This is a genomic window from Pseudomonas putida (assembly GCF_001636055.1).
GTDB lineage: Bacteria > Pseudomonadota > Gammaproteobacteria > Pseudomonadales > Pseudomonadaceae > Aquipseudomonas > Aquipseudomonas machongensis.
This window is the reverse complement of record NZ_CP011789.1, coordinates 4,379,814-4,436,493: the sequence shown is the minus strand read 5'-3', so window position 1 is coordinate 4,436,493 and position 56,680 is coordinate 4,379,814. Positions and strand designations below refer to the sequence as shown.

48 protein-coding genes and 4 pseudogenes (2 of these 52 only partly in view) are annotated in these 56,680 nt (G+C 62.0%); 30 read left to right on the top strand and 22 right to left on the bottom strand.

Going from position 1 to position 56,680, the window contains the following annotated elements:
- A protein-coding gene (dsbD, locus tag AB688_RS19865) for a protein-disulfide reductase DsbD (protein WP_063546843.1) crosses the window boundary here: on the bottom strand, positions 1-1,496 show its 5' portion. Its footprint begins 235 nt before the window's first position; 1,496 of the gene's 1,731 nt are visible here — the first part of the coding sequence; it begins with the start codon at positions 1,494-1,496; its stop codon lies beyond the left edge, outside the window.
- Positions 1,497-1,609: 113 nt separating this feature from the next.
- The gene (locus tag AB688_RS19860; RefSeq protein WP_063545639.1) at positions 1,610-3,538 is read right to left on the bottom strand and encodes a transglycosylase SLT domain-containing protein; all 1,929 of its coding nucleotides are present in this window, start codon (positions 3,536-3,538) and stop codon (positions 1,610-1,612) included.
- A 235-nt stretch (positions 3,539-3,773) separates the two neighbouring features.
- Between AB688_RS19860 and AB688_RS19855 the strand changes: the two genes are divergently transcribed.
- On the top strand, positions 3,774-5,705 hold the full coding sequence (locus AB688_RS19855) for an ATP-binding cassette domain-containing protein (RefSeq protein WP_054894454.1): 1,932 nt from the start codon (positions 3,774-3,776) through the stop codon (positions 5,703-5,705).
- Between the two features lie 60 nt (positions 5,706-5,765).
- On the opposite strand, the gene AB688_RS19850 is transcribed toward AB688_RS19855, so the two are convergent.
- Positions 5,766-6,206: a universal stress protein gene (locus AB688_RS19850; protein WP_063545638.1), complete on the bottom strand. Its 441-nt coding sequence runs from the start codon at positions 6,204-6,206 to the stop codon at positions 5,766-5,768.
- A gap of 109 nt (positions 6,207-6,315) precedes the next feature.
- Between AB688_RS19850 and AB688_RS19845 the strand changes: the two genes are divergently transcribed.
- The 7 genes from AB688_RS19845 to AB688_RS19815 all read left to right on the top strand — a co-directional run bounded on the left by AB688_RS19845 (position 6,316) and on the right by AB688_RS19815 (position 14,513).
- Positions 6,316-6,753 (top strand): hypothetical protein, encoded by a 438-nt coding sequence (locus AB688_RS19845; protein WP_063545637.1) that lies wholly within the window; start codon positions 6,316-6,318, stop codon positions 6,751-6,753.
- Between the two features lie 470 nt (positions 6,754-7,223).
- Positions 7,224-9,371 (top strand): fatty acid oxidation complex subunit alpha FadB, encoded by a 2,148-nt coding sequence (fadB, locus tag AB688_RS19840; RefSeq protein ID WP_063545636.1) that lies wholly within the window; start codon positions 7,224-7,226, stop codon positions 9,369-9,371.
- A gap of 30 nt (positions 9,372-9,401) precedes the next feature.
- Entirely contained in the window at positions 9,402-10,577 is a 1,176-nt protein-coding gene (fadA, locus tag AB688_RS19835) for an acetyl-CoA C-acyltransferase FadA (RefSeq protein ID WP_063545635.1), read from the top strand.
- A 78-nt stretch (positions 10,578-10,655) separates the two neighbouring features.
- Complete coding sequence (locus AB688_RS19830) at positions 10,656-10,907, top strand: DUF1653 domain-containing protein (RefSeq protein ID WP_054894449.1); 252 nt, start codon at positions 10,656-10,658, stop codon at positions 10,905-10,907.
- Positions 10,908-11,007: 100 nt separating this feature from the next.
- Entirely contained in the window at positions 11,008-13,617 is a 2,610-nt protein-coding gene (gene topA / locus AB688_RS19825; RefSeq protein WP_063545634.1) for a type I DNA topoisomerase, read from the top strand.
- A gap of 89 nt (positions 13,618-13,706) precedes the next feature.
- On the top strand, positions 13,707-14,228 hold the full coding sequence (locus AB688_RS19820; protein WP_063545633.1) for a DUF6586 family protein: 522 nt from the start codon (positions 13,707-13,709) through the stop codon (positions 14,226-14,228).
- A gap of 51 nt (positions 14,229-14,279) precedes the next feature.
- The gene (locus AB688_RS19815) at positions 14,280-14,513 is read left to right on the top strand and encodes a hypothetical protein (RefSeq protein WP_011534820.1); all 234 of its coding nucleotides are present in this window, start codon (positions 14,280-14,282) and stop codon (positions 14,511-14,513) included.
- Between the two features lie 50 nt (positions 14,514-14,563).
- Here the strand turns inward: AB688_RS19815 and sulA are convergent, their stop codons facing one another.
- Positions 14,564-15,040 carry an SOS-induced cell division inhibitor SulA gene (sulA, locus tag AB688_RS19810; RefSeq protein ID WP_054894446.1) on the bottom strand — a complete coding sequence of 159 codons (477 nt, stop codon included), beginning with the start codon at positions 15,038-15,040 and terminating at the stop codon, positions 14,564-14,566.
- A 13-nt stretch (positions 15,041-15,053) separates the two neighbouring features.
- On the bottom strand, positions 15,054-15,662 hold the full coding sequence (lexA, locus tag AB688_RS19805) for a transcriptional repressor LexA (RefSeq protein WP_063545632.1): 609 nt from the start codon (positions 15,660-15,662) through the stop codon (positions 15,054-15,056).
- A gap of 241 nt (positions 15,663-15,903) precedes the next feature.
- Between lexA and AB688_RS19800 the strand changes: the two genes are divergently transcribed.
- From AB688_RS19800 to nagZ, 3 genes are read left to right on the top strand one after another with little or no spacing between them, the layout of a single operon-like run.
- Positions 15,904-16,617: a TetR/AcrR family transcriptional regulator gene (locus AB688_RS19800; protein WP_063545631.1), complete on the top strand. Its 714-nt coding sequence runs from the start codon at positions 15,904-15,906 to the stop codon at positions 16,615-16,617.
- A gap of 40 nt (positions 16,618-16,657) precedes the next feature.
- Positions 16,658-17,182, top strand: a complete 525-nt coding sequence (locus AB688_RS19795) for a L,D-transpeptidase (RefSeq protein ID WP_063545630.1) — start codon at positions 16,658-16,660, stop codon at positions 17,180-17,182.
- A 22-nt stretch (positions 17,183-17,204) separates the two neighbouring features.
- Positions 17,205-18,203, top strand: coding sequence for a beta-N-acetylhexosaminidase (gene nagZ, locus AB688_RS19790; protein WP_196759907.1), 999 nt, complete (start codon positions 17,205-17,207; stop codon positions 18,201-18,203).
- Positions 18,204-18,255: 52 nt separating this feature from the next.
- Here the strand turns inward: nagZ and AB688_RS26560 are convergent, their stop codons facing one another.
- The 3 genes from AB688_RS26560 to mfd form a co-directional block, all read right to left on the bottom strand.
- A complete protein-coding gene (locus AB688_RS26560) occupies positions 18,256-21,156 on the bottom strand; it encodes a DEAD/DEAH box helicase (RefSeq protein WP_414155818.1) in 2,901 nt (966 codons plus the stop codon).
- A 411-nt stretch (positions 21,157-21,567) separates the two neighbouring features.
- On the bottom strand, positions 21,568-22,143 hold the full coding sequence (locus AB688_RS19780) for a CsiV family protein (RefSeq protein ID WP_063545628.1): 576 nt from the start codon (positions 22,141-22,143) through the stop codon (positions 21,568-21,570).
- A 9-nt stretch (positions 22,144-22,152) separates the two neighbouring features.
- On the bottom strand, positions 22,153-25,602 hold the full coding sequence (gene mfd, locus AB688_RS19775) for a transcription-repair coupling factor (RefSeq protein WP_063545627.1): 3,450 nt from the start codon (positions 25,600-25,602) through the stop codon (positions 22,153-22,155).
- Between the two features lie 167 nt (positions 25,603-25,769).
- Here mfd and AB688_RS19770 point away from each other — a divergent pair, with 167 nt between their 5' ends.
- The 3 genes from AB688_RS19770 to sthA all read left to right on the top strand — a co-directional run bounded on the left by AB688_RS19770 (position 25,770) and on the right by sthA (position 29,960).
- Entirely contained in the window at positions 25,770-27,233 is a 1,464-nt protein-coding gene (locus tag AB688_RS19770; RefSeq protein WP_054894439.1) for a glyceraldehyde-3-phosphate dehydrogenase, read from the top strand.
- 131 nt (positions 27,234-27,364) lie between these two features.
- Entirely contained in the window at positions 27,365-28,363 is a 999-nt protein-coding gene (locus tag AB688_RS19765; RefSeq protein WP_063545626.1) for an FAD:protein FMN transferase, read from the top strand.
- Positions 28,364-28,565: 202 nt separating this feature from the next.
- Positions 28,566-29,960, top strand: a complete 1,395-nt coding sequence (gene sthA, locus AB688_RS19760) for a Si-specific NAD(P)(+) transhydrogenase (protein ID WP_054894437.1) — start codon at positions 28,566-28,568, stop codon at positions 29,958-29,960.
- A gap of 48 nt (positions 29,961-30,008) precedes the next feature.
- Here the strand turns inward: sthA and AB688_RS19755 are convergent, their stop codons facing one another.
- Both AB688_RS19755 and AB688_RS19750 read right to left on the bottom strand, forming a co-directional pair.
- Complete coding sequence (locus AB688_RS19755) at positions 30,009-30,725, bottom strand: glycerophosphodiester phosphodiesterase (protein WP_054894436.1); 717 nt, start codon at positions 30,723-30,725, stop codon at positions 30,009-30,011.
- A 31-nt stretch (positions 30,726-30,756) separates the two neighbouring features.
- Positions 30,757-31,341 (bottom strand): PilZ domain-containing protein, encoded by a 585-nt coding sequence (locus tag AB688_RS19750; protein WP_063545625.1) that lies wholly within the window; start codon positions 31,339-31,341, stop codon positions 30,757-30,759.
- 93 nt (positions 31,342-31,434) lie between these two features.
- Here AB688_RS19750 and AB688_RS19745 point away from each other — a divergent pair, with 93 nt between their 5' ends.
- Genes AB688_RS19745 through AB688_RS19735 form a run of 3 tightly spaced genes read left to right on the top strand, consistent with a single transcriptional unit; the run spans position 31,435 to position 34,677 of the window.
- Positions 31,435-32,685 (top strand): lipoprotein-releasing ABC transporter permease subunit, encoded by a 1,251-nt coding sequence (locus AB688_RS19745; protein ID WP_063545624.1) that lies wholly within the window; start codon positions 31,435-31,437, stop codon positions 32,683-32,685.
- 7 nt (positions 32,686-32,692) lie between these two features.
- Positions 32,693-33,376 (top strand): lipoprotein-releasing ABC transporter ATP-binding protein LolD, encoded by a 684-nt coding sequence (gene lolD / locus AB688_RS19740; protein ID WP_172964760.1) that lies wholly within the window; start codon positions 32,693-32,695, stop codon positions 33,374-33,376.
- Positions 33,377-33,432: 56 nt separating this feature from the next.
- Entirely contained in the window at positions 33,433-34,677 is a 1,245-nt protein-coding gene (locus AB688_RS19735; RefSeq protein WP_063545623.1) for a lipoprotein-releasing ABC transporter permease subunit, read from the top strand.
- Between the two features lie 83 nt (positions 34,678-34,760).
- Here the strand turns inward: AB688_RS19735 and AB688_RS19730 are convergent, their stop codons facing one another.
- Both AB688_RS19730 and cinR read right to left on the bottom strand, forming a co-directional pair.
- Positions 34,761-36,098 carry a heavy metal sensor histidine kinase gene (locus tag AB688_RS19730; RefSeq protein WP_063546839.1) on the bottom strand — a complete coding sequence of 446 codons (1,338 nt, stop codon included), beginning with the start codon at positions 36,096-36,098 and terminating at the stop codon, positions 34,761-34,763.
- Positions 36,095-36,775: a two-component system response regulator CinR gene (gene cinR, locus AB688_RS19725; RefSeq protein ID WP_063545622.1), complete on the bottom strand. Its 681-nt coding sequence runs from the start codon at positions 36,773-36,775 to the stop codon at positions 36,095-36,097. Before cinR ends, AB688_RS19730 begins: the two co-directional genes overlap by 4 nt.
- 207 nt (positions 36,776-36,982) lie before the next feature.
- On the opposite strand from cinR, the gene AB688_RS19720 reads away from it, so the two are divergent.
- Together AB688_RS19720 and queF are read left to right on the top strand one after the other, a co-directional pair.
- Positions 36,983-37,477: a cupredoxin domain-containing protein gene (locus AB688_RS19720; RefSeq protein WP_063545621.1), complete on the top strand. Its 495-nt coding sequence runs from the start codon at positions 36,983-36,985 to the stop codon at positions 37,475-37,477.
- A gap of 67 nt (positions 37,478-37,544) precedes the next feature.
- Complete coding sequence (gene queF, locus AB688_RS19715; protein ID WP_063545620.1) at positions 37,545-38,375, top strand: NADPH-dependent 7-cyano-7-deazaguanine reductase QueF; 831 nt, start codon at positions 37,545-37,547, stop codon at positions 38,373-38,375.
- Between the two features lie 88 nt (positions 38,376-38,463).
- Here queF and AB688_RS19710 read toward each other — a convergent pair whose 3' ends face one another.
- The gene (locus tag AB688_RS19710) at positions 38,464-38,727 is read right to left on the bottom strand and encodes a DUF4404 family protein (RefSeq protein ID WP_063545619.1); all 264 of its coding nucleotides are present in this window, start codon (positions 38,725-38,727) and stop codon (positions 38,464-38,466) included.
- Between the two features lie 123 nt (positions 38,728-38,850).
- Positions 38,851-39,414, bottom strand: a complete 564-nt coding sequence (locus tag AB688_RS19705) for a hypothetical protein (RefSeq protein WP_063545618.1) — start codon at positions 39,412-39,414, stop codon at positions 38,851-38,853.
- Between the two features lie 199 nt (positions 39,415-39,613).
- Here AB688_RS19705 and AB688_RS19700 point away from each other — a divergent pair, with 199 nt between their 5' ends.
- From AB688_RS19700 to rssC, 5 genes are all read left to right on the top strand, one after another.
- On the top strand, positions 39,614-40,321 hold the full coding sequence (locus AB688_RS19700) for a VacJ family lipoprotein (RefSeq protein WP_063545617.1): 708 nt from the start codon (positions 39,614-39,616) through the stop codon (positions 40,319-40,321).
- Positions 40,322-40,463: 142 nt separating this feature from the next.
- On the top strand, positions 40,464-41,372 hold the full coding sequence (locus tag AB688_RS19695) for a LysR family transcriptional regulator (protein ID WP_063545616.1): 909 nt from the start codon (positions 40,464-40,466) through the stop codon (positions 41,370-41,372).
- Positions 41,373-41,526: 154 nt separating this feature from the next.
- A complete protein-coding gene (mgrA, locus tag AB688_RS19690) occupies positions 41,527-42,567 on the top strand; it encodes an L-glyceraldehyde 3-phosphate reductase (protein ID WP_063545615.1) in 1,041 nt (346 codons plus the stop codon).
- A gap of 332 nt (positions 42,568-42,899) precedes the next feature.
- Complete coding sequence (gene rssB, locus AB688_RS19685) at positions 42,900-44,084, top strand: two-component system response regulator RssB (protein ID WP_054894423.1); 1,185 nt, start codon at positions 42,900-42,902, stop codon at positions 44,082-44,084.
- A complete protein-coding gene (rssC, locus tag AB688_RS19680) occupies positions 44,081-44,563 on the top strand; it encodes an anti-sigma factor antagonist RssC (RefSeq protein WP_054894422.1) in 483 nt (160 codons plus the stop codon). The genes rssB and rssC overlap by 4 nt, the downstream gene beginning before the upstream one ends.
- 28 nt (positions 44,564-44,591) lie before the next feature.
- Here the strand turns inward: rssC and AB688_RS19675 are convergent, their stop codons facing one another.
- The 3 genes from AB688_RS19675 to dusA form a co-directional block, all read right to left on the bottom strand.
- A complete protein-coding gene (locus AB688_RS19675; protein WP_063545614.1) occupies positions 44,592-46,484 on the bottom strand; it encodes an alkaline phosphatase D family protein in 1,893 nt (630 codons plus the stop codon).
- Between the two features lie 202 nt (positions 46,485-46,686).
- The gene (gene tal, locus AB688_RS19670) at positions 46,687-47,613 is read right to left on the bottom strand and encodes a transaldolase (protein WP_063545613.1); all 927 of its coding nucleotides are present in this window, start codon (positions 47,611-47,613) and stop codon (positions 46,687-46,689) included.
- Between the two features lie 196 nt (positions 47,614-47,809).
- A complete protein-coding gene (gene dusA / locus AB688_RS19665; RefSeq protein ID WP_231100262.1) occupies positions 47,810-48,748 on the bottom strand; it encodes a tRNA dihydrouridine(20/20a) synthase DusA in 939 nt (312 codons plus the stop codon).
- A 171-nt stretch (positions 48,749-48,919) separates the two neighbouring features.
- Between dusA and AB688_RS19660 the strand changes: the two are divergent.
- Positions 48,920-49,998: pseudogene (locus AB688_RS19660) on the top strand (site-specific integrase).
- A 287-nt stretch (positions 49,999-50,285) separates the two neighbouring features.
- Here the strand turns inward: AB688_RS19660 and AB688_RS19655 are convergent.
- From AB688_RS19655 to AB688_RS19645, 3 genes are all read right to left on the bottom strand, one after another.
- The gene (locus tag AB688_RS19655; RefSeq protein WP_063545611.1) at positions 50,286-51,419 is read right to left on the bottom strand and encodes a hypothetical protein; all 1,134 of its coding nucleotides are present in this window, start codon (positions 51,417-51,419) and stop codon (positions 50,286-50,288) included.
- A gap of 299 nt (positions 51,420-51,718) precedes the next feature.
- Complete coding sequence (locus AB688_RS19650; protein ID WP_063545610.1) at positions 51,719-51,994, bottom strand: pyocin activator PrtN family protein; 276 nt, start codon at positions 51,992-51,994, stop codon at positions 51,719-51,721.
- Positions 51,995-52,177: 183 nt separating this feature from the next.
- Positions 52,178-52,363 (bottom strand): hypothetical protein, encoded by a 186-nt coding sequence (locus AB688_RS19645; RefSeq protein WP_063545609.1) that lies wholly within the window; start codon positions 52,361-52,363, stop codon positions 52,178-52,180.
- A 152-nt stretch (positions 52,364-52,515) separates the two neighbouring features.
- Between AB688_RS19645 and AB688_RS26550 the strand changes: the two are divergent.
- Both AB688_RS26550 and AB688_RS19635 read left to right on the top strand, forming a co-directional pair.
- Positions 52,516-52,835, top strand: a pseudogene (locus AB688_RS26550) (glycoside hydrolase family 19 protein); the annotation flags it as partial.
- A pseudogene (locus tag AB688_RS19635) lies at positions 52,832-53,400 on the top strand (lysis protein). The pseudogenes AB688_RS26550 and AB688_RS19635, both read left to right, overlap by 4 nt.
- Here AB688_RS19635 and AB688_RS19630 read toward each other — a convergent pair.
- Positions 53,389-53,964: a hypothetical protein gene (locus tag AB688_RS19630; RefSeq protein ID WP_063545607.1), complete on the bottom strand. Its 576-nt coding sequence runs from the start codon at positions 53,962-53,964 to the stop codon at positions 53,389-53,391. The pseudogene AB688_RS19635 and the gene AB688_RS19630 overlap by 12 nt on opposite strands.
- 182 nt (positions 53,965-54,146) lie before the next feature.
- On the opposite strand from AB688_RS19630, the pseudogene AB688_RS27250 reads away from it, so the two are divergent.
- Positions 54,147-54,296, top strand: a pseudogene (locus AB688_RS27250) (DNA adenine methylase); the annotation flags it as partial.
- 44 nt (positions 54,297-54,340) lie between these two features.
- Complete coding sequence (locus AB688_RS26545) at positions 54,341-55,438, top strand: SH3 domain-containing protein (RefSeq protein WP_081255291.1); 1,098 nt, start codon at positions 54,341-54,343, stop codon at positions 55,436-55,438.
- Between the two features lie 348 nt (positions 55,439-55,786).
- On the opposite strand, the gene AB688_RS19620 is transcribed toward AB688_RS26545, so the two are convergent.
- A complete protein-coding gene (locus AB688_RS19620; RefSeq protein ID WP_063545605.1) occupies positions 55,787-56,476 on the bottom strand; it encodes an SOS response-associated peptidase family protein in 690 nt (229 codons plus the stop codon).
- A gap of 106 nt (positions 56,477-56,582) precedes the next feature.
- Here AB688_RS19620 and AB688_RS19615 point away from each other — a divergent pair, with 106 nt between their 5' ends.
- Positions 56,583-56,680 carry the 5' portion of a LexA family protein gene (locus AB688_RS19615; RefSeq protein ID WP_063545604.1) on the top strand. The gene runs 331 nt beyond the window's last position, so 98 of the gene's 429 nt are visible here — the first part of the coding sequence; the start codon lies at positions 56,583-56,585; its stop codon lies beyond the right edge, outside the window.

Here is a 56,680-nt window from a genome sequence, read left to right as displayed (position 1 = left end):
ACCTGTTTCTCCATCACTTTGCACGATACGCACCAGTCGGCGTAGTAGTCGACTAACACCCATTGGTTGCGCGCTTTGGCGGCATCCAGTTCGCGCTGCAGGTCCTGCGGGTTGTCGATGGTGATGACCCGCTGGTCATGGGCGCTGCTCATCGGCGCGGCGCCACCACCGGTGAATGGCTGCAGCGGTTGCCACAGATCGCTGCCACCCGCGGCAGCGCCGACCAGCAACAGGCCACCCCAGAGCGCACCCAGCAACGGCAGGGCTCGTAGCGCCGGCAGACGCTGCAGGGCAGGCCATGCAGCCCAGGCCAGGGCAATCAGCCAGGCGCCGACCAGTGCCAGCAGCAGTGGTTCTGGCAGCAGGCTGCGCAGGGTGTACAGCGCCATTGCCAGGAAGACGAAGCCGAACACGCCCTTGACCAGGTTCATCCAAGCTCCAGGGCGTGGCAGGTAGCGGTTGCCCAGGGTGACCAGCAACAGCAGTGGTACGCCCATGCCCAGCCCCAGGCTGAACAGCACCAGCGCACCCTGAACCACATCGCCGCTCTGGGCGATATAGAGCAGCGCACCGGCCAGTGGCGCGGTCATGCACGGCCCCATCAGCAGGCCCGAGAGCGCGCCAAGCAACGCTGCGCCATACAGGTTGCCGCCACGCGTTCCCTGGCCTGCACGATCGAGGCGGTCACGCACGGCGGCGGGCAGTTGCAGTTCGAAGGCCCCGAACATCGGCAGGGCGAGGATCACGAACAGGCCGGCCAGGCTGCCCAGCAGCCAAGGTTGCTGTAGCCAGGCCTGCAGGCTGGCGCCGAGCAGCGCGGCGACCACACCCAGTGCGGCGTACACCAAGGCCATGCTCAGAACGTAGACGCCGGCCAGAATCCAGCCACGTCGTGCACTGGCACCATTGCCCATGACCAACCCGGCGAGGATGGGCAGCATCGGTAGCGAGCAGGGGGTGAAGGCCAGCAGCAGACCCAGGCCGAAGAACGCCAGCAGGCTCCAGGCCAGGCTGCTGTGCTGAAGGCCGCTGGCCAGGGCCTGGTCGCTGGCTTGTCCGCCATCCGGTGCCGCTGGCGCAGCAGAAGCCGGCTGGCCGCCCAGGTCGATCACGGTGGTTTGCGGTGGATAGCACAGCCCGGCATCGGCGCAGCCCTGCCAGCCCAGTCGCAGTTCGCCAGTGGCATTGGCGGGCAGCAGCAACTCGAGTTCGGTGCGATAGACGGCGCTGTCGCCGAAGAACTCGTCATGATGGTTGAGAGCCGCAGGCAGTTGCGGTTGCTGATCGACGGGAATGCCGTCGAACTTCAGGCGCTTCTGGTAGAGGTAGTAGCCATCCTTGATCTGGAAATACAGGCGCATCTGCCCGGAAGGCAAGCGGTCCTGGCTCAGGACGAAAGCCTGACTCACCGGCAGGAAATCCGACTTGGGAGCGAAGGGATTGGCCTGGAGCGGGCCGGCGAGCAGGAATGTCAGGAAGAGCAGGAGAACACGCATGTCGACGCCTTGGCAGTGCATTGAGTGCACCATGCTGGAGCAGACTGATTAACCGAAAGTTAACCCGGTCCGACATGAGGCCCTGTCGGTGCTCCGACAGGGCCTGGGCCGGATCACATGTCGTCGAAGTAGCGTTCGTGCCAGTCCACCAACGGTTGTGGTGCGTTCAGTTTCTGGCCATAGATCACCGAGTACGACAGCACGTTCTGCACATACTGACGTGTCTCATCGAACGGGATCGACTCGACCCAGACATCGAAGCTCAGGTGCTTGGCGCCCTTGAGCCACTGACGTACGCGACCGGGGCCTGCGTTGTAGGCGGCCGACGCCAGCACGCGGTTGCCGTTGAACTGGCCGTGCACCTGGCTCAGGTAGGCGGCGCCGAGCTGGATGTTCTTGTCCGGATCGAGTACCTGCGCAGGCGAGGCCAGCGGGATGCTGAACTTGCGCGCGGTTTCCTTGGCGGTTCCTGGCATCAGTTGCATCAGGCCGCTGGCGCCTACTGGCGAGCGGGCATCGTCCATGAAGGCACTTTCCTGACGGGTGATGGCGAATACCCAGCTCGAGTGCAGGCCGCGGACTTTGGCTTCGCGCACCAGGGTGTCGCGGTGGGCCATCGGGAAGCGGATGTCCAGGTCGTCCCAGTACTTAGCCTGGCTGATGGTGCGGATAGCCGGGAAGTACCAGCGCAGGTCGTAGGCCAGGCGGGCCTGGGCGACCATTTCGTCACGGTTGAAGTGGCGGCTGACGTGGTACCACTCGCGGCGCCCCTCGACAATCTGGCCACGGGCGTGGAACTCCAGGGCGCGGCGCACGCCGGGGGTGTTACGCACCTTGTTGATCAACTGCTGGCTCAGTACCAGGGGCTTGTTGTTGAGCTGGTACGGTGTTTGCGCGCGATCGGCAGCAAGAAAACCATAGAAGTCGCGCTCACGCGAGACGTTCTTGTAGAGCAGCGGGATCTGCGGGTTGTTGGGTTGTGCCAGCTCCAGGCTGCGTGCCTGCCAGTAGCGCCAGCGGCTGCTGTCGGCCAGGTCCTGGGGCAGGCGGCGGCTCAGTTCGTAGGCTTCTTCCCAGCGCCCGAGACGCAGCAGCAGGCGCATGCGCCATTCGCTGACGGTGTTGTCGCGCAGTTCCGGGTCGTAGCGGGTCATCAGGTCGAGGGCGCGCGGATCGTAGCGCCGTGCGAGCGTGAGGCCGATCTCGCGGGCGATGGCGACCTTCTCGTCGCGGGAAAAATGCATGCGCTGGGCGTAGTCGTCGAGCAGTGCCATGGCTTGCTCGGGATCCTGCCGCGCCAGGCGGCGCAGGCCGAGGCTGACCACATCGGACATCGCTTCGTTGACCGGCATGAAGCGCGAAGGCTGCTTGAGCAGCTCGGGTTTCTGCGCCACATCGATCAGCAGCTTGCCTTGCGGGCCGAGTGTGGTGAGCGTTTGCACCAGGTTGTTGGCCAGGCTGTAGTTGCGCGCCTCGGCCGCCAGTTTCGCACGCTGCCAGCGGCGGGCCTCGGTGAGCTGGCCTTCTGCGGCCCACAGGCCGAACAAGGTGTCGCAGGCCGCAGGTTGCGACTTGCCGACGTTCCACAGTTTTTCGGCAGTGGCGAAACCTTCGGCGCGCAGGCCGTTGGTCAACTGGTACTGGCCGTTGAGGCAATCCAGTTCGGTGAAGTTCAGCTTCGGGTCGTAGTATTTGGCGAAGGTCTTCCAGTCGCCGCGTTCGGCCTGCCAGCGCAACCAGCGCAGTTTCATCCAGTTGGCCTGGGGCAGGTCACCGTGTTTGGCGAGGAAGCCTTCGACTTCCTCGTTGCTGGCAGTCTTCAGCCGCGCGGTGAGTTCGTCGTAGGCCAGGTAGGGTGTGAGCGGATAGTCGCTGAGCGCTTGGGCATACCGCAGGTAGGGACCCTTGTCGCCTTTGGCGAGGGCACGCTTGGCCTCGTCGTAGTACTGGCGCTGCTGGGTGATGTCGATTGCCTGTGCAGCACTCGCGGTCGTGGCGGTGAGCACCAGGCAGGAAACGAATTGGAACAGGCGGCTGCGCATGATACGTCCGGGCAGTTGAACCATGAAAAGTGACGGCGAAGCCAGCACTGTTGAAATCTAGTTTCCTTAGCTTAGCCGTTTGCCGGCGATGGATGAAAGCACTGTGCTTGTATCGAATCGTTAACACCGACCACGCGTCGCCAAGCGCTCGCTGCCATCGCACCCGGAATGTCACGCAGGGGCGAAGTAGGCGTGAAAGTCAGGTAGAATGCGCGCCCGGTTTTTGGAGATGATCATGACCCTGCTCAAATTCAGCGATGTGTCCCTCGCGTTCGGCGCCATGCCGCTGCTGGACAAAGTGTCCTGGCAGATCGCCCGTGGCGAGCGGGTGTGCATTATCGGCCGTAACGGCACCGGCAAGTCGAGCATGTTGCGCCTGGTCAAGGGTGAACAGAAACCCGACGAAGGGGAAATCTGGCGTGCGCCGGCACTGAAGATAGGTGAGCTTCCGCAGGAATTGCCGGTGGCCGACGATCGCAGCGTGTTCGATGTGGTCGCCGAGGGCCTCGACGGCGTCGGTGCGCTGCTCGCCGAATATCACCACCTGAGCCAGAACATCCAGAATGATGCCGACCTGGACAAGCTGATGCATGTCCAGCATGAGCTGGAGGCCCGCGACGGCTGGCGTCTGCAGCAGGTCGTGGAGAGCACCCTGAGCCGCCTGCAACTGCCGGCCGACAAGACCCTCGCCGAGCTGTCCGGCGGCTGGCGCCGTCGCGTGCTGCTGGCCCAGGCGCTGGTGTCCGAGCCTGACCTGCTGCTGCTCGACGAACCGACCAACCACCTGGACATCGGTGCCATCGCCTGGCTCGAAGAGGCCCTGAGCGGCTTCAACGGCGCCGTGTTGTTCATCACTCACGACCGCTCGTTCCTGCAGAACCTGGCCACGCGGATCCTCGAGCTGGACCGCGGCGGGCTGATTGACTGGAACGGCGACTACGCCAGCTTCCTGGTGCACAAGGAGGCCGCGTTGGCCGCCGAGGAAACTGCCAACGCGCTGTTCGACAAGCGCCTGGCCCAGGAAGAGGTCTGGATCCGCCAGGGCATCAAGGCCCGGCGTACCCGTAATGAAGGTCGTGTGCGTGCCCTCAAGGCCCTGCGCGTGGAGCGCAGCGAGCGTCGCGAGCGCCAGGGCAGGGCGAACATCCAGATCGAGGTCGCCGACAAGTCCGGCAAGCAGGTGATGGTGCTGGAAAACGTCAGCTTCGCGCACCCTCAGGGGCCGAAGCTGGTCAAGGATTTCTCCATGGTCCTGCAGCGCCAGGACCGTATCGGCCTGCTCGGCGCCAACGGCACCGGCAAGACCACCTTGCTCAAGCTCATGCTGGGTGACCTGGAGCCGACCGCCGGCAAGGTCGATCGCGGCACCAAGCTGGAGGTGGCCTACTTCGACCAGATGCGTCACCAGCTCGACCTTGAGAAGACGGTGATCGACAACCTCGCCGAAGGTCGCGACTTCATCGAGATCGATGGTCAGAATCGCCACGTGCTGAGCTACCTCGGCGACTTCCTGTTCAGCCCCCAGCGTGCACGCACGCCGGTCAAGGCGCTGTCTGGTGGTGAACGTGCGCGTCTGTTGCTGGCCAAGCTGTTCAGCAAACCGGCCAACTTGCTGGTGCTGGACGAGCCGACCAACGACCTGGACGTCGAGACGCTCGAGCTGCTCGAGGAAGTGCTGTCCAACTTCAAGGGCACGGTACTGATGGTCAGCCACGACCGGGCCTTCCTCGACAACGTGGTCACCAGCACCCTGGTGTTCGAGGGTGAGGGCAAGGTGCGTGAGTACGTGGGTGGCTATGAAGACTGGATCCGCCAGGGGGGCTCGCCGAAACTGCTGGGCGTGACCGAGAGCAAGGGCGGCAAGTCCGAGCTCAACAGTGCCGTGGTCGAGAAGGTTGCGGTCGAGGTCGCCCCGGAGCCCGTGGCGCCTGTGGTGGCCGACAGCAGCAAGAAAAAGCTGAGCTACAAACTGCAGCGTGAGCTGGAGATGCTGCCTGGGCAGATCGATGCGCTGGAGCAGAAGATGGCGGTGCTGCAGGAAGAGGTGAACGCGCCTGGCTTCTATCAGCGGCCGATTGGCGAAACGTCGGACGTACTGGCCAAGCTCGAGAAGTTGCAGGCTGAGCTGGATGTGCTGGTCGAGCGCTGGGCCGAGCTGGAAGGTTGAGTCGATCGAGCCGGCCCTATCGCGGGACAAGTCGCAGCGATAGGGCCGGCTCGGGCTATATCATTCTTTCTTCTGCAAGCGCACCGCCAGTACATCGCACGGTGCCCCATGCAGCACGTCATTGGCCGTAGAACCCAATAGCAGCGCCAGACCATGGCGGCCATGGCTGCCGACCACGATCAGGTCGCACTTCTGATCCTTGGCCAGTTGGTGGATTTCCTGGCGCGGCTGGCCGTAGATCAGGTGCGAATCGCCGCGATTGATGTCTGGATATTTGTTGAACAGGCGATCCATGCGTTCCTTGGCCTGGTCGAACTGCTGTTGCTGCAGTTGCGACAGGTCCATCGGCACGTCGCCACCAAATGCCATGGCCATCGGCTCGACGATATGCACCAGGGAAACCTTGGCTCCGTTGGGTTCGGCGAGCTTCATGGCACGCTTGATCACCGGGTCGCATTCCTCGGTCAGGTCGACGGCAACCAGAAGATGTTCGTAGGACATGAGCGGCACTCCTGACAATCGCAATAGTGAAAGTATGGTCGCTTTCTGGCAGGTCTTGCGTGAAAAAGACTAACCCGCTCATTTGCAACGCTTTATGGGAACTACAGATATGACGGTATGGCTGGTGGTGTCAATCCTTGCGCTGATTCTCAGCCCGTTGGCCTGGTTGCGACCGTCGCGCAAGCAGAGCGAACAGATGAGTTTGCGCCTGGAGGGGCGACGCATGGGCCTGGCCATGCAACTGGCGCCCCAGCAGTGGCCGCACTGGCTGCAAAGCGAGCCCCCAAGCCCGTGTCCGCAGTATCACCGAGGCCGGCGCAAGGGGCGTGAGGATAGCTGGTGCTATTGGCAGGTCAGCCCGGGAGTGTGGTGGAACAAATGGCGTGAGCCGTGCGAGGAGCCGCGTCTGGCGGAGTGTTTTGCGCGGTTGCCGGCCAACGTCTACAAGGTGGAGGCCGATACCCGCATGATCGCCTTGTACTGGAGCGAGCGCGGGGAAAAATCTGTATTGCAGGATATTGCCCACACCCTCGAAACCCTCGCCTGAGGCAGGCGCAAAAAAAAGTGGGAGCAGGGCAACCCTGATCCCACAGTGGTGAAGCTGGCCAGGCAGGCCGGGAAAACATTCGATTCGAGGGCAGTGTAGACCCTTGTCTCGAATGTGTGCATGAAAAATCAGCAGGCTGGCAGCGCAGTTAACCCCACCAGCCATTGGCCGATCGTCGACATGAATGATCGACAATCACTGTCATCATGCTTTATCCCCTGGTGTTACAAAATGACTGGAAAGTCGCGTTTTCCGGGTGCTTTCGAGCATTTGACAACGCCGACCTTTTCGGAGAATGTGTGCGTACCCAAATCAAACGGGCGTATGAATTGAGCGTTTGTATGTTCACATCGCTCGTACAGAATCCCGACTATCGCGCTGACGGGTGTGCCTGGGGGAGGGCTTGAAGATTGCCTTCCTGCCAGTGATCGGCGTGTACAGTTCAGCTTCCATATCGTGGAGATCAGTTGATGATTTACGAAGGTAAAGCCATCACGGTTAAGGCTCTTGAAAGCGGCATCGTCGAACTGAAGTTCGACCTCAAGGGTGAGTCCGTCAACAAATTCAACCGCCTTACCCTGAACGAGCTGCGTCAGGCCGTGGATACCATCAAGGCCGACGCTTCCATCAAGGGTGTGATCGTCAGCAGCGGCAAGGACGTGTTCATCGTCGGTGCCGACATCACCGAATTCGTCGACAATTTCAAGCTGCCCGAGGCCGAGCTGGTGGCCGGCAACCTGGAAGCCAACCGTATCTTCAGCGACTTCGAAGACCTCGCGGTGCCGACCGTCGTGGCCATCAACGGCATCGCCCTGGGCGGCGGCCTGGAAATGTGCCTGGCGGCGGATTACCGCGTCATGTCCAGCAGCGCCAAGATCGGCCTGCCGGAAGTCAAGCTGGGCATCTACCCAGGCTTTGGCGGCACCGTTCGCCTGCCGCGTCTGATCGGCTCGGACAATGCCATCGAGTGGATCGCCTCGGGCAAGGAAAACCGCGCCGAAGACGCCCTGAAAGTGGGTGCCGTCGATGCCGTGGTCGCGCCTGAACTGCTGCAGGCCGGTGCTCTGGACCTGATCAAGCGCGCCATCGCCGGTGAGCTGGACTACAAGGCCAAGCGTCAGCCCAAGCTCGAGAAACTCAAACTCAATGCCATCGAGCAGATGATGGCCTTCGAAACCGCCAAGGGTTTTGTCGCCGGTCAAGCCGGCCCGAACTACCCGGCCCCGGTCGAAGCCATCAAGACCATCCAGAAGGCCGCCAACTTTGGCCGTGACAAGGCATTGGAAGTCGAAGCTGCCGGTTTTGCCAAGTTGGCCAAAACCTCGGTCGCCGAGAGCCTGATCGGCCTGTTCCTGAACGATCAGGAACTCAAGCGCAAAGCCAAGGCCCACGACGAGATCGCTCGTGACGTGAAGCAGGCCGCCGTACTCGGCGCCGGCATCATGGGCGGCGGTATCGCCTACCAGTCGGCGGTCAAGGGCACGCCGATCCTGATGAAGGATATCCGCGAGGAAGCTATCCAGCTGGGCCTTAACGAAGCGTCCAAGCTGCTGGGCAAGCGCGTCGAGAAAGGCCGCCTGACCCCGGCGAAGATGGCCGAAGCTCTCAACGCCATTCGCCCGACCTTGTCGTATGGCGATTTCGCCAACGTCGACATCGTCGTCGAGGCTGTGGTCGAGAACCCGAAGGTCAAGCAGGCGGTGCTGGCCGAGGTGGAAGGGCAGGTCAAGGAAGATGCGATTCTGGCGTCGAACACCTCGACCATTTCGATCAACTTGCTGGCCAAGGCGCTCAAGCGTCCGGAAAACTTCGTTGGCATGCACTTCTTCAACCCGGTGCACATGATGCCGCTGGTCGAAGTCATTCGTGGCGAGAAGTCCAGTGAAGTGGCTGTCGCCACCACCGTGGCCTACGCCAAGAAAATGGGCAAGAATCCGATCGTGGTCAACGACTGCCCGGGCTTCCTGGTCAACCGCGTACTGTTCCCGTATTTCGGTGGCTTCGCCAAGCTGGTCAGCGCAGGCGTCGATTTCGTGCGTATCGACAAGGTCATGGAAAAGTTCGGCTGGCCGATGGGCCCGGCCTACTTGATGGACGTGGTCGGCATCGACACCGGCCACCATGGCCGTGACGTGATGGCAGAAGGCTTCCCGGACCGCATGAAGGACGACCGCCGCTCCGCCGTCGACGCCCTGTACGAAGCCAATCGCCTGGGTCAGAAGAACGGCAAGGGCTTCTATGCCTACGAGACCGACAAGCGCGGCAAGCCGAAGAAAGTCGCCGATGCGTCCGTGCTGGACGTGCTCAAGCCGGTGATCTTCGAGCAGCGTGAAGTCAGTGACGAGGACATCATCAACTGGATGATGGTGCCGCTGTGCCTGGAGACCGTGCGTTGCCTGGAAGATGGCATCGTCGAAACTGCAGCCGAGGCGGACATGGGCCTGGTCTACGGCATCGGTTTCCCTCCTTTCCGCGGTGGTGCGCTGCGCTACATCGATTCGATCGGTGTCGCCGAGTTCGTTGCCCTGGCCGACAAGTACGCCGATCTGGGTCCGCTGTACCACCCGACTGCGAAGCTGCGTGAAATGGCCAAGAACGGCCAGCGCTTCTTCAACTGAACGGCCACGAGCTAGAGCGAGATTATTGATATGAGCCTGAATCCAAGAGACGTGGTGATTGTCGACTTCGGTCGCACGCCGATGGGCCGTTCCAAGGGTGGCATGCACCGCAACACCCGTGCCGAGGACATGTCGGCGCACTTGATCAGCAAGCTGCTGGAGCGCAACGACAAGGTCGATCCGAAAGAGGTCGAGGATGTGATCTGGGGCTGCGTCAACCAGACCCTGGAGCAGGGGTGGAACATCGCGCGCATGGCGTCGCTGATGACCCCGATCCCGCACACTTCCGCTGCGCAGACCGTCAGCCGCCTGTGCGGCTCGTCGATGAGCGCGCTGCACACCGCTGCCCAGGCGATCATGACCGGCAACGGCGATGTATTCGTGATCGGTGGTGTCGAGCACATGGGGCACGTCAGCATGATGCACGGCGTCGACCCGAACCCACACCTGTCCTTGCACGCTGCCAAGGCTTCCGGGATGATGGGCCTGACTGCGGAGATGCTCGGCAAGATGCATGGCATCACCCGTGAGCAGCAGGACCTGTTCGGCCTGCGTTCGCACCAGTTGGCCCACAAGGCCACGGTCGAGGGCAAGTTCAAGGATGAGATCATCCCGATGCAGGGCTACGACGAGAACGGCTTCCTCAAGGTCTTTGACTACGACGAAACCATTCGCCCCGAGACCACCCTCGAGGGCCTCGCTGCGCTCAAGCCGGCGTTCAACCCCAAGGGTGGCACTGTCACCGCTGGCACCTCGTCGCAGATCACCGACGGTGCCTCGTGCATGATCGTCATGTCCGGCCAGCGTGCCATGGACCTCGGCATCCAGCCATTGGCCGTGATTCGTTCGATGGCAGTAGCCGGTGTGGATCCGGCGATCATGGGTTATGGGCCGGTGCCTTCGACTCAGAAAGCCCTCAAGCGCGCGGGTCTGACCATCGCCGACATCGATTTCTTCGAGCTCAACGAAGCCTTCGCCGCACAGGCCCTGCCAGTGCTGAAGGATCTGAAAGTGCTCGACAAGATGGATCAGAAGGTTAACCTGCACGGCGGCGCCATCGCCCTGGGTCACCCGTTCGGTTGCTCCGGTGCGCGGATTTCCGGCACTCTGCTCAACGTCATGAAGCAGAATGGCGGTACGCTGGGTGTTGCGACCATGTGTGTCGGCCTGGGTCAGGGTATCACCACTGTCTTCGAACGCGTCTGATCGCTTCGCAGGACAGCAGCCGGGGCCTTGTGCCCCGGTTTTTGTTTTTTACAGGATTTGTTCAAGAGGGTGAGCAGCATGCAGATACAACCAGGCGTATACCGGCATTACAAAGGGCCTGAGTACCGTGTCTTCAGCGTTGCGCGGCACTCGGAGAGCGAAGAGTGGATGGTGTTCTACCAATGCCTGTATGGTGACTATGGGTTTTGGGTGCGGCCACTTTCGATGTTCCAGGAGTCGGTCGAGGTTGACGGCGAGCAGGTGCCACGCTTTGCTTTGGTCAAGGCAGAAGAGGGGCTTGCGGCACTGGCCGGGAAGCCTCGCGAGTGAACGACCGCGCTTGACCTCACTCTTTTGCCACTATATATAGCGGTGCCGCGTCCGGCACCTGACGCGTTTTTCATCTTCAGATTCAGGAATACTCCGATCCATGGGCAAATCGCTGGTCATTGTGGAATCCCCGGCCAAGGCCAAGACCATCAACAAGTACCTGGGCAGCCAGTACGTGGTGAAGTCGAGTATCGGCCACATCCGAGACCTCCCCACCAGCGGTTCGGCCAGTACGGCCAAGGAACCGGCGGCCAAGCGCGGCAAGACCGCGAGTGAGGCTCCGGCGCTGACGCCGAAGGAGAAAGCCCGGCGCCAACTGGTGGCGCGCATGGGTGTCGACCCAGAGGCCGGCTGGAAGGCCAAGTACGAGATCCTTCCCGGCAAGGAGAAGGTGATCGACGAGTTGCGTCGTTTGGCCAAGGATGCCGACACCATCTATCTCGCAACCGACTTGGATCGCGAGGGGGAAGCCATTGCCTGGCACCTGCGCGAAGCCATCGGGGGGGACGACAGCCGCTACAAGCGCGTGGTGTTCAACGAAATCACCAAGAAGGCCATTCAGGAGGCGTTTTCGCAGCCTGGTGACCTGGATATCGCCCGGGTCAATGCCCAGCAGGCGCGGCGCTTCCTCGATCGCGTGGTGGGCTACATGGTTTCGCCGCTGCTGTGGTCCAAGATCGCCCGTGGCCTGTCCGCCGGCCGTGTGCAATCGGTGGCTGTGAAGCTGGTGGTCGAGCGGGAGCGCGAGATCCGTGCGTTCAATCCCGAAGAGTACTGGGAGGTCCATGCTGACCTGGGCACGGCGAAGAACGCCAAGGTGCGCTTCGAAGTGGCGCGCGAGAACGGCGAAGCCTTCAAGCCGTTGAACGAAGCGCAGGCCATGGCGGCGCTGGAGAAGCTCAAGGCTTCCAGCTACAGCGTGGTCAAACGTGAAGATCGCCCGACCAGCAGCAAGCCATCGGCGCCTTTCATCACCTCGACCTTGCAGCAGGCGGCGAGCAACCGCCTGGGCTTCGGGGTGAAGAAGACGATGATGATGGCCCAGCGTCTGTATGAAGCCGGCTACATCACTTACATGCGTACCGACTCGACCAACCTGTCGACCGATGCCGTTGAAATGGCGCGCAGCTACATCGAAAGCGAGTTCGGCAAGCAGTACCTGCCGGCCGCTCCGGTCGTCTACGGCAGCAAGGAAGGCGCACAGGAGGCGCACGAAGCGATTCGTCCCTCCGACGTCAACACCCACCCGAGCAAGCTCAGTGGCATGGAGCGTGATGCCGAGCGCCTGTACGAGCTGATCTGGCGCCAGTTCCTGGCCTGCCAGATGCCACCGGCGCAGTACCTGTCCACGAGCGTCACCGTGGCGGCTGGCGATTTCGAGTTGCGTGCCAAGGGCCGTATTCTCAAGTTCGACGGCTACACCCGTGTGCTGCCACAACAGGCCAAGCCGGGCGAGGACGACGTGCTGCCGGAAATGGGGCAGGGCGAGACGCTCAAGTTGATCCAGCTCGACCCAAGCCAGCACTTCACCAAGCCGCCGGCGCGTTTCACCGAGGCGAGCCTGGTCAAGGAAATGGAAAAACGTGGTATCGGTCGTCCGTCGACCTATGCAGCGATCATTTCCACCATCCAGGATCGCGGCTATGTGACCCTGCACAACCGCCGCTTCTATTCCGAGAAGATGGGCGACATCGTGACCGAGCGCTTGTCCGAAAGCTTCTCCAACCTGATGGACTACGGCTTCACCGCCGGCATGGAAGAGAATCTCGATGACGTGGCCCAGGGCGAGCGTGACTGGAAAAACGTGCTCGACGAGTTCTACGGTGATTTCAGCAAGAAGCTGCAGACAGCAGAGTCCAGCGAAAACGGCATGCGAGCCAATCAGCCGACCCTGACCAACATTGCCTGCAAGGAATGCGGTCGGCCGATGATGATCCGTACCGCCTCGACCGGTGTATTCCTGGGCTGCTCGGGTTACAGCCTGCCGCCCAAGGAGCGCTGCAAGGCCACCGTCAATCTGGTGCCGGGTGACGAGATCGCAGCTGACGACGAGGGTGAATCCGAGTCGCTGGTGCTGCGTGGCAAGCACCGCTGCCCGATCTGCTCGACGGCGATGGACGCCTACCTGCTCGACGAAAAGCACAAGCTGCATATCTGTGGTAACAACCCGGATTGCCCTGGCTACGAGATCGAAGAGGGTAGCTACCGCATCAAGGGCTACGAAGGGCCGAGCCTGGAGTGCGACAAGTGCGGCAGCGAGATGCAGCTCAAGACTGGCCGTTTCGGCAAGTTCTTCGGTTGCACCAACCCGGCGTGCAAGAACACCCGCAAGTTGCTCAAGAGCGGCGAGGCTGCGCCACCGAAGATGGACAAGGTGGACATGCCGGAGCTCAAGTGCGAGAAGGTCGACGACACCTACGTGCTGCGTGACGGCGCTTCGGGGTTGTTCCTGGCGGCCAGCCAGTTCCCGAAAAATCGCGAGACCCGTGCGCCGCTGGTGCTGGAAATCATCCCGCACAAGCATGAGATCGATCCGAAGTATCACTTCCTCTGCGACGCACCGCAGAAGGATCCGGACGGTCGTCCTGCGGTGATTCGCTACAGCCGCAAGACCAAGGAGCAGTACGTGCAATCCGAGGTCGATGGCAAGCCGACAGGCTGGAAGGCGTTCTACGACGGCAAGGCGTGGAAGGTCGAAGACAAGCGCTGATTCGTCGGTGTTGTAATTGGGGCCGCTTTGCGGCCCCAATCATTTATGATGCAGCTATTCGCCTTGCTGCCCATGGGAGGTCATCCGAAATGGCCCAGGAACTCTACACCCGCACCAACCAGAAACTGTTCTTTGCAGGCCTGGCTCTTGAGTCCATGGCCAAGGCCGAGCAGAGCCAGGCCATGAATGCCCAGGGCCTGATCCAGGCTGAGCGCGAGGCGGCGGTGTTTCATTTGTATGGGGCGTTGCTCGGGCTGTGCCATGAGATTGCCGGCTTCTATCGTCTGCCCCAGGCGAACGCCGCGCGTGCAGAGCTGTTGCTTAACGATGACACGCTGAAGACCGTCGCCATTCCGGAAATGGCCGAGATGGTTGAGCTGGCACGCCAACCGCAGACCTGGCTGGCGCAGTTGATCAAGGCTTATGCCGATTTGTTCCAACCACCGGTCGCGAAGAAAGTCGCCAAGACAGATGTCACGCAGCCGTTGATCCAGGCTGTCAATCTCGATGAAGTCGAGGATGTCGTGCTGTCTCGGACGGAGTTGGAGCGCTGGCGGCAGGACCTAAAAGGGCTTGTAAGACGTTTCCGAGAAGCGTTGAGTGAGTGCTGACAGTCGGCGCGGCTGGTACACTACTCGCCTTTCGTGAACAGCAGGCCCTTTATGTCAACGTCCTTTCTAGAAATTGTCGAATTGCCTGATGGCCGGATCGAACTGCGCCGTGCCGAGGACGAGGGTTCGCTGGTTACCCTGGATTTCTCCGAAGATGCCAAGGCATTTCTTCAGGGGCAGCATGTAGAAGTGGCCAAAGCCATGCTCAGCGTTGGTGTGCAGATGGCAGGTAAGCTGGTCGAAGGTGACTTCGAGCGTGATGAAGGGCCGCGGGTTCTGCACTGAACACGCCAGTTGGGCCATCACTGCAGTGCGTCACAGGCAAAGCCTGGACATCAGCCGAGGCGGATGTTCAGGCTTTGTGCGTTTCCGCAGGTGGCGGCACGAACGAGCTGCTGGCGGATGCTGGCATTGACGTTGCCGAACCAGCTGACCACCGTGTGGCTATGACCCAGGCGTAGCGCTTCGCAGGCCAGTTGCAGGGCGCTCTGGTTGCTTCCGGGTTGCAGCAGCAGGATGCGTTCGCGATTCAGGCCGGCGTCACGCAGCCAGGTTTGTGTGAGACTCGCCGGCGGTGCGATCAGTGTCAGCCAGCGTGCGTCATCTTCTTCGCTCAGCTCGCGCAGGATAGGGGCCAACAGGCTCTGGCAGTGCCCTGGCGCGCCGCGCAGGGACAGTTCACTGAACAGTTCTGGTTGGCCGGGCTTGCGCGACTGCTCGCGACTTTTCAGGCCTGGCAGTACCGGCTGTGCGAGAAAGGCTTCGAACAATGGCAATTGTGCGGGCTGCGATAAATGGGCGGACTGCTGCATGACGCCTCCTGGATCAGCGGCGAATGACGCCGACGCTCAAGCCCTCGATCACCAGTTCCTGATCTTTCAGGTCGACTTCGATGGGGGCGAATTCGGGGTTTTCGGCAATCAGCCAGACTTTGCTGCCCTCGCGCTTGAAGCGCTTGACGGTCACTTCGTCACCGATGCGGGCGACCACGATCTGGCCATTGCGGGCTTCGCGGCAGGTGTGCACGGCGAGCAGGTCGCCGTCGACGATGCCGATATCCTTCATGCTCATGCCGTGAACGCGCAACAGGTAGTCGGCGCGAGGATGGAAGAAGGCTGCATTGATGTTGCAGGATTCCTCGATGTGCTGCTCGGCGAGGATCGGGGCACCTGCTGCAACACGGCCGATGATCGGCAGGCCGCTGTCGTCAGGCTTGGCTTCGAGACCCGGGATGCGAATGCCGCGGGAGGCGCCTGGCGTCATCTCGATGGCGCCCTTGCGCGCCAAGGCCTTGAGGTGCTCTTCGGCGGCATTGGGCGATTTGAACCCTAGCTCTTGTGCGATTTCTGCGCGGGTAGGCGGGAAGCCGTTGTCTTCAAGGCAACGTTTGATGAAGGCCAGGATCTCGGCTTGGCGTGGCGTCAGTTTCAGCATGGCGAGTGGCTCTGTCTTTTTATACAGTGACTGGGATTATATACAGTACAAGGCCTGCTGCAAGCACCGCCTTTGAAGAAAATCGCCGCGGTCTTCCGAGCGTCGTGCCCAGCCCTTGATATTTGTGGCTTGCAGCTTGAGCTCCGGCGCTTTAAAAAGGGCGACCGTCGGGTCACCGAACCTTGACATGCGCGTGCTTGAAACGTATGTTTCAAACAACTGTTTGTCAGGCGGATAAGTCATGGCCCAATCGGAAACCGTTGAACGCATTCTCGATGCTGCCGAGCAGCTGTTCGCGGAAAGAGGTTTCGCGGAAACTTCGTTGCGTTTGATCACTAGCAAGGCCGGGGTCAACCTGGCGGCGGTGAACTACCATTTCGGCTCCAAAAAGGCGCTTATCCAGGCGGTCTTCTCGCGCTTCCTCGGTCCGTTCTGTGCCAGCCTGGAGCGTGAACTCGAGCGCCGTCAGGCACGCCCTGAGCAGAAGCCGACGCTCGAAGAACTGCTGGAGATGCTGGTGGAGCAGGCCTTGGCCGTGCAGCCGCGCAGCAACAACGACCTGTCGATCTTCATGCGCCTGCTGGGCCTGGCCTTCAGTCAGAGTCAGGGCCACCTGCGCCGTTATCTTGAAGACATGTATGGCAAGGTGTTCCGGCGCTACATGCTGTTGGTCAACGAAGCGGCACCGCGTATTCCCCCCATCGAGCTGTTCTGGCGCGTGCATTTCATGCTGGGTGCCGCGGCGTTCAGCATGTCCGGTATCAAAGCGCTGCGCGCCATCGCTGAAACCGATTTCGGCATCAACACTTCGATCGAGCAGGTCATGCGTCTGATGGTGCCGTTCCTCGCCGCCGGCATGCGTGCCGATAGCGGGGTAACCGACGAGGCCATGGCGGCCGCGCAACTGCGACCACGCAGCAAGAGCACAGTCACCGGCGCGCCAGCCAAGGCCTGAACACTGGGCGAGGCAGGGCGCTTCGGCTAAGCTAGCGCCCATGTCCGACCTTGATTTCCTGCACATCTCCCTCGCTGACCAACGCCTTTACGGATTTTCCCGGGGGACGTTGTGCGTGCGCCTGGATGTTTCCACTGCACGTCTGGGGGCGGGTGAACTCAAGGGTTCTGGCTGCACGCCGCGTGGCCTGCATCAGGTCAGGGCGAAGATCGGCGCCGGATTGCCGCAAGGGGCTGTACTCAGCAGCCGACGCTGGACCGGTGAAGTCTGGTCGCCCGCCTTGCACGCGCAATCTCCAGGCCGTGACTGGATCCTCACCCGCATCCTCTGGCTCAGTGGCTGTGAGCCAGGCGTCAACCGCCTGGGACGGGTCGATACCTTTCGTCGCTACATTTATCTGCACGGCACGCCGGACAGCGAACCGCTGGGCGTGCCGTTGTCCCATGGCTGCGTGCGCCTGCGCAACCGCGAGCTTCTGGACCTGTTCGAGCGCGTGCCGGTCCATTGCCCGGTGCGCATAAGCGAGGCTGCCTGCCCGCAATGGGCCTCTCTGGATATTCAATGAAGGACACCCTATGACTGCCAGCCTGCAAGGCTCCCTGATGGTGGATATCGCCGGTCAATGGTTGACCGCCGAGGATCGTCACCTCCTGCGCCAGCCCGAAGTGGCCGGTCTGATCATCTTTGCCCGTAACATCGACAGCCCACGCCAGGTGCGCGAGCTGTGCGCCTCGATCCGTGCTATTCGTCCTGACCTGATCCTGGCGGTCGATCAGGAAGGTGGTCGGGTCCAGCGTCTGCGTCAGAGCTTCGTGCGTTTGCCGGCCATGCGTGCCATTGCCGACAATGCCAACGCCGATTACCTGGCCGAACAATGCGGTTGGCTGATGGCCACCGAAGTTCTGGCGGTCGGCCTGGACCTGAGTTTCGCACCGGTACTGGATCTTGATCACCAGCGCAGCGCGGTCGTGGGCAGCCGTGCCTTCGAAGGGGATCCGCAGCGTGCCACGCAACTGGCCGGTGCCTTCATTCGTGGCATGAACGCGGCTGGCATGGCGGCTTGCGGCAAGCACTTCCCCGGGCATGGCTGGGCGGAAGCCGATTCGCACGTGGCGATCCCCACCGATGAGCGCAGCCTGGAGCAGCTACGCCAGGCTGATCTGGTACCGTTCACTCGCCTCAGCGGCCAACTGGCAGCAGTGATGCCGGCGCATGTGATCTATCCGCAGGTCGACAACCAGCCGGCGGGCTTCTCGCGGCGCTGGCTGCAGGACATCCTGCGCGGCGAGCTGGGCTTTGAGGGGGTGATCTTCAGTGACGACTTGTCCATGGCTGGCGCGCATGTGGTGGGCGATGCCGCCAGTCGCATCGAGGCAGCGCTGAGTGCCGGTTGCGACATGGGGCTGGTGTGCAATGACCGAGCTGCGGCGGAGCTCGCGCTGAGTGCGGCGCAGCGCTTGAAGGTGCGGCCGTCGCCGCGCATCGCCGGCATGCGTGGGCAAGGCTTCGCGCGCACCGACTACCGCCAGCAGCCGCGCTGGCTTGAGGCGCTGGGGGCGTTGAAGGACGCGCAGCTGGTGGATTGACCGTGGTGTTCCCTTCGCGGGCAAGTCGGGACGCGAAGGGGACGCCCCGGATTCAGCGCCCTCGCTTGCCCGGCAGCGGGGCGAACAGTGCCTCGATTTCTTCATCCCCCAGCCGCCACTGACCGGCCTGCCCGCCATCGAGCAGACCGGCCGCCAAGGCGGCTTTCTCTTGCTGCAACTGCTGGATCTTTTCTTCCACCGTGCCGCGGGTGATCAGCTTGTAGACGAACACCGGCTTGTCCTGGCCGATACGGTACGCGCGGTCGGTTGCCTGGTTCTCGCTGGCCGGGTTCCACCAGGGGTCGTAGTGAATCACCGTATCGGCAGCGGTCAGGTTCAGGCCTGTGCCACCGGCCTTGAGGCTGATCAGGAATACTTCGCTATCGCCGTTCTGGAACTGTTGAACCGGCGCGCGGCGATCGCGGGTGTCACCGGTCAGCAGGCTGTAGCGAATGTCGCGCTTTTCCAGTTCCTGCTCGATCAGTGCGAGCATCGAAGTGAACTGGGAGAACAGCAGCACTCGGCGACCTTCGCTGAGCAGTTCCTCGAGCATTTCCATCAAGCTGCCCAGCTTGCCCTTGTCGGCTTGATTGCCCTTGGCTTCCACACCCTTGACCAGACGCAGGTCGCAGCACACCTGGCGCAGCTTGAGCAAGGCATCGAGGATGACGATCTGGCTGCGTGAGGCGCCATTGCGGGCGATTTCATCGCGCACCTTCTTGTCCATGGCCACGCGCACCGTTTCGTAGGTGTCGCGCTGTGCATCGCTGAGGTCCACCCAGTGAACCATCTCGCTCTTGGCCGGCAGCTCTCGGGCCACCTGCTCCTTGCTGCGGCGCAGCAGGAAAGGGCGTACGCGGCTGGCCAGGTGGGCCAGCCGCTCGCGGTCGCCATGACGTTCGATGGGAGTGCGGTAATCCTGGTTGAAGCGTTTCTGATCGCCCAGCCAGCCGGGCATCAGGAAGTGGAAGATCGACCATAGCTCACCCAGGTTGTTCTCCATGGGTGTGCCGGTCAGGCAAAGGCGCTGGTTGGCCTGCAGCTCCCGGGCGGCCTGGGCGGCCTTGCTGGTACTGCTCTTGATGTTCTGTGCTTCGTCCAGCACCAGCACGTGCCAGGGTTGGGCCTGCAATGGCTCGAGGTCGCGTGGCAGCAGGGCGTATGTGGTCAGGATCAGGTCGTATTCGTGCAGTGCACCAAAGAACCGGGTGCGTCCGGGGCCGTGCAGGGCCAGAACGCGCAGATTGGGTGCGAAGCGCTGTGCTTCGTCCAGCCAGTTGGGCACAAGGCTGGTGGGCATCACTGCCAGGGCTGGATGGTTCAGGCGCCCGGCTTCTTTTTCCAGCAGCAGATGGGCAAGGGTCTGCAGGGTCTTGCCCAGACCCATGTCGTCGCCGAGGATGCCGCCGGTGCCCATCTCGCGCAGGGCTTGCAACCAGTTCAGGCCCTGCTGCTGGTAGGGGCGCAAGGTCGCGGCCAGCCCCTTGGGTGGCTCGACCTCCAGGTCACGCGCATCGCGCAGGCGCCGGCCGAGATCGCGCAGTTGTTCGCCACCTTCCCATTGCAGGGGCAGGTGCTCGATATCGTTCAGGCGTGCCGCATCGGCGCGCTCCATGCGCAGCGTCGGTCCGCTGGCATCCTCGTGCAGATACAGCTCGCCGAGGGTGCCCATCACTGCCTTGATCCGGCCGTAGGGCAGGGCGACCCGCATGGCCGGGCTGTCCAGGCGACCGCGGTTGAGGTCGATCAACAGGTGTTCATCGTCGCCGCGCCGCGCAAGTTCGCTGGGGCGCAGCAGTTCGGGGCTGCTGCGCAGCAACTGCAGGACGATCGGCAGCAGGCTGTGGCGCTGGCCGTCGACGACGATGCCCAGTTCCAGATCGAACCATTCGTGGCCGGGGGCTTCCTGAATGTTGGCGTACCAGTCTTCCACGTCGTGGAGGTTGAAGGCGAAGTCACGGTGGATGTCCACCTTCCAACCTGCCTCGCGCAGTCGCAGCAGGTCTTCGCGGGCGAAGCGCAGCCAGGTCTCGTCGTCGGGCAGTTGGAACATTTCGCCGGCGCTGTCGGGCAGGGCCTTGCTCTGACGTGTGGCAGGCTTGAAACCGAGTTTGTGCAGGGTGTCGCGCAGGCGTTTTTCATGCTGCGGCTGGCGGCGAATATGCTGGCTGGTACTGTCCACCAGGCGGCTCAGCGGCTTGTCGTCGGGGCCGCTGGCGCGCAGCCCGTCGTAGTCGAACGACAGCGCCGCGCGATGCTGCATCTGGCGCTGCATGCGTCCGGTCTTGGGCGTGTAGGCGCTGAATTCCAGGCTGCCAAGGGTGAGGTGTGGTGTGGGTTCGATGTCGTCGAGCAGTTCCTGCTTGACCGTTGTCGGGGTCGGCAGTTGGTGGTTCAGGGCGTTGAGCTTGTGGCTGAGTGGCACGATCAGGTGTTCCGGTACATCGGGTGCGAGCGAGAGCTGGATGGCGGTGTGCGGGTCGAGACTGTGGGCGACGGTACCGACTTCACTGGTCATGACGTCGAAGTAAAACAACGGCACCAGCGGCAGGACGCAAAGCAGCGGTTTGTCGGCGTTGTACCACATGCCGCGGTATTCGCCGCTGTCCAGGCGCACCCAGCGAAATTCCGCCTGGCGCTCCTGGCCGCGGCGCAGCAGCGGCAATTCTTCCATGAACATCAGGCGTCCGGTTTCCAGCACCCGTTGCAGTAGCTCGCCGCCTTCCTGGCCTTTTAGCACGTAGCCGCGCTCCTGGCCGTAGGGTGCGTTCTGTGCGGACAACTGGCGCAGGATGCGCAGGTCTTCTTCCTTGACGAACTTGGGCGGCTCGTAGAGCAGTTCATACAGCGATTGCACCCGGCTGTAGCGTATGTCGCCATCGTTGCGAGTGCCCTTGCGCACGCGCAGGGCGCAGCCTTGATCGCCCAGCAGCATGAGCTGGTAGCAGACCATGCGTCCGCGCTTGTCTTCTTCAGGCCGGTGGGGGGTGGCGCGTTGCTCAAGGCCCTGCAGCCAGTGTTGCAGGTGGTGCGGCAGGTGGTCGCTGGCCGCCGGTTGTGCCGTATGGCGGTGGGCTAGCGTGTAGAGCACGGCGGCGCAGTGCTTGCAGTTCTCGCCGACCGGGCAGGTGCACTGGCCGCGAACATGACAGTGTCCGGCGGAGTTGAAGGTGATGGTGATCCGCTGGCGATAACGGTTGTCGCCGTTGCCGCTGCAGGTTGCCTCGATGCGTGCGTCGCCGTGGGAGAGAATCTCTACCCTGCCTTGCTCGGCATAGCGCTCACCGCGCTGCAGAGCGCCGGCGTCGAATTCGCGCTTCCAGCTCGGGTTTTCCGCAACCTGCTTCTGCACGTCACTCACGTGTCACTGCTCCATCATCTCCGGGTCCATCGTTGGCAGCTTGCGCATGCCAGCCGGTGCGACCCTGATCAGCAGCGCCAGGTGGCCCCCGTCGAGGAAGGTCAGCTGGCCGTTTTTCACATTGCTGTTGCTTTGCTTGAATTGCTCGCTGCGCAGCACGCTGCCGTTGCCGTCCAGGTCGTTGACCCAGAAGTTGGCCTCGATGCGGGTGAAGCGGCCCTCGGCGATGCTCAGGTTGCCCTCGATGGGGAAGTGCCCGAACTGCTCGTCACCGGCGCCCACGGCGATGCGGCTGGGCTCGCTGCCCACCTGCTGCTGCCAAGCCTTGTGCAGCAGCACAGTGTAGTCGGCAGTGGCTTGCAGGCGGGTGGCTTCGTCGACCAGTGCCAGTGGGCGTTCGGCGTCCTTGGCCAGGCGTGGGGCGCCGGCGCTCCAGTTCTCGGGGGCGAACGGGCTGGTCACGGCAGGCACGGCATTCTGCCGCAGGAGGAGGATTTCCACCTGATAAGGGCCTTCGGCGAAGGCCGTCACTGGCGCGATGAGCGACAGCAACAAGGTCAGGCAACGAATGGCACGCATGGAGCTTCCTTAATTTGACTGTGGGGCCAGGCGCTCGAACAGCGCCTCGAGAGTGTTGAAGCGTTCTTCCGGGCGTTCCATCGGCACCAGGAAGCGGAACTGGGTCGCGCCTTCGAACTTGTAGCGCTTGGGCTGGCCCTGGATCAGCTTGATCAGGGTCAGTGGATCGACCGGCGTTTCGGCCTCGAACTCGAGCTTGCCGCCATTGGGGCCGGCATCGACCTTCTTGATGCCAAGCTTCTCGGCCTGCAGTTTGAGCAGCGTCAGGCGCATGAGGTTCTTGGTCGGCTCGGGCAGCAGGCCGAAGCGGTCGATCATCTCCACCTGCAGGTCCTTGAGGCCTTCCTCGTCGGCCGCCGAAGCGATGCGTTTGTACAGGATCAGGCGGGCGTGCACATCGGGCAGGTAGTCCTCGGGGATCAGCGCCGGCAGGCGCAGGTTGATCTCGGGGCCGCCGCCCAGTGGTTGCTCGAGATTGGGTTGGGTGCCCTTGCGGATCGCCTTGACCGCGCGTTCGAGCATCTCCATGTAGAGGGTGAAACCCACTGCCTGGATCTGCCCGCTCTGGCCTTCGCCGAGCAACTCGCCGGCGCCGCGGATCTCCAGGTCGTTGGTGGCCAGCACGAAGCCTGCGCCCAGGTCCTGGGTGTTGGCGATCGCCTCCAGGCGTTTCTCGGCATCGCCGCTGATCTGTTGGCGTGGCGGGGTGAGCAGGTAGGCGTAGGCCTGGTGGTGACTGCGTCCGACCCGGCCGCGCAACTGGTGCAACTGGGCCAGGCCGAACTTGTCGGCACGTTCGATGACGATGGTGTTGGCGCTGGGCACGTCGATGCCGGTCTCGATGATGGTCGAGGCAATCAGCACGTTGAAGCGCTTGTGGTAGAAGTCGCTCATCACCTGTTCGAGCTCGCGCTCGCGCATCTGCCCGTGGCCAATGCCGATGCGCGCTTCGGGCACCAGCTCGGCGAGGTCGGCGGCGCATTTCTCGATGGTCTTCACGTCGTTGTGCAGGTAATAGACCTGGCCGCCACGCAGCAGCTCGCGCAGCAGCGCCTCCTTGACCGTGCTCTTGTTCTGCTCCATGACGAAGGTGCGCACCGACAGGCGTCGAGCCGGCGGGGTGGCGATGATCGACAGGTCGCGCATGCCGGCCACGGCCATGTTCAGGGTGCGCGGGATTGGCGTGGCGGTGAGGGTGAGGATGTCCACCTCGCTGCGTAGCGCCTTGAGCTGTTCTTTCTGGCGTACGCCGAAACGGTGCTCTTCGTCGATGATCGCCAGGCCCAGGTCCTTGAAGCGCACATCGTCCTGCAGCAGCTTGTGGGTGCCGATGAGGATGTCGATCTTGCCTTCGGCAAGGTCTGCGGCGGCGGCGGCCACTTCCTTGGCGGACTTGAAGCGGCTCATCACCTCGACCGTCACGGGCCAGTCGGCAAAGCGATCGCGGAAGCTGTTGTAGTGCTGCTGGGCGAGCAGGGTGGTGGGTACCAGGACCGCGACCTGGCGACCGCTGTGCACGGCGATGAAGGCTGCGCGCATGGCCACTTCGGTCTTGCCGAAGCCGACATCGCCACACACCAGCCGATCCATGGGCTTGGCGGCGAGCATGTCGAGGCGCACGGCCTCGATGGCTGCCTGCTGGTCGGGCGTCTCTTCGAAGGGGAAACCGGCGCTGAAGGTGGCGTAGTCGGCGGCCGGGTCGGCGAAGGCGTAGCCCTTGCGCGCAGCACGGCGGGCATAGATGTCGAGCAGCTCGGCGGCCACGTCGCGCACCTGTTCGGCGGCCTTGCGCTTGGCTTTCTGCCAGGCTTCGGAGCCGAGTCGGTGCAGCGGCGCCAGGGCGTCGTCGCTGCCGGTGTAGCGGGCGATCAGGTGCAGGTTGGCCACCGGCACATAGAGCTTGGCGCCCTCGGCGTATTCAAGGGTGAGGAACTCGGCGGCCTGGCCGTCGATCTCCAGGGTGGCCAGGCCCAGGTAGCGGCCCACGCCGTGATCGATGTGCACCACAGGGGCGCCTTCGCGCAGTTCGGTGAGGTTCTTGATGACTGCGTCGTTGGCCGCTTCGCCGCGCTTGTCGCGACGTCGGCGCTGCATCACACGCTGGCCGAACAGTGGGCTTTCAGCCACAAGGGCCAGGCTCGGGTCATCCAGCAGCAAGCCGTCATCGAGTGGGGCGATGGTGATCGCCAGGCGCTCGCTGCCGGTGATGAAGTCAGCCCAGCCCTCGACGGTATGCGGGCGCAACTTCAGGCGTTCGAGCAGCTCCAGCAGCACCTCGCGTCGGCCTGCCGATTCGGCGGTGAACAGCACCCGGCCGGGGAACTGGTCGAGGAAGTTCGACAGCTCTGCCAGAGGCTGGTTGGCCTTGGCCTCGATGGCCAGGTTGGGCAAGGCGCGGGCCGGGAAGCGCTCGCGGCCTGCGCCTGGCTCGAGTTCGTCGGCGCTGACCACCACGCGCGGCCATTGCTTGAGGCGGGCGAAGCAGTCCTCGACCGGCATGAACAACTCGGCCGGTGGCAGCAGGGGGCGGCTGAGGTCGCCGCGGCGCTCTTCGTAGCGCCCGCGTACGTCGTTCCAGAAGTGTTCGGCGGCCTGCTCGACGCCCGGCAGGGAGAATACCTGGGTGTCTGCCGGCAGGTAGTCGAAGAGTGTCGCGGTCTCTTCGAAGAACAGCGGCAGGTAGTATTCGATGCCGGCCGGAATGATGCCGCTGGTCAGGTCCTGGAAGATCGCGCTGCGCCGGAAGTCGACGTCGAAGCGCTCTCGGAAGCGGGCCTTGAAGCGTGTCACCTCATCCTTGTGCATGGGGAATTCGCGGGCCGGCAGCAGGCGGATCGAGTCGACCTTGTCGATCGAGCGCTGGGTCTCCGGGTCGAAGGTGCGCAGGGTTTCGATCTCGTCGTCGAACAGGTCGATGCGATACGGCACCTTGCTGCCCATGGGGAACAGGTCGATCAGCGCGCCGCGCACGGCGAATTCACCATGCTCGTAGACCGTGTCGACACAGCGGTAGCCGCTGGCTTCCAGGCGGGTGCGCATCTGCTCGACGTCGATCTTCTGGCCCACGTCCAGCACCAGGCTGCTGCCCAGCAGGAAGCGGGTCGGGGCCAGGCGGTGCAGGGCGGTGGTGATCGGCACCACGAGAATGCCGTGGTCCAGCTCTGGCAGTCGGTAGAGGCTGGCAATGCGCTGGGAGATGATGTCCTGGTGCGGCGAGAACAGGTCGTAGGGCAGGGTTTCCCAGTCGGGGAACGGCAGCACCGGAAGCTGCGGGGCGAAGAAACGCAGCTCCTGTTCCAGGCGATCGGCGGCCTGGCTATCGGCAGTCAGCAGCAGGGTGAAACGCCCGGCGCTGCTGGCGGCCTCGGCGATTGCGAGACTGAGGGCGGCACCTGGCAGGTTGCCCCAGGTTTGTTTGCCGGCCGTGGCCGACAGTTGCGGAAGGCGCAGAACTGACACGGAAAATCCGACTCCAAGCGTTGCGGCAAAGAGGTCAAGTGTACCGGCGACGCTGCTCGCTGTCAGGCTCGAAAGGGCATGACGGCTGGCTTTGCGGGTAGCGACAGGCGCTCATTGCCCGATACGCATCGGGGCGTCATAATGTAGCCCCTTTTTTCTGTCCCTACATGTGGAAGGTTCCCGTGACTCAGAAGCCCGACCAGTGTCTTGGTGAGTGGATCGATCGTGAAGCCCTGGCTGAAGCGATGATCCCGCTTATCGGTCAGCTCTACCGCAACAACAACGTGGTGAGCTCGATCTATGGCCGCAGCCTGATCAACCGTTCGGTTATCTCGATCCTCAAAGCCCATCGCTTTGCACGTCACCGTCAGACCGACGAGACCGAACTGTCCGTACACGAGACATTCCCCCTGCTCAAAGCCATGAGCGAGCTGAAACTGGGCGCCGCTTCGGTCGACCTGGGCAAGCTGGCCAACAAGTTCAAGCAGGAAGGCAACGGTCGCACTGCCGAGCAGTTCGTCCGTGAAGAACTGGCTGAGGTGGTTGGCCAGCAGAACGCTTCGGCGCGCAAGGGCACCGACGTCGTCCTGTACGGCTTCGGCCGCATCGGCCGCCTGCTGGCGCGCATCCTGATCGAGAAGACCGGTGGTGGCGACGGCCTGCGCCTGCGCGCCATCGTCGTGCGCAAGGGCGCCGAAAACGACCTGGTCAAGCGCGCCAGCCTGCTGCGCCGCGACTCGGTTCACGGCCCGTTCGATGGCACCATCACCATCGATGAAGCCAACAACACCATCACTGCCAACGGCAACCTGATCCAGGTCATCTACGCCAAGAGCCCGAGCGAAGTCGACTACACCCAGTACGGCATCGACAACGCACTGATCGTCGACAACACCGGCGTCTGGCGCGATGCCGACGGCCTGGGCCAGCACCTGGCCTGCCCGGGCGCTGCCCGTGTAATCCTCACCGCACCTGGCAAGGGCGCGCTGAAGAACATCGTGCACGGCATCAACCATGGCGATATCGCTGCCGATGACAAGATCATCTCCGCGGCATCCTGCACCACCAACGCCATCGTGCCGGTGCTCAAGGCCATCAACGATCAGTACGGCATCGTCAACGGCCACGTCGAAACCGTTCACTCGTTCACCAACGACCAGAACCTGATCGACAACTTCCACAAGGGCAGCCGTCGCGGTCGTGCCGCGCCGCTGAACATGGTCATCACCGAAACCGGCGCCGCCACTGCCGCTGCCAAGGCACTGCCAGTGCTCAAGGGCAAGCTGACCGGCAACGCCATTCGCGTACCGACGCCGAACGTGTCGATGGCCATCCTGAACCTGAACCTGGAAAAGGCCACCAACCGCGAGGAGCTCAACGAGTACCTGCGCCAGACCGCCATGCACTCGGAACTGCACAAGCAGATCGACTACGTCAGCTCCCAGGAAGTGGTTTCGACCGACTTCGTCGGCTCGCGCCACGCCGGTGTGGTCGATGCCGAAGCGACCATCTGCAATGATAATCGTGTTGTCCTGTACGTCTGGTACGACAACGAATTCGGTTACAGCTGCCAGGTCGTTCGCGTGATGGAAGAGATGGCCGGTGTGAACCCGCCAGCGTTTCCACGCTGATAGGCTTGTAAGGCCATGAAAAAACGGGAACCTTCGGGTTCCCGTTTTTTTATGTCGTGTCTGTGCCGGCACTGCCACGGTAAACGCTGGTCCCAGGGTAGACGCGGCACAGGCAACCGAGAGTCTGAATCTTGCGCAAAGCCTTACTGCTTATCCTGATGCTGCTATCGGCCTGTGACCAGCAACCCACGCTGGAGCGCCTTGGCGGCCCGACCATGGGCAGCAGCTACAGCATCCAGTATGTTCGCAACCCCGGCGGCCCGGCACCGGACCAGGTGCGCGAAGCTGTCGAAACCATCCTGCATGAAATTGACGCGTCGTATTCCACCTACCGTGACGACTCTGTCGTCAGTCGCTTCAACCAGTTGCCGGCCAATCAATGCCTGGCCATCCCGCAGGACATGTTCGAGCTGGTCACCTTCGGCCAGCACCTGGCGGATGTGAGCGAGGGCGCTTTCGACCTCAGTGTCGAGCCGCTGCTCAACCTGTGGGGTTTCGGCCCGCAGGCGCGTCAGGAGCAGGTGCCCGATCCTCAGGCCCTGGCCTTGGCCCGTCAGCGCGTAGGTTATCGTCACCTGCACATCGATGGCGAGCGCCTGTGCAAGGATGTCGCGCTGGAGCTGGACTTCAACAGTATTGCTGCCGGTCACGCAGTCGACCTGATCGCCGAGCGCCTGCGGGCGATGGGTATCGACAGCTTTGTCGCCGAAGCCACCGGGGAATTGCAGGCCGCAGGCCGCAAGCCTGATGGCAGCCCCTGGCGCATTGCACTGGAGCTGCCGCGCGAGGATCGCCAGATCGCCCGCCAGGTGATTGCCATCGATGGCCTGTCGGTGTCGACCTCGGGTGACTACCGCAACTATTTCGAGGACAATGGCCGGCGCTATTCGCACACCTTCGATGCCCGTCTGGGGCGTCCGGTCGCCCACGGTCTGGCTGCAGTCACCGTGCTTGACCGCTCGGCACTGATCGCTGACGGTTACTCGACGTTGCTGCTGATTCTCGGGCCCGAGCGCGGCTGGGATTTTGCCGTGGCCCACGGCATCGCTGCCGTACTGGTGACCCGGGTCGAGGGTGGTTTCGTCTCCCGGTCCACGCCAGGTTTCCAGCGGGCGTTGAAAGGCGGGTGAAAGGCAGGGCACGGATGATCGCGGCCAGGGAAGCGGCGAAATGACATGTAGTGCAGGCAAAGATGGCCTACGACGCGACCAAGGGTTAATGTGCGCGGCGTTCACGCTTGATTAGACTGCACCCGAATTTTTTCATGGCGCCCCGGCGACATGATGAGCCCCGCGGCCAGCCGGCCGGCGGGCCAGTTCTGAAGGAGTACGCATGGCTGTCTACAACTACGACGTAGTGGTGCTGGGTTCCGGCCCGGCCGGAGAAGGCGCGGCAATGAACGCCGCCAAAGCGGGGCGCAAGGTCGCGATGGTCGACAGCCGTCGCCAGGTCGGCGGCAACTGCACCCACTTGGGCACCATCCCGTCCAAGGCACTGCGTCACTCGGTGCGGCAGATCATGCAGTTCAACACCAACCCGATGTTCCGTGCCATTGGTGAGCCGCGCTGGTTCTCCTTCCCCGACGTGCTCAAGAGCGCTGAGAAGGTGATTTCCAAGCAGGTTGCCTCGCGCACCGGCTACTACGCGCGCAACCGCGTAGACGTGTTCGTCGGCACCGGCAGCTTCGCCGATGAGCAGACCGTCGAAGTGGTCTGCCCCAACGGCGTGGTCGAGAAGCTCAACGCCAAGCACATCATCATCGCCACCGGCTCGCGCCCTTATCGCCCGGCCGACATCGACTTCCACCACCCGCGCGTCTACGACAGCGACACCATCCTCAGCCTGAGCCACACGCCTCGCAAGCTGATCGTCTATGGTGCCGGGGTGATCGGTTGCGAATACGCCTCGATCTTCAGTGGCCTGGGCGTGCTGGTCGAATTGGTCGACAACCGAGGCCAATTGCTGAGCTTCCTGGATTCGGAAATCTCCCAGGCGCTGAGCTACCACTTCAGCAACAACAACATCACCGTACGCCATAACGAGGAGTACGAGCGTGTCGAGGGCCTGGACAACGGGGTGATCCTGCACCTGAAGTCGGGCAAGAAGATCAAGGCCGACGCCTTGCTGTGGTGCAACGGCCGTACCGGCAACACCGACAAGCTGGGCCTTGAGAACATCGGTATCAAGGTCAACAGCCGCGGCCAGATCGAGGTCGACGAGAACTACAGCACCAGTGTGCCGAACATCTACGGTGCCGGTGACGTGATCGGTTGGCCAAGCCTGGCCAGCGCCGCCCACGACCAGGGCCGTTCGGCGGCCGGCAGCATCGTCGACAACGGCAGCTGGCGCTTCGTCAACGACGTGCCGACCGGCATCTACACCATTCCGGAGATCAGCTCGATCGGCAAGAACGAGCAGGAGCTGACCCAGGCCAAGGTGCCGTACGAAGTGGGCAAGGCGTTCTTCAAGAGCATGGCCCGTGCGCAGATCGCCGGCGAGCCTCAGGGCATGCTGAAGATCCTGTTCCACCGCGAAACCCTGGAAATCCTTGGCGTGCACTGCTTCGGCTACCAGGCTTCGGAGATTGTCCACATCGGCCAGGCGATCATGAACCAGCCGGGTGAGCTGAACAATCTCAAGTACTTCGTCAACACCACCTTCAACTACCCGACCATGGCCGAAGCCTATCGGGTAGCCGCCTACGACGGTCTGAACCGGCTTTTTTGAGCGGCTCCGGCCGGTGGCCTGAGCCGGTCGGGGAGACCGATTTCAGCCCTACCCGAGGGTGGTCTTGGCCAAACCGGGAAAGTCTGTAATCAGGCTGTCCACGCCAAAATCGGCGAGTCGGCGCATCAGCGCCGGCTCGTTGACCGTCCACACCGACACATGCAAACCCTGCTTCTGCGCCTTGAGCAGGCGTTCGGGGGTGCACAGTGTCCAGTTCAGCGCGAGCATCTCGCAGCCGTAGTTCTGTGCCACTTTCAGTGGGTCGAGCCAGGCGTATTCGGCAACCAGCCCACGCGTGATGTCGGGCACCAGTTCCTGTGCTGCCCCCAGCACTTCCCGCGAGCTCGAGGTGATGGTCACCTTGTCGAGCAGACCGTACTGTTGGGCCAGTTCGCGGATGGCCAGCACCGTGCTTGCTGCGCGGGTGCGCGAAGCACTCTTGACCTCCAGCTGCCAGTGGGCAAAGGCGCATTTCTCGAACAGTTCTTCAAGGCGCGGGATAGGGCAGGGCTGCACATGTCCGGGGCCGCCCTTGCGCGCGTCGTAGGTAACCAGGTCCGCTGCCGGGTGTTCGACGACCTTGCCGCGTCGACCGGTGGTGCGCTTGAGGGTAGGGTCATGGATCACCATCAGCTCGTTGTCGGCCGACAGGTGCAGGTCCAGCTCGCAACGGTCGACGCCGTGCGACAGGCACTGGCGGAAGCTGGTCAGGGTGTTCTCGGGCGCTTCGCCCTTGGCGCCGCGATGGCCGTAGATCAGGGTCACGTTCGTTCCTTCAGGTCTAAAGGGAAAAGGCTCAGGATGCCGGGTCGTCGTGTTCGAGTTGCTGGCGCCGCTGTTGTTGCTGGCGCTGCAGGATATAGCGGGCCAGGAGCTGGCGCTGGGCATCGGTCATGTCGATGAATTCGGTGCCAACCTCGAAGCCGCCGTCGGCACGTGGGTCGCAGTGGGTGACGCGGCCACGCAGCAGCAGGCCGTGGGCGCGTGGCATCAGCACCATCTTCACCTTGACCCGGGTGCCGGGCGCGATCTGCTGCGCCTGGGCGAATTCGACACCGCCTTCGGAGATGATCACCCGCTGCGGCTGGCCGATCTCGCCGATCAGCGTTTGTGCTACCACCGCGCTGAGCAGGTCGAGGCGTTTGTTCTGGGCGCGCAGGAAGGCGGCCAGGGTGCGGTCCTTGTCGCTGAGCTGGCGCAACAGGTGCTGGGATTCGAAGTCCGACAGGTGCAGCTCGCTGAGCAGGTTGAACAGTGGTGAATCATCCTGCAACAGTTCTGGCTCAAGGGCTTCAGCCGCGCTCAGGGGGCTGATTTCCAGTGCGATCCTGTCTTCGATGCGGTAGTATTCCCGGCGATCTTCTTCGTCTAATGTCGTCATGGCGAACCCATGGTTGCGGCGGTGGTCCGAGTGTAAAGCCGCCGTAGGCGCCTCGCCACCAGGACGTTCCCTTTCATCCGAACAAGCCCCGACATGTTCAGACCTCTCTTCGTATTCATCGGTACGCGTTACACCCGTGCCAAGCGACGCAACCATTTCGTCTCGTTCATTTCCCTGACCTCGATGATCGGCCTCGCCCTGGGCGTGGTGGTGATGATCGTGGTGCTGTCGGTGATGAATGGCTTCGATCACGAGATGCGCACCCGCGTCCTTGGCATGGTCCCCCACGCCACCATCGAGGGCGACCAGCCCATCGGCGACTGGCAGGCCCTTGCTCAACAAGTAAAGCAGAATCCGCACGTGCAGGCGGTCGCGCCCTTCACGCAGATGCAGGGGCTGCTTACCCATGACGGCAAGGTGCAGAAGATGCTGCTCAACGGCATCCAGCCGGACCGCGAGCGCGAGGTGTCGATCATCGACAACTTCCTGCAGCAGGGCAGCCTCGACCAGCTGGCGCCCGGCGAGTGGGGCATCCTCATCGGTGACAAGGCCGCCACCAAGCTGGGCGTCAAGGTCGGTGACAAGGTCACCTTCGTCGCCCCCGAGGTAAGCATCACCCCGGCCGGGATGTTCCCGCGCATGAAGCGCTTTACCGTGGTCGGCACCTTTCACGTCGGCGCTGGCGAGATCGATGGCTTCCTGGGCCTGACCAACCTCTCTGACCTTTCGCGGCTGCACCGCTGGAAGGCTGACCAGGTGCAAGGCCTGCGCCTGAAGTTCGACGACCTGTTCAAGGCTCCGCGCGAGGCCTGGAGCATCGTCCAGCAGTTGGGCGATCACCAGTACTACGCCCGCGACTGGACCCGCACCCAGGGCAACCTGTACCAGGCGATTCGCATGGAGAAGTCGATCATCGGCCTGCTCCTGCTGCTGATCGTCGCGGTGGCCGCGTTCAACATCATTTCCACCCTGGTGATGGTGGTCAACGACAAGCGCGGCGACATCGCCATCCTGCGTACGCTTGGCGCCACGCCCCGGCAGATCATGGCGATCTTCATGGTCCAGGGCACGGTGATCGGCGTGGTCGGCACGCTGATCGGCGCAGTGGTCGGGATCATCGCTGCGCTCAACGTCAGTGCGGCGATCGCGGGTGTCGAGACCTTGATCGGGCACAAGTTCCTCAATGCCGATGTGTACTTCATCGATTACCTGCCGTCGCAGATCATCGCCCAGGACGTGTGGATGGTCTGCGGTGCGGCACTGGTCCTGAGTTTCCTCGCCACCCTGTATCCGGCCTGGCGTGCCGCCCGCACCCAGCCTGCAGAGGCGCTACGTTATGAGTGAGTCGCGCATGAGTGATAAAGCCGTACTGAGTTGCCGCAACCTGGGCAAGTCCTATGACGAGGGGCCGGAGTCGGTGCAGGTGCTGTCGGGCCTGAGCCTGGAGCTGCACCCGGGGGAGCGGGTGGCCATCGTCGGTAGCTCCGGCTCGGGCAAGAGCACGCTGCTCAACCTGCTTGGCGGCCTCGACACGCCAACCCAGGGCAGCGTCTGGCTGGCCGGGGAAGAGCTTTCGGCGCTCGGCGAACGTGATCGCGGCTTGCTGCGCAACCGCGCCTTGGGCTTCGTCTACCAGTTCCACCACCTGCTGGCAGAATTCACGGCCCTGGAAAACGTCTGCATGCCGCTGCTGATCGGTCGTACACCCATCCCGGAGGCGCGCCAGCGCGCAGAGGCGCTGCTCAAGCGTGTAGGCCTCAGCCATCGCCTGAATCACAAGCCTGCCGAACTGTCTGGCGGTGAGCGCCAGCGCGTGGCGATTGCCCGTGCGCTGGTCAACCAGCCGGGCCTGGTGATGCTCGACGAGCCCACCGGCAACCTTGACCACCATACCGCGCTGGGTATCCAGGAGCTGATGCAGGAGCTGTCGACGGCGTCGCGCACGGCGTTCCTGGTGGTGACCCACGACCTGAGCCTGGCACGCAAGATGGACCGTGTGCTGAGCCTGGAAGACGGTCGTCTGATCTCGATCTGATTGCATGGGGCCGCCTGCGCGGCCCCAATCTACTGTTCAACTGGGTGTTCGCGTACATGTTCAGACCCTTGCCCTTGTTCATCGGTGCCCGTTACACCCGTGCCAAGCGCCGCAATCACTTCATCTCGTTCATCTCCATGACCTCGATGATCGGCCTCTCTTTGGGCGTGCTGGCGATGATCGTGGTGTTGTCGGTGATGAACGGTTTCCAGCGTGAAATGAGCTCGCGCGTGCTGGGGCTGGTGCCGCATGCCAGCATCCTTGGCGTACAGCCGCTGGATAACTGGCAGCGTGTTGCCGAGGCCGCGCTGAAGAATCCGGCGGTGATCGCCGCGGCGCCCCTGACGGAAATGGAAGGCATGCTCTCCTACAAGGGGGCGATGCAGCCGATCCAGGTCAGCGGTATCGATCCGGCGCAGGAGGGCAAGGTCTCCATTGTCGGCCAGCATATCGTTCAGGGTGCCCTGCAAGCGCTGCAGCCCGGTGAGTATGGCGTGGTGCTCGGGGAGCTGACGGCGCGCCGTTTTCGCCTGAACACCGGCGACAAGGTCACCCTGATCGTGCCGGAAGTGAGCAGTGCGCCCGGTGGTATTACCCCACGCATGCAGCGCCTGACCGTGGTCGGCATCTTCAAGGTCGGTGCCGAGCTGGACGGTTCGCAGGCCTACATCCACATGGCCGACGCCGGCGAGATGCAACGCTGGGCACCGGGCCAGGTGCAGGGCGTACGCCTTAAGCTGCACGACCTGTACGCTGCGCCGCAGGTGTCCAAGGCGATCGCTTCGGGCCTGGGTGATGCCTACCGCGCCGATGACTGGTCGCACACCCAGGGCAGCTTGTTCAGCGCGATGAAGATGGAAAAGACCATGATCGGTCTGCTGTTGCTGATGATCATTGCCGTGGCGGCGTTCAACATCATCGCCACCCTGGTGATGGTGGTGAACGACAAGGGTGCCGACATCGCGATTCTACGCACCATCGGCGCGACGCCGGCGCAGATCATGGGGACCTTCATGGTCCAGGGCAGCCTGATCGGTATCGTCGGCACCCTGATTGGCGGGGTGTTGGGCGTGATCGGTGCGCTCAATGTCAGCGCCATCGTCGGTTGGCTGGAACGCACCAGCGGCCAGCATATCTTCACCTCCGACATGTACTTCATCAGCAGCCTGCCATCGCAGTTGCAGTGGGGTGATGTCGCGATCATCTGTATCGCCGGCCTGGTGATGAGTTTCCTGGCCACGTTGTACCCGGCGTATCGCGCATCGCAGATCGAGCCTGCGATGGCATTGCGTTACGAGTGACGTCGTGGTCTGCGCATGAAGGTGGGCGCGATCCCTGCGCTGGCGCGAGCGTAAACGAAGCCCGCGCCAGCCGTTGCACTGCCTCAGCGCTTCGGGGGCAGGTCGATCACAAAACGTGTCCATCCTCCTTCACAGTGAGCGTGAATCCCCCCGCCATGGGCCTGCACGATGGACCGGGTGATCGCAAGCCCCAGCCCCGCATGTTCGCTGCTGCCTTCATGGCGTGTCGGATCCTCTCGGTAGAACCGGTCGAACAGGCGTGGCAGGGCCTGCGCTGCAATCGCGGGGCCGGTATTGGCGATCTCTATGTGCAGCCCCGGTGACAGCGTCACTTCGATGGTCCCGCCAGGTGGAGTGAAGCGCAGTGCGTTGTCCAGCAGGTTGGACATGGCCCGGCGCAGCATGTGCCGGTCGCCCTCTGTCTGTGCTTCACCGCGGCGTCGCAGGATGATGCCGGCATCTTCGGCCAGCGGCGCGTAGTACTCCAGCAGAGCATCGGTCTCGGTCGCCAGGTCCAAAGCCTGTCGGCTGGGCATCAGCAGACCATGGTCGGCCTTGGCCAGGAACAGCATGTCATTGACCATCTGCGCCATGTGTTGCAGTTCCTCAAGGTTGCCGTGAAGGGCTTCGCGGTACTCCTCCAGGCTGCGGGGGCGGGTGAGGGTGACCTGGGTGTGGGTGAGCAGATTTGACAGCGGCGTGCGCAGTTCATGGGCGATGTCGGCGGAAAAGGCCGAGAGGCGCTGAAAAGCATCGTCCAGGCGTTGCAGCATGGCGTTGACGGTGTGGCCGAGCTCGGCGAGTTCTTCAGGCAGTTGCGCCACTGGCAGGCGCGTGGTCAGCGAGCGCGCATTGACGCTGGCGGCCACCGCGCCCATCTGGCGCAACGGTTGCAATCCGCGGCGCGCAGCCCAGGCGCCGAGGAGGGCTGTAGCCAACGCGCAGAGCCCGACGGTCAGCCAGATCAACTGCTGCATGCGTTGCAGAAAGTGCTGGTGGTGGGTGATGTCGAGAAACAAGGTGACCTGGGCGTTTGGCAACGCCTGGCACAGGCTGCGGTAGTCCATGCCGTCACTGTGCAGGGTGGCCAGGCCCGGCTGACGGGGCTCCTGCGGCAAGCCTGCGCGGCTGTCGAACCACAGCGTACCGTCGTTGCCGCGGATACGCAGGGCCAGGTCCGACTGGTGGCTGAGCTCGCTGCGCAGCGTCGGCAGGTGGACGTCCAACGCGGTGCGGGAGTCGACATCGGCCAGGTGCGCACGCAATTGCGAGAGGCGGGCGCTGAGCAACTGCTGGTCGAGCTCGACGAAGTGACGTTCACTGGCATGGCTGAACAGCAACCCGGCGCTCAGCGACACGGCGGCGGTGCAGGCCGCGAACAGCAGGGCCAGGCGCCCGCTGAGGGAGAGTCGGGGCATCAGTCGTGGCGCTCCTCGAGCACGTAGCCCATGCCGCGCACGGTATGGATCAGCTTGTTGGGGTGGTTGTCGTCGATCTTCAGGCGCAGGCGACGGATCGCGACCTCGATCACATTGGTATCGCTGTCGAAATTCATGTCCCACACCTGCGAAGCGATCAGCGATTTGGGCAGCACCTCGCCCTGGCGCCGCAGCAGCAGCTCGAGCAGGGCGAATTCCTTGGCGGTCAGGTCGATGCGGCTGCCGGCGCGCTCGGCGCGGCGACGGATCAGGTCCAGGCGCAGGTCGGCCAGGGCCAGGGTGGTGTCCTGAGAAGGGCTGGCACCGCGGCGCAGCAGGCTACGTACCCGGGCCAGCAGCTCGGAGAAGGCAAAGGGTTTGACCAGATAATCGTCGGCCCCCAGCTCCAGGCCATGGACGCGGTCTTCGACAGCGTCACGCGCGGTAAGGAACAGTACCGGCGTGTCCAGCCCCGCCTGGCGCACCGCCTGAAGGATCTGCCAGCCATCCCGGCCCGGCAGCATGACATCCAGGATCAGCAGGTCGTGGTCGCCGGTGAGCGCGAGGAATTGCCCCGTTTCACCGTCACCGGCCAGTTCCGTGGCAAAACCGGCCTCGCTCAGGCCCTGGCGCAGGTATTGGCCGGTCCTGGCCTGGTCCTCGACGATCAGCAGTTTCATGTACTGTCCATTGTCAAAAAGGTAAGCGCACAAGCACTCCAGTTTTCATAGAACAGGCCGGAGTGTCGTGCCGCAGCATTGGCTCAAATGATACGTGACGATCGGCAAGCGCGCCCAAGCTGACAAACTTGTAATCTGCCTGTCAGCTAGCCGCCAGTCCCATGACCCTAGAGTGGCTCCATCTCTAGCGCACAAACCGGAGTTGCCATGAAACACCTGATCCTCGCCGCCACCCTCGCCGTGGCCAGCCTGCCGGTCTTCGCCGATGGCGCCAAGACCTTTGGCTTCGGCGAACCGGCGCCGGCCTCCAAGGCCACCCGTACCGTCGATGTGGTGCTCAAGGATATCGCCTTCGAGCCCAAGAGCCTGCAGGTCAAGGCCGGCGAGACGGTGCGCTTCGTGGTGATCAACGAAGGCAAGCTGGCTCATGAGTTCAACCTGGGTGACAAGGCGATGCACGTCGAGCACCAGAAGGAGATGGCGGCCATGGCGGGCATGGACCATGGCAACATGGCCGGGATGGACCACAGCCAGATGGGCCATGGCGGTAACGGGCATAATCAGGGCAACACTGTGCTGGTCCAGCCCGGGCAGCGCGCCGAGCTGACCTGGACCTTCCGCAAGTCGGCGCCCATCGAGTTCGCCTGCAATGTACCGGGCCACTATCAGGCAGGCATGGTTGGTCAGTTGACCATCGAGTGACATCATCCCCAAGGCGGGCTGCAAAACCGGTAGAATGGCGCCATTCCCGCGCTTTCAGGTCAGATACATGCATCCCGCCGCCGAACACTCCCCGCTGGGCAAGTCCAGCGAATACATCGCCACTTACACCCCGTCGCTGCTGTTTCCGATCCCACGCACGGCCAAATGGGCCGAGCTGGGCGTGACCGCGCAGACCCTGCCGTGGCAGGGCGTGGACTACTGGAACTGCTTCGAGCTGTCGTGGTTGCTGCCCTCCGGCAAACCGGTGGTGGCCATCGGCGAGTTCGCCATCCCGGCCGACTCGCCTAACATCATCGAGTCCAAGTCGTTCAAGCTCTACCTCAACTCGTTGAACCAGACGGTGTTCGCATCGACCGGCGAGCTGCAGGCGTGCCTGGAGAAGGACTTGTCCGCTGCTGCAGGCAAGCCTGTGAAGGTTCAGGTTCGAACGCTGGGTGAGGTCGAGCAGCAGGGTGTGGTGGCCTTGCCGGGCCAGTGCATCGATGGGCTGGACGTGAGCATCAGCAACTACGAGCAACCGCAGCCTGAACTGCTGCGCTGCGACTCGCAGCGTATCGTCGAGGAAACCCTGCACAGCCACCTGCTCAAGTCCAACTGCCCGGTCACCGGCCAGCCTGACTGGGGGAGTGTGGTGGTCGAGTACAAGGGGCGCGCGCTGGATCATGCCAGCCTGCTGACCTATCTGGTGAGCTTCCGCCAGCATGCCGACTTCCACGAGCAGTGCGTCGAGCGGATCTACCTGGACCTGCTGCGCCTGCTGCAGCCTGAGCATCTGACGGTGTATGCGCGTTATGTGCGTCGGGGCGGGCTGGACATCAACCCCTACCGCAGCAATCGGCCGATCAGTCCGAGCAACGGGCGGTTGGTGCGCCAGTAAGCGCAATGCTTGGGGGCGTTATACCCCCAGCGTAGCGCGAGGCCGCTCCGGCAGGTGATAACTGCAGGGGCGGCTCCTGGTGATGAAATCAGATCCCCATGCTGTGCAGCGAGTTGGCAATGCTGCGCAGCGTCGCCGTGAGGTCCGGGTGATCGGCTTCGAAACGCTCGATGGCCAGATTCACGCCATCGACCAGGTTGTTGTCTGGCGTGGCCTCTTCGAGCTTCAGTTGCGCTTCGATCTGTCGCGCTTCCTCATGCAGGCTGGCGAGTTCTTCTTCCGACAGCGGTACGTTTCGATCCAGTTGCTCGCGCAGGCTGTTCAGGCGCTCTTGCAATTCGCGGGCGGGCATTGGCTGTTCTCCATCAATGACTTGGCAAGCCATGGACCTCGGCGAAGCGGCAAAGGTTCTGGCCTGACTTCAAGCGTAATCCACTTGCTGGCGCTTTGCATGACCGGCATCAACGACGCTGTGTCAGGGTTTTTCACCCTTGCGTCGGCGCTGAGCGATGTCCGCAAGGCAGGTGTCCAGTGACTCCAGGTGGTCAATCACCGAATGCACGCCCAGGCCGAACAGCTCGAGGGTAGCCTTGCCGCGGGCCAACTCCTGCTCCTGCGTGCTCATGGCTTGCCACAGACTCGATGCCAGGTCGCAGGTTGGGCTACAGGCGGCAAGGCCGACCGTCCACAATCCGGCGTTCAGGCCCGACTGCAACAGGCGCGGCTCGCCACTGACCAGCACGCAGCCATCGAGGCGATCGCTGTTCAATGACATCAAGGCATGCCAGCAAGCATTCGGTGAGGGCCATGGCGAACCGTTGGCAACCTGGCCGGGCAGCCAGTCGGGGAGCACGCTGGCCAGGTGCTCGCCCTGATGGTCGCTCAGGTCGTCCAGCCAGATGCAAGGTACTTGCTGACGCCGCAGTTGTTCGAGGGTATCCAGAGCACCGGGGGCGGGCAGGGGGCTGCCGTTCGCGGCCTGGACCAGGCAACCGCGCAGGCCGAACAGCACAGCAGTGAGGGCGGGCGCTTCGTGCATGGCAACATCCCTGAAATACACCGCAGGCTAAACGCCCTTCATGACGGTCGGATGACAGTTGGAAGATGAAACTCTTGTTCACAAAATGTTGAACAAAGGTGTGTAATGCTGGCTGCCTGCCAGATTGCCTTTATACTGGCGCACTATCCAGCAGCGCCTTCAGGCGGCTGCCACCGTGAAATCCGATGGAGAAACATCTATGCAGAGGATCGGTGCCGGTGTGATCGAGCGAATCACCCAGGCCTGTGTCTGTGCCACTCTGTTGCTGGCGCCTGTGGCCGCCACCCAGGCGGCCACCGAGGAAGATCCCTGGGAAGTGGTCAATCGACCGATCTTCAGGTTCAACGACACCATTGATACCTACGCCCTCAAGCCGTTGGCCCAGGGCTATCAGGCGATCACCCCGCAGTTCCTCGAGGACGGCATTCACAATGTCTTCCGGAACCTGGGCGACGTCGGCAACCTGGCCAACAATGTCCTGCAGCTCAAGCCTCGCGCCGCAGGCATCGACACGGCGCGGCTGATCGTCAATACCACGTTCGGCCTGGGCGGCTTCATCGACGTCGGGACCCGCATGGGGCTGCAGCGCAACGACGAAGATTTCGGCCAGACGCTCGGTTACTGGGGCGTGCCCAGCGGGCCATACGTGGTCATCCCGCTGCTGGGGCCGAGCACTGTGCGTGACGGCCTGTCCAAGTACCCGGACTCCTTCACCGAACCCTACCGCTATATCGATCATGTACCAACCCGCAACTCGATCTTCGCCCTGGACGTGATCGACACCCGCGCCAGCCTGCTGTCGGCAGAGAAGCTGATGCAGGGCGACAAGTACATCTTCATCCGCAACGCCTACCTGCAGAACCGCGAGTTCAAGGTCAAGGACGGGGAAGTCGAAGACGACTTCTGAGTCAGGCAAGCAGAAGAAGGCGACCGCAAGGGTCGCCTTCTTCGTTTTGGCGCAGTGTGAAGGTGATGCACCTGTGCGTTCAGCTTCTTCCTGATTGACGGCACAATGGCCGTCGTTCTCATTCTCAAGGGTGGCTGGCCCCATGGCGGCATTCAAGCGCTCCGATCTGGCGGACCTGAACGTATTTTTCACCATTGCACGTCGCGGCAGTTTCGTCGATGCCGCCAACGAGCTCGGGCTGACCGCCTCGGCGTTGAGTCATACGATGAAGAAGCTCGAAGATCGCCTCGAAGTCCGCCTGCTCAATCGCACCAACCGCTCGGTCGCGCTGACGGCCGCCGGCAGCGACCTCATGCAGTCCTTGGCCCAGGGCTTCGAAGCCATCGGTCACGGCCTCAATGCCCTCGAAGACCACCGCAAGGCGCCCGTCGGTCGCCTGCGCCTGAACATTCCCCATGACGCGGGGCGCCTGCTGATCCTGCCGGTGCTTGATCGGTTCCTGTCGCGCTTTCCCCAGGTACACCTCGACCTGGTGATGGACGACCGCATGCTCGACATCGTTGCCGAAGGCTTCGATGCCGGCATCCGCTTCGGTGCAACCGTGCCCCAGGACATGATCGCCATCCCGCTGACCGGCGCGTTGCGTTGGGTCGTGGTTGGCGCGCCGGCATACCTGGACAAGCACGGCCGGCCGACATCGCCCGCCGAGCTCATGCAGCATCGCTGCATCCAGATGCGTATCGGCGACGATTCGGTCTACCCCTGGGAGCTGGGTGACGGAGAACGGCAGGTGCGCATCGAAGGGCCAGGGCCGCTGCGCTTGAACGCCAGCGACATGGCCATTGGCACCGCAGTTGCGGGGTTGGGCCTGGCGTATTGCCTGGAAATGCGCGTGCGCGAAGAGCTGCGCAGTGGTGCGCTGGAGGTGGTGATGCCGCAATGGGCCTCCAGCGACGAGCCGCTGGTGATGTACTACCCCAGTCGCCGCCAGACGCCACCCGCCCTGCGTCAGCTGATCGAGTTGATTCGAGCCGATCAGGGCCTTTCATGAGCCTAGTCTGACTAAATGATGAAAATGGTTCAGCATGGCGCTGAGTTCTTTTCTGTCTGAAGTTCGCGCGTTTGCTGATTGAATGGACTCAGCGGTGGTCGCGCCGACAGGCTGCGCACTGCCTAGCATGTAACCAGACCAAGAGGTGGACTTGATGACTTATTTTGCCGATCCCGGTCGCTATGAGGGCGCCATGCCCTATCGTCGTGTTGGGCGCAGCGGCCTGGTCCTGCCGGCCATTTCCCTGGGCCTGTGGCAGAACTTCGGCGGCGTGGATCAGTTCGAGACCGGCCGCAGCCTGCTGCGCCGTGCCTTCGACCGCGGTGTCACGCACTTCGACCTGGCCAACAACTACGGCCCGCCTGCCGGCTCCGCCGAAGAACACTTCGGGCGCTGGATCGCCCAGGATTTTGCCGCCTACCGCGATGAGCTGGTGATCTCCACCAAGGCCGGCTGGCACATGTGGCCGGGCCCTTACGGCGGCCCGACCGGCTCGCGCAAGCACCTGATCGCCAGTTGCGAGCAGAGCCTGCGACGCATGGGCCTGGATTATGTCGACATTTTCTATTCGCACCGGGTCGATGCCGACACACCGCTGGAAGAGACCATGGGCGCGCTGGCGCAGTTGCACCGCCAGGGCAAGGCCCTGTACGTGGGCATCTCCTCCTATTCGCCGGAGTTGACCCGCGAAGCTTCAGCAATCCTGGCTTCTGAAGGCGTGCCGCTGCTGATCCACCAGCCCAACTACTCGATGCTCAACCGCGATATCGAGCAGGGCTTGCTCGGCACGCTCGACGATCTGGGAGTCGGCTGCATTGCCTTCTCGCCGTTGGCCCAGGGCATGCTCACCGACAAGTATTTGCAGGGCGTGCCAAGCGAATCGCGCGCCACCCGGGGTGGTTCGCTGCCGTCGCGCATGCTCGGCGATGACAATCTGGCGCGAATCCGCGGCCTCAACGACATCGCCCAGGCCCGCGGCCAGACCCTGGCGCAGATGGCGATCGCCTGGGTGCTGCGTGATTCGCGGGTGTCCTCTACGCTGATCGGCGCACGTACGCTGGCGCAGCTCGACGACTCCCTCGATGCGGTGGGCAATCTGCAGTTCACCCCTGACGAGTTGGCCGCCATCGACCGTCATGCCACAGACGGTGGTGTCGACCTGTGGAGTGTGTCGTCGCACATCGGTCGTCGCTGAAACCTGATCTTCTCCAGACCTGCCCGCGAGTAGCCTCAGGCATTTACATCCTGTAATTGTCTGGCTGCTCAAGGGCTTTTCTATACCCAACCTTATGCCAAACGGCCCCGCCAAATAACCGCTGGTGATTAGCACAGCGAACTCGACCCTCGTATGCTTGAAACGCCCCGCGGATGGGAGTACCGTCTGCGCCTTACAGGGCACCACTGCGATTTGCCGGACAGGTTTTCTTGTCCTACACCTCAAAGAGAAGTGGTCACAGAGTATTCCAGTAGCCGTCCGTCGCCCTTGCCGATGTCCGCTACGCCAACCAATCGGCGCCGTTCGCCCACATGCAGAAAACCAGTGCAACGCTGCTGATCATCGATGACGACGACGTGGTCCGTGCAAGCCTCGCCGCCTATCTGGAAGACAGTGGCTTCAGCGTCCTCCAGGCCGGTAATGGCCAGCAGGGGCTCCAGGTCTTCGAAGAACACCAGCCCGACCTCGTGATCTGCGATCTGCGCATGCCGCAGATGGGCGGCCTCGAATTGATCCGCCGGATCACCGAGCACGCTCCGCAGTTGCCCGTGATCGTGGTATCCGGTGCCGGCGTCATGAGCGATGCGGTCGAGGCCCTGCGCCTGGGCGCGGCCGACTACCTGATCAAGCCGTTGGAAGACCTTGCCGTGCTCGAGCACTCGGTGCGCCGTGCGCTCGACCGTTCGCGCCTGGTGCTCGAGAACCAGCGCTATCGCGACAAGCTCGAAGCTGCCAACCGAGAGCTGGAAGCCAGTCTGCACCTGCTGCAGGAAGACCAGACCGCCGGTCGCCAGGTGCAGATGAACATGCTGCCGGAAAAGCCGTGGACTGCGGGCGATCTGTCGTTCGACCACCAGATCATTCCCTCGCTCTACCTCTCCGGCGATTTCACCGATTATTTCCGCGTCGACGAGCGCCGCATCGCCTTCTACCTGGCCGACGTGTCCGGCCATGGCGCGTCTTCGGCCTTCGTCACCGTGCTGCTCAAGTTCATGACCACCCGCCTGCTGTTCGAATTCAAGCGCAACGGCAAGATGCGCGAGTTCAAGCCGTCGCAGGTGTTGGCGCACATCAACCGTGGCCTGATCAACTGCAAGCTGGGCAAGCATGTGACCATGGTCGGCGGGGTGATCGACGAAGACACCGGCCTGATGACCTACAGCGTCGGCGGCCACCTGCCGCTGCCTGTGCTCTACACCCCGGGGCAGGCCCGCTATCTGGAAGGCCGTGGCCTGCCGGTGGGGCTGTTCGATGAAGCCACCTACCAGGACCATGTGCTCGAGCTGCCGCCGCGCTTCAGTCTCACGCTCATGTCCGACGGCATTCTGGACCTTTTGCCCGGGGATACACTCAAAGATAAGGAAGCGGCCTTGCCGGAAATCGTCAAGACCGCGGGGGGCAGCCTGGACGGGCTGCGCCAACGATTCGGATTGGCTACGCTTGGGGAGATGCCGGATGATATCGCCCTATTGGTGTTGAGCAGGAACCTTCAATGAGTACCGGTAGAATCCAGTTCGCCGAGCAGAGCGGTACCTTCGTGCTGAAATTCGTCGGTGAAGTGCGCCTGACCCTGTGTTCGGCGCTGGATGCGACGATCGAGAAGATCTTCACCGCACTGAATTTCTCGGCCATCGTCATCGACCTGACCGAAACCGAAAGCATCGACAGTACCACCCTGGGCCTGCTGGCCAAGCTGTCGATCCTGTCGCGGCAGAAGGTCGGCCTGCTGCCGACCGTGGTCACCACCAACCCGGACATTTCCCGGCTATTGCAGTCGATGGGGTTCGACCAGGTATTCAACATCGTCGACCGTCCGCTGCCATGCCCGGATTGCCTGAGCGACTTGCCATCGCAGGATCAGAACGAAGAAGTGGTGCGCTCCAAGGTGCTGGAGGCGCACAAGATCCTCATGGGCCTGAACGACTCCAACCGCGAAGCGTTTCGTGATCTGGTGAGTGCGCTGGAGCGTTCCTGATTCGGCGCCAATGGCGCCCCGGGATCCGCTAGCGGTCCCTCTCACCACACCGTACGAACTCCGTCGCTTCATCGCCCTCGGCACTCAGCTGGACAACCCGCGCCGGCCGCCCCTGCTCGTCGAAGAATACCTCCCCCAGGCCCGCACCATTCCACAGCCGCTCCCCGGCCTTGCTTCGGCTTGGCACTCGAGGCACCACTTCCATCGATCGGCGCTGGGTGAACCAGTTGAGCGGCGAGCGCGGTGAGTACAGCCAGCGGTTCAGACGGTCGAGCACATCCAGCAGGCGCACTGGAAAGGTGTTCTTGATCCCGCTGCTGGTGACCTGCCACAGGTGGGGGCTGCGTTGGTGGTGGCGGATCAGCACTTCGTAGACGAATGAATAATGCACGTCCCCGGACAGGATCACATAGTGTCCCGGCGTGCGGGAATGGCGGAAGATATTCAGGATCACCTGAGCGGCGCCGCGATGGGCCATCCAGTTCTCGGCATCCACCAGCAGCGGGTAGCCCAGTGCAGTAAAAATCCGCTGCACCGTCTCGATCAGCTTGACCCCGAAAATCGGCGCCGGTGACACGATGATCGCTGACGGATGATCGAGCAGGGCCTGCTGCAGTTCGCATAGCGCTTCCCAGTCAAGCAGCCCGGACGGCTTGCTCAGCTTGCGTTCGCTGCGCCAGCGTCGGGTGCGGGTGTCCAGTACGCGTAGCGGTGGGTCGCTGGGCAGGTCGTATTGCCAGCCTTGGAAACGCAGCAGATCACCGATCAGTGTATCCAGGGCCTCACCGTCCAGTGCGCCCTGCGGTGTATTTGCAGTCAGTGTCTGCAATCCCTCGACCAGCGTTGTGCAGCCCTTGGGGTCATTGCCCCAGCCTTGGCACAACAGGTAGCCGAGCAGGGCGTTGCCGATGATCCGGCGCGAGAAGGGGTGGCCATAGGCGGTCTGCTCCCATTGCGCCGACAGGTTCCAGTCATCGGTGATGTCGTGGTCGTCGAAGATCATCAGGCAGGGCAGGTGTGCCATGACGCGCGCCACTTGGCCCAGGCCGTCGCGGAACGCCTCGATCAGCGGCAGTTCGTGCTGGTAGCGCTGCTGGCGCCTGACAGAGAGCCCTTCGGGCGCCTCCAGCCCCACCAGTGTCCAGGGTGTGGGCGACCAGACCAGCAGGTACATGGCCATGACCTCGGCGAAGGTCACCAGATGATTGTCGGCATTGCTCGACGAGAAGATCGGCTTGCGCTTGCCCCGGAAGAAACGCCGGCGCAGCGGCTCATTGCCCTGCTGGGCTGGCAGCAGGTCGGCGCGATGGTAGTAGCAGGCGGGATGACGATAGAGCGCCTGGCCGCTGTCGACCAGCGCGCCGTCGAGAGGCTCGTCGAACAGCTTCAGGCGTTCGATCAAGCCGTGGATGGCCTTGAGGGTGGGGCCGGCCACATCGTCGGCATACACCTGGTCGCCGGTCATCATCAGCAGTGCCGGGCGTTGTTCAGGGGGTGGGTTGTCGAGCAGCAGGCGGTCGGCGCAGAGCAGGCCGTCGGCGGCGGGGTGATGGGGTTTGCGGCACGAGCCGTGCAGCAATGGATCGATACGCTTGCGCAACACGAAGCTCGGACGACTGGCGCCGGGGTAGAGCAGGTGCGGCGCCCAGTCGGCGATGCTCTGATCATTGTCCAGGTGCAGGTCGTACTCCAGCAGCACATCTTCGGGCAAGGGCTGGTCGAAGTGCAGGTTCAGCAGGTGTACATGAGCATGTTCGCCGATGGCGACGACCTGGCACTCCAGTTGGCTACCGACGTGCGGGCAGTCCAGCACGAACTTGGGGTTCAGTGGTCGTGAAGCGACCAGCCAGATGGCCAGGCGTTGCGGTTCCAGGCGGCGCAGCACGGGGCCGGCTAGGACGAGGGGGAGGGTGGTGGTCATTGCTTCCATCTGTTGGGAGGCTGCCGGCCCCATCGCGGGACAAGCCCGCTCCCACAGCAGCACCTATTCCGTGGCAGGGCACATGCTTCTGTGGGAGCGGGCTTGTCCCGCGATGGGCCGGCAGCTTCTTTTTCGAATACACAAACGCAAACGGGCGGGAAATACTCAGTACTTCCCGCCCGTTCCACAACTCGGATATGTGTCAGCCTTTGTCGGCCATCAACGCCTCGAGCTTCTCCTGGTCGCGTGCAAACTGGCGAATGCCTTCGGCCAGCTTCTCGGTGGCCATGGCATCCTCGTTCATCGCCCAGCGGAACTGGCTCTCGTTCAGCACTTGCTTGGCTTCGCCGGTATTGCCCGGCTTGAGGATGCGCGGCAGCTCGCCTTGGTCGTCGCTCAACTGTTGCAGCAGCTCGGGGCTGATGGTCAGGCGATCGCACCCGGCCAGTTGCTCGATCTGCCCGACGTTGCGGAAGCTCGCGCCCATGACCACGGTGTCGTAGCCGTTGGTCTTGTAGTAATCGTAGATGCGTGTCACCGACTGCACGCCTGGATCCTCGGCGCCGACGTACTCCTTGCCGGTGCTCTTCTTGTACCAGTCGTAGATCCGGCCCACGAACGGCGAGATCAGGAACACCCCGGCATCGGCACAGGCCTGGGCCTGGGCGAAGGAGAACAGCAGCGTGAGGTTGGTCTGGATGCCTTCCTTTTCCAGCTTCTCGGCGGCGCGGATGCCTTCCCAGGTGGAGGCCAGCTTGATCAGCACGCGATCCTTGGAAATACCGGCAGCTTCGTACAGGGCGATCAGCTGGCGCGCCTTGTTCAGCAACGCCGGCTCATCGAACGACAGGCGTGCATCCACTTCGGTGGAGATACGCCCGGGGATGACCTTGAGAATGCCCGCGCCCACGGCCACCGCGAATTTGTCGCAGGCCAGGTCGACGTTGCCCTTGGCATCAGCCTTGACCTGTTTGAGCAGGTCGGCGTAACCCGAGATGGCCGCGGCCTTGAGCAGCAGCGACGGGTTGGTGGTGGCATCGACCGGCTTGAGGCGGGTGATGGCATCCAGGTCCCCAGTGTCGGCGACCACGGTGGTGAACTGCTTGAGTTGTTCCAGCTTTGAGGTCATGGGCGTGCTCTGTCCTGATGCTCTGTCCTGTGAGTGTCTTGACATTACCCGAGCCCTGGCGGCCACTCAAGGCCAAACACCGGCTAAGGCTATCCTGCGTCATGGGGGGCGCGAGCTGGCCCCGCGATGGCCACATGGCAGCCCCTGGATGGGGCGTCGACTCCCCCTTCGAGTCCAGCCCCCGCCCAGGGTTCCCCTAGCGTCCGGCCAGCAACTCTGCCGCTTGCTCGACCACCTTCAGCGGCTCGGCCGCCTTGTGAATGTCTGCCGACAGCAACTGGCGGAACCGCCGCGCCCCCGGGAAGCCCTGGCCCAGGCCGAGGATATGCCGGGTGATGTGATGAATGGCCCCGCCGCTTTCTACATGCGCCACCAGATACGGCATCAGCCGCGCCATCGCCTCGCTGCGCGTCACGACGGGCGCGTCGCTGGCGAACAGTTGTTGATCCACCTGGGCCAGCAGGTACGGGTTGTGGTATGCCTCGCGCCCCAGCATCACGCCGTCGAAGGTCTGCAGGTGCGTGCGGCATTCATCGAGGGTCTTGATCCCGCCGTTGAGCACCAGCTCAAGGTCCGGAAAGTCCTGTTTCAACTGCGCCGCCACTTCGTAGCGCAGCGGTGGCACCTCGCGGTTCTCCTTTGGCGACAGGCCCTCGAGGATCGCGATCCGTGCATGCACGGTGAAGCTGCGACAACCCGCGTCACGCACCTGGCCGACGAAGTCGCACAGCTCGGCATAGCTGTCGCGGCCATTGATGCCGATGCGGTGCTTGACCGTCACCGGAATCTCGACCGCGTCGAGCATCGCCTTGACGCAGTCGGCCACGAGCGCCGGGTGGCCCATCAGGCAGGCGCCGATCATATTGTTCTGCACCCGGTCGCTGGGGCAGCCGACGTTGAGGTTGACCTCGTCGTAGCCCGCCTCCTGCGCCAGACGAGCGCAGGCGGCGAGTTCAGCCGGATTGCTGCCGCCCAACTGCAGGGCCAGCGGGTGCTCGGACTCGTCATGACGCAGGAAACGCGCCGCATCGCCGTGGAGCAGGGCGCCGGTGGTGACCATTTCGGTGTAGAGCAGGGCGCGTTGGGAGAGTAGGCGCAGGAAGTACCGGCAGTGGCGGTCGGTCCAGTCCATCATGGGTGCAACGCTGAACCGGCGGGAGGGCTCAGGGCGCGTGGTTTGTGGTTTGGAGCCTGGTTTTGCTGTGTTTTCTTTCAACGTGTTTCGTACCGATTTTCGGGGGGGGAGGCGTTTTTACCGAGCGCTTGGTGCAATGTACCAAGCGAAATAGGACGTGTACCAATTCTCATGGCAACGATCAGACCCCGTAAAAAGGCCGACGGCACCATCAGCTACACAGCTCAGATCCGCGTCCACCGCGACAAGGTGACAGTCTACCAAGAGAGCCAGACGTTCGTCCGCAAACAGGCCGCCGTGGCCTGGGCGAAGCGACGAGAAACCGAGTTGGCAGAGCCTGGTGCAATCGAACGGGCGATCCGGGCGGGGCATACGGTTAAGCAGATGATCGACCGCTACCTTATCGAGGCCGAGAAAGCCCGGCCGCTGGCTGAGACGAAGCGGCGCACATTGAATGCTATTAAGAACAGCTACCTGGGTGAGAAGGTGCATTCCGACCTCACCCAGCAGGTGCTAGTGGACTACGCGCTGTGCCGCATGAGTCCAGAGGGTGGAGGCATTAAGCCGCAGACGGCCGGGAATGAGTTGGCGCACCTGGGTTCGGTACTGTCCCTGGCCAGGGCGGCGTGGGGGTATGAGATTGACGCACAAGCAATGCCAGATGCGCGCCTCGTGCTGAAGACGTTCGGCTACAACCTGAAGAGCCGGGAGCGGGATCGGCATCCTACGCTGGATGAGATCGATAAGGTGATGGAGCACTTCTTCGAGATGTTGCAGCGGCGTCCCAGCGTCATCCACATGCCAAGGTTGTGGCCTTCGCGATCTTTTCGACCCGCCGAATGGGCGAGATCACACGCATACGATGGGAAGATTTGGATGAGCACCGGCAGGCGGTGAAGGTGCGGGACATGAAAAACCCCGGCCAGAAGATCGGCAACGATGTCTGGTGTTACTTGCCGAATGAGGCGTGGATCATCGTGCAGAGCATGCCCAGAGAGTGTCGCGAGATATTCCCGTACAACACGGACTCAATCGGCACAGCCTGGTCGAAGGCATGCAAGATGAAAGGGATAGAGGATCTGCACTTCCACGACTTGCGTCATGAAGGGGTGAGTCGGTTGTTCGAAATGGGCTGGGACATACTGAGGGTCTCAAGGGTATCTGGTCATCGTGATTGGAACTCGCTGCGGCGGTATACCCATTTACGTGGGCGAGGGGATGGGTATAAAGGCTGGAAGTGGCTCGATTAGATCATTAAGGCGTCGGTTAAACTCGGCGCCCGGGCTGAGTAGGCGGATGGGTAACAATGCTATCTCCATCAGCGCTTATTCCTGGTAGGCATCCGCTTTCGAACAACAAGCGAGAACGACTGGATCTTACTCAAGCGCGTCAGGCTCGCCACGCTCCTGAACTCGTCAACAGCCCTTGGCAGTCAGTTACAAACTGCCGCTGGCTATAACTGTGACCGATGGAGACAAAGGGCCTTTTCTACAGAGGCCGAATTTTTGCTGGCATTTGAAGCAGGCACGCCCGTTGGTTAGGTGGAGGGCTCAGAAGCAGCTGTCGCGCCTAGTGCTGGCTGCACCTTTTTTGCCATTACAGGCTTACTCGTCGAGAGGTCTAGCTTGTCGATGATCTTCATGAGGATTTCATGGGTGTTGATCGGGTAAGGGTCGTTGCCTACCTTTGAGAAATCCCGGCCACCGAAGATCCGCGTGGCGATGATCGCCTTGAGTTTGTGCTGTTCTTCGTCAGGCATGGACGCCAGGAACGGCGAGATGGCTTTCATGTCTAGCGACGTCTGTAAATGTTGGTACTGCTGTTCCCGGTGCTTTGCCGACTCACGTGCCAAGTAGGCAGCAGGCACACCTAGCAGGAACACAAGGCTAATCTTGCTCAGGAATCTATCCCACTCAAAAATCGCGCCAGTTGTTTCATAAAGCGCCCATCCTAGAATCGCCACGATCAATAGCATGCAGGCTAGTGCGCCGAGCCGTAGGTAGTCCGCAGCCTCTTTTTCGGACGCAGCGCTTCCCTCATAGTCGCCTGCAATCATCCGCGCTGCCGCCTGCCCTGTTACGCGGTTGATGTGTTCAGTTTTCTGGTCAATGTCTATAACTGCTGCAGCATACGCTGCGGTAATCTTCTCTATCTCACCGTCCGCTACCAGCTTTAGTTCAGCGAACTGGGATTTAAGCTCACTCGCTCTAAACTCGCTCTCTTTGAGCATGTGGCTGACTTGAGAGATATGAGCCTGCTGCTCGCGAAAAGCTTCATTGGGAGTTACTTGGAAGGACTCTAACCCGGTGCGTTCAGCACGTGACCGCACCATTTGCACAGAGGCTTGCGTAGCCAGCTGCATTAATCCGATGCCGAAATTCGATAAATCTTTCCCTAGGGATTGGAGCCTGTCATCAATATGGGTAGCGAACTCCGTAGCGCAAGCAACCGTGTCCATAGCGATTTGCTGAAAGAGAGGTAGCCTGTGCTCGTCTATCCGCACTTCGGGCGCATCCAACATCGTAAGGACGCTACGCTCAAGCTCGCTCAGGCGGTTGATGCCCTCGATGCTAACAGATTGATTGTCCAAACCCTCCCCGAGTCGTGAGAGCGTTGCCCTAATTTTCACAAGGTAGTCGTACATCGAGATCTGCAACGCGTCTTTGCTCATATTGGATGGCTTTGATAGAAGAGAAGTTGTCCCCAGTGCGTACGCCCGAGGTTCGCTAGGTAAGCACGCTACTCATTTGCCATCACCCTGTCTATTGTGCAGTTACTATGACCGCCAATGCATTGACAATGTCGTCAGGGCTGGCGCAGTCAGTGCCCAGGTGCCTTACGCGATGTTCAGCACCCGAAAAATATGCCTGCTCTGGGTCGTTAGTTGCCCTCGCCAAAGGCCGGTCCGGGTTGGTGGTCGACGATGTTGACGGCCACCGACACTTGGCCTGGCGAGGTGCAATCTTCCGGTTAGCCGGCGCGAAGCTTCTTGTTCAACTGCGCGCACTCCTTACGGGCGGCCTCCCGCTGCTGATCCAAGTATTGCGCCAGATCGGCAATATGAATGCCTCTCGCGCTTCTCTGGCTAGCTTCGAGCCTGGTGATCGGGATGTGGATCTGCCCGGCCAACACCTTGCGTTGAAACATATCGGGCGTGAGATGGGTGAAGTAATCGGTGCACACCTGCTCGATTGAGATGATGGCTTTGCCGTTGTATTGCGCCATCAGAACGAAGGCGGTGTTCATACTCGTCTCCGCATTGCTCGTTTTGCGGCCACGTTCGCCATCTTCGCCGCCCACTGGTCAACCTCCCGTTGTTGGCGTGTAAGACTGCTTTGCGTATGTCGGCGAGTAGACCTGCCTTTGCCGCAAACATCGTAGATAGCGGGCAGGTCAAGGCTGTTTGAGGTCATGGGCGGGCGGATGCGCTCATTCATGGCTTACCCCTTTGGCGCTGTTGCGTGCGATATCAATCAACTCTGCGGTGTTAATCGGTTTCAAGAGCTGCCCGCCGTTCTGTACGGCTTCCAATCGGGTGCGGTACAGCCCGGCTTGGCCGAGCCAAGCAGCGACGCGTTCCTCGGGGCATGACGTGGGGTGGTCGTTAGTGCTCATACGGCCTCCGCACCTGCGCTTGGTGCGCCAACGGGGGGGTTACGGAGGTGGGCGTGGATGCGCTTGGCCAGCCCCGAGAGCGCGTCGGCCAAGGTGCCTGCAAGATCTGCTTGGGTAAGCCTGAGCGCTTCGCCAATGCAGCGTACGGCGGTCGCATGGGCAACCGGCCGGAGGCCAGTGGGGACGGATGGTTGTTCCGTGGTCGCGGGCTTATCCAAGTGACCGGACGGGGCAACTACGCCGCCTGCAGCGAAGCGCTGTTCGGTGACAGCCGTTTGCTGAACACGCCGGAGCTCCTCGAGCATCCTGTATACGCCGCGTTGTCGGCGGGTTGGTTTTGGCAGAAAGAAGGGCTGAATAGCCTGGCTGACAAGGGTGACCTGCTCGCAATCACAAAGCGCATCAACGGCGGTACAGCGGCTTTGATGATCGCAAGGCGCTGTATGAGCGTGCACTTGAGGTGCTGCAATGAGCGCCTGGGGCGGTCGCCTGATTGCCCTGGCAACCCTGGTGCTCGTGTGTGCCCTTGGTGCCCGGGGAGCCTGGGTCTGGCAGGCCAACGTCTATGGGAAGCAGCTTGCCGAACAGGCCGACGACTATGGCAGGCAGTTGGCGAAGAATGACCGCGTTTACGGCCGAGAGCGGGAGGAGGCCGCTACAGCAGCACTCAACCAACTGGCAGAGCAGCAGGGGGTGCGCCGCGCCGCGTCCTGGAGGCTCGCCTGCAAGACCAAACCAAAATGCACTGGAAGGAAAGGAACGATGCTCAACAAGCTCAGGCTCGTCTGCGTGACCGGCTTGCTACCGCTGATCTACGGCTGTCAGTCCTTGTCGACGCCGGAACCTTTGCTGCCCAGGGTTGTGGCGGTGGGGTGCGAGAAGCCACCAGCTCCGGAAGAGTGGTACATGGAGCCTTTCCCGCCCAACTTGACGGAGCGCATGCTCAAAGAATTGTCGCCATCACCAACGACGGCGACCGGGCCCTGATAGCATTGAATGCATGCCAAGACTACGCCAGGACGATCTCAGCTCCCTAAGGCTAGGAACGCTCCGTAGGCGCGATAGGTCCCATATCCAAAAGAGCACAGGGATGTTGCGCCGAGGATTATTGAGACCATTTGCAAGAAAACGCCAGTGCGGTTTCGCCATTTGCGCTGTTCAGAATAAAGCACCTGGGTGAGGTATGTCAGGCCCGACGATATCGTTGATAGGAAAGCGCCGACTACAAATATAGTCAGTGGTACCGCAAACAGGGGAATGTTCAATCGGCTAACGTCTGCTAGCTTTCCAATGAAAGCTAGCAAGGCCACCGCGGCACCTCCGTTTAAGAGGACAATGGCTCGCAGGGCGTTCTGGCCTGTATGGACTACTGATTTGAACATCTCTAGGGCGGCCGAGAGATTATACTTCTCTTTCTCAACTTGGGTCTGGAGATATGCTTTGAGACGTTCAATTAAAATGCTTTCACTTTCCTCATTGGCACTATCGATGAATTTATCAAGGCCTGAGGTAAGGATCTCAATACTCACAGAGTCTTGGCCCTGCGCTGCGAAGCTTTCAATTTCAGCTCTAAGTTGCCTAGCGAATTCTTTAGCATTCATCAAAATTCCCCCATGCCTAATTAACAAATGAAAAGAGCGAGCCTAGTCGGATGCGCCAACATCCACCCAGGCTCGCTGAACCCGCAGACTGTTCCTGCAAGTCCAGTCGTGGCTCCTGCCTTTTGCGCAAAGCGCGGTGAGCCTATCACCTATTTACCCATACAGTAGAGACTTGCATACCTATGACTTCTCCAATTATTCCCTGGATGGGTGGGAAACGCCGCTTGGCCGACCGCTTGATCCCCCTCTTGGAGGTCGTGCGCCAGTTCAAATGGGCGCTCAGCTCTCGCCAGATCTTCGAGTGGCAGAAGATGACACGCCGTGAGATCCTAATTCCGCTTACCAATAGCCAATAGATCGGCAAGGAGAGTCCCAGTTGAGCAAGAAGGACGTACTTCCCAAAGCGACGAGTAGCTCTCGGGATGAAAACTCTGTGCTAAAAGCAATCGAGGCGATGAATAGGCCTTGGGCGGAAAGTCCTGCGCTGAAAGCGATCGAGGCGATGAACAGGAACTGGGCGGAAAGTCCTGCGCTGAAAGCGATCGAGGCGATGAATAGGCCTTGGGCGGAAAGTCCTGCGCTGAAAGCGATCGAGGCGATGAACAGGAACTGGGCGGAAAGCCCTGCGCTGAAAGCGATCGAGGCGATGAACAAGACCTGGGCGGAAAGCCCTGCGCTGGAAGCTATCGGGGCGATGAGCAGGACCTGGGCGGAAAGCCCTGCGCTGAAAGCGATCGAGGCGATGAACAGGGCCTGGGCGGAAAGCCCTGCGTTGAAAGCACTGGAGTCGGCTTCCAGCGCTTGGATAAGTAGTCCATCCTTCAAGGCAGCAGTCGTCGCGGCTCAAACTTTGGGAATCTCTCCGAATCTAGAGAGGCGTGCGAGGTCGAGCTTATCTCTAGAGAGATGGGGGGTTACAGGCGCAGTAACTGTTGACGCAGTTCTCGATGAGCTAGCAAATCGCGCCGCACCTCCTAAAGAGCAGTCTGCTGATCTACAGACCAGTGGTGACCAAAGTCTATCGGAAGTAGCGGAGCTTGGCCCGGTTAAACCGGCTCTAGTGACTGCCCCGAACCAAGCCCTCACAGGTGTGCCTACCTGGGCACTATTTTTTTGGTTGTACATCTTAACCCCACTAGTGTTAGTGGTCATTAACTGGGAAGGCGCACGTGGAAGTTTGGTCGACCTGAATGCTCGGCTCCCGCAAACTGAAGTGTTCGCGGAAATAAGAAATTTTGTCCGAACACATCTCGCCGGAAAGCCGGGCGATATACGGCTGGTCAAAGGCAAGAACGTGCGTCTCAGAGAAGGGCCGGGAACAAAGTTCGATGTGATACTGCTTTTGCCTCCTGGTGCACCTGTCGTTGTGTTAAGTAAAGAAGATAGGACCTGGCTTTACGTTTCATATGAATATCAGGGGTATGTGATAGATGGCTATGTTTCGACCAAATTTTTGAGAAAGGTGCGGAAGTGAGATGATAGCTGAATGCAAAAAAAAGGCGCCCAAGCTCCGATATGCCGGGGCTTGGGCGCCTTTTCTATCACCACTCCAGCAAAATTGGGTATTCAGGAAGCACTGGTCCAGTCAATCATGGGTGCAACGCTGAACCGGCGGGAGGGTTCAGCCACCGGAAAATATGGCAACGATCAAAGCAAGGAAAAAGGCCGATGGAACGGTCAGCTATACCGTCCAGATCGGCCTCAAGATAAAAGGTCTCCTAGTCTACCAAGAGTGTCAGGCGTTCGCCCGAACGCAAGTAACTCAAGCCAGGTACCAAGACAGGCGCAAGAGCTGTCCGAGGACTGGCTGAGGCTCTTTCAATCAATCCGCAGGTAATATCAATTCAGGACCCTGGTTGCGGACACTGCCTACATCCTTACGGACTGCATGCCACTTGAAATCACCTGCGGCTCGGCAACCGGTACGCACTATCTCTTCTGCGCGCTCCATTGATGTATCTGGCGAGATCCACTCACGAGCAACCTCGGGCGAGAGCACAAGAGGTTTGCGGTCGTGTATATCGACGAGACCTTGGTCAGCTGCAGCGGTGATGATCACGAAGCCGTCCCGTTCGTCTGGTTCAAGTGCTGAGTGAGCTTCGGCCAGCGCCGCGAAGAACAGCGGGGCTTCGTCCGTTGCCTGGATGTAGTAGGGTTGCTTGCGCTTTGGGTCCGCAGGATCAGCTATCCACTCGAACCAGCCATTCGCCGGTGCCAAGGCTCGGCCATTCGGCCAAAGTGATTTGAAAAACTTCCCCGTCACCACCGTTTCTGCCCGCGCATTGATCGGGTCAGGACGCTTCCCCTTCGCCCAAAACGGCGCCCATCCCCATTTCACTCGATCTACCCTCAACCCTTCTGGTACCGCTCGTATTATCTCCAATCGGGTGGATGGGGCGACGTTGTATCGATTGATCTGCTCGTGGTCATAGCCATTGATCACGACCAGGTCGAGGCTCAACTGCCGGAGGTAGTTGTCCATGGATTCGTAGATCGAGTAACGGCCGCACATATCTCACCTCGCTCGTTCGTCGGCTTCCACACGCCTGGCGTTGACGGGGGAACGATCTGACCGTTAACTGTACATATATACAGTTATTTATCTGGAATAACCCCTCATGACCATCACTTTCCTGGGAGTCCCGACCGGTGGCCCTGCATTGCTGCCCGTGTATTCGTTTCGAGTGCCCGCAGGCTTCCCCTCACCAGCGGCGGA

Excerpts from the sequence above, each read along its gene's own strand:
- AB688_RS19855 (WP_054894454.1), top strand. The coding sequence starts at position 3,774 with ATGACCCTGCTCAAATTCAGCGATGTGTCCCTCGCGTTCGGCGCCATG.
- AB688_RS19675 (WP_063545614.1), bottom strand. The coding sequence starts at position 46,484 with ATGACCACCACCCTCCCCCTCGTCCTAGCCGGCCCCGTGCTGCGCCGC.
- AB688_RS19705 (WP_063545618.1), bottom strand. The coding sequence starts at position 39,414 with ATGCACGAAGCGCCCGCCCTCACTGCTGTGCTGTTCGGCCTGCGCGGT.
- AB688_RS19650 (WP_063545610.1), bottom strand. The coding sequence starts at position 51,994 with ATGAACACCGCCTTCGTTCTGATGGCGCAATACAACGGCAAAGCCATC.
- AB688_RS19620 (WP_063545605.1), bottom strand. The coding sequence starts at position 56,476 with ATGTGCGGCCGTTACTCGATCTACGAATCCATGGACAACTACCTCCGG.
- AB688_RS19800 (WP_063545631.1), top strand. The coding sequence starts at position 15,904 with ATGGCCCAATCGGAAACCGTTGAACGCATTCTCGATGCTGCCGAGCAG.
- dusA (WP_231100262.1), bottom strand. The coding sequence starts at position 48,748 with ATGATGGACTGGACCGACCGCCACTGCCGGTACTTCCTGCGCCTACTC.
- AB688_RS19710 (WP_063545619.1), bottom strand. The coding sequence starts at position 38,727 with ATGCCCGCCCGCGAATTGCAAGAGCGCCTGAACAGCCTGCGCGAGCAA.
- tal (WP_063545613.1), bottom strand. The coding sequence starts at position 47,613 with ATGACCTCAAAGCTGGAACAACTCAAGCAGTTCACCACCGTGGTCGCC.
- sulA (WP_054894446.1), bottom strand. The coding sequence starts at position 15,040 with ATGCAGCAGTCCGCCCATTTATCGCAGCCCGCACAATTGCCATTGTTC.
- AB688_RS19795 (WP_063545630.1), top strand. The coding sequence starts at position 16,658 with ATGTCCGACCTTGATTTCCTGCACATCTCCCTCGCTGACCAACGCCTT.
- AB688_RS19695 (WP_063545616.1), top strand. The coding sequence starts at position 40,464 with ATGGCGGCATTCAAGCGCTCCGATCTGGCGGACCTGAACGTATTTTTC.
- AB688_RS19745 (WP_063545624.1), top strand. The coding sequence starts at position 31,435 with ATGTTCAGACCTCTCTTCGTATTCATCGGTACGCGTTACACCCGTGCC.
- AB688_RS19645 (WP_063545609.1), bottom strand. The coding sequence starts at position 52,363 with ATGAGCACTAACGACCACCCCACGTCATGCCCCGAGGAACGCGTCGCT.
- AB688_RS19630 (WP_063545607.1), bottom strand. The coding sequence starts at position 53,964 with ATGAATGCTAAAGAATTCGCTAGGCAACTTAGAGCTGAAATTGAAAGC.
- fadB (WP_063545636.1), top strand. The coding sequence starts at position 7,224 with ATGATTTACGAAGGTAAAGCCATCACGGTTAAGGCTCTTGAAAGCGGC.
- cinR (WP_063545622.1), bottom strand. The coding sequence starts at position 36,775 with ATGAAACTGCTGATCGTCGAGGACCAGGCCAGGACCGGCCAATACCTG.
- fadA (WP_063545635.1), top strand. The coding sequence starts at position 9,402 with ATGAGCCTGAATCCAAGAGACGTGGTGATTGTCGACTTCGGTCGCACG.
- rssB (WP_054894423.1), top strand. The coding sequence starts at position 42,900 with ATGCAGAAAACCAGTGCAACGCTGCTGATCATCGATGACGACGACGTG.
- AB688_RS19820 (WP_063545633.1), top strand. The coding sequence starts at position 13,707 with ATGGCCCAGGAACTCTACACCCGCACCAACCAGAAACTGTTCTTTGCA.
- AB688_RS19735 (WP_063545623.1), top strand. The coding sequence starts at position 33,433 with ATGTTCAGACCCTTGCCCTTGTTCATCGGTGCCCGTTACACCCGTGCC.
- topA (WP_063545634.1), top strand. The coding sequence starts at position 11,008 with ATGGGCAAATCGCTGGTCATTGTGGAATCCCCGGCCAAGGCCAAGACC.
- AB688_RS19750 (WP_063545625.1), bottom strand. The coding sequence starts at position 31,341 with ATGACGACATTAGACGAAGAAGATCGCCGGGAATACTACCGCATCGAA.
- AB688_RS19720 (WP_063545621.1), top strand. The coding sequence starts at position 36,983 with ATGAAACACCTGATCCTCGCCGCCACCCTCGCCGTGGCCAGCCTGCCG.
- AB688_RS19780 (WP_063545628.1), bottom strand. The coding sequence starts at position 22,143 with ATGCGTGCCATTCGTTGCCTGACCTTGTTGCTGTCGCTCATCGCGCCA.
- AB688_RS19655 (WP_063545611.1), bottom strand. The coding sequence starts at position 51,419 with ATGAGCAAAGACGCGTTGCAGATCTCGATGTACGACTACCTTGTGAAA.
- AB688_RS19850 (WP_063545638.1), bottom strand. The coding sequence starts at position 6,206 with ATGTCCTACGAACATCTTCTGGTTGCCGTCGACCTGACCGAGGAATGC.
- AB688_RS26560 (WP_414155818.1), bottom strand. The coding sequence starts at position 21,156 with ATGGTCTGCTACCAGCTCATGCTGCTGGGCGATCAAGGCTGCGCCCTG.
- mgrA (WP_063545615.1), top strand. The coding sequence starts at position 41,527 with ATGACTTATTTTGCCGATCCCGGTCGCTATGAGGGCGCCATGCCCTAT.
- AB688_RS19770 (WP_054894439.1), top strand. The coding sequence starts at position 25,770 with ATGTGGAAGGTTCCCGTGACTCAGAAGCCCGACCAGTGTCTTGGTGAG.
- rssC (WP_054894422.1), top strand. The coding sequence starts at position 44,081 with ATGAGTACCGGTAGAATCCAGTTCGCCGAGCAGAGCGGTACCTTCGTG.
- AB688_RS19815 (WP_011534820.1), top strand. The coding sequence starts at position 14,280 with ATGTCAACGTCCTTTCTAGAAATTGTCGAATTGCCTGATGGCCGGATC.
- lolD (WP_172964760.1), top strand. The coding sequence starts at position 32,693 with ATGAGTGATAAAGCCGTACTGAGTTGCCGCAACCTGGGCAAGTCCTAT.
- lexA (WP_063545632.1), bottom strand. The coding sequence starts at position 15,662 with ATGCTGAAACTGACGCCACGCCAAGCCGAGATCCTGGCCTTCATCAAA.
- queF (WP_063545620.1), top strand. The coding sequence starts at position 37,545 with ATGCATCCCGCCGCCGAACACTCCCCGCTGGGCAAGTCCAGCGAATAC.
- AB688_RS19845 (WP_063545637.1), top strand. The coding sequence starts at position 6,316 with ATGACGGTATGGCTGGTGGTGTCAATCCTTGCGCTGATTCTCAGCCCG.
- AB688_RS19700 (WP_063545617.1), top strand. The coding sequence starts at position 39,614 with ATGCAGAGGATCGGTGCCGGTGTGATCGAGCGAATCACCCAGGCCTGT.
- AB688_RS19860 (WP_063545639.1), bottom strand. The coding sequence starts at position 3,538 with ATGCGCAGCCGCCTGTTCCAATTCGTTTCCTGCCTGGTGCTCACCGCC.
- sthA (WP_054894437.1), top strand. The coding sequence starts at position 28,566 with ATGGCTGTCTACAACTACGACGTAGTGGTGCTGGGTTCCGGCCCGGCC.
- AB688_RS19830 (WP_054894449.1), top strand. The coding sequence starts at position 10,656 with ATGCAGATACAACCAGGCGTATACCGGCATTACAAAGGGCCTGAGTAC.